This window comes from Hyphomicrobium sp., from assembly GCF_036833075.1.
In the GTDB taxonomy this organism is placed as follows: domain Bacteria; phylum Pseudomonadota; class Alphaproteobacteria; order Rhizobiales; family Hyphomicrobiaceae; genus Hyphomicrobium_C.
In genome coordinates this window covers 1-55,255 of sequence record NZ_DAITQL010000014.1, presented here as the reverse complement: position 1 = coordinate 55,255, position 55,255 = coordinate 1, and the positions used below count along the sequence as shown (strand labels likewise).

The 55,255-nt window shown below is 66.2% G+C and carries 54 protein-coding genes and 1 pseudogene (1 of these 55 cut by a window edge); 33 read left to right on the top strand and 22 right to left on the bottom strand.

Annotated elements, in window-relative coordinates; genetic code table 11:
• The 8 genes from V7082_RS06505 to V7082_RS06470 all read left to right on the top strand — a co-directional run.
• Positions 1-200, top strand: the 3' end of a protein-coding gene (locus V7082_RS06505) for a M48 family metalloprotease (RefSeq protein WP_334146924.1). It extends 1,192 nt beyond the left edge of the window; the window shows 200 of its 1,392 coding nt (coding positions 1,193-1,392); the start codon falls outside the window, past its left edge; the stop codon is at positions 198-200.
• A gap of 46 nt (positions 201-246) precedes the next feature.
• Positions 247-1,101 (top strand): DsbA family protein, encoded by an 855-nt coding sequence (locus V7082_RS06500; protein ID WP_334146922.1) that lies wholly within the window; start codon positions 247-249, stop codon positions 1,099-1,101.
• Positions 1,102-1,326: 225 nt separating this feature from the next.
• On the top strand, positions 1,327-1,773 hold the full coding sequence (gene aroQ, locus V7082_RS06495; protein WP_334146920.1) for a type II 3-dehydroquinate dehydratase: 447 nt from the start codon (positions 1,327-1,329) through the stop codon (positions 1,771-1,773).
• 53 nt (positions 1,774-1,826) lie between these two features.
• Positions 1,827-2,318 (top strand): acetyl-CoA carboxylase biotin carboxyl carrier protein, encoded by a 492-nt coding sequence (gene accB, locus V7082_RS06490; RefSeq protein ID WP_334146919.1) that lies wholly within the window; start codon positions 1,827-1,829, stop codon positions 2,316-2,318.
• 95 nt (positions 2,319-2,413) lie between these two features.
• Positions 2,414-3,754, top strand: a complete 1,341-nt coding sequence (gene accC, locus V7082_RS06485; RefSeq protein ID WP_334146917.1) for an acetyl-CoA carboxylase biotin carboxylase subunit — start codon at positions 2,414-2,416, stop codon at positions 3,752-3,754.
• A gap of 96 nt (positions 3,755-3,850) precedes the next feature.
• Entirely contained in the window at positions 3,851-4,534 is a 684-nt protein-coding gene (aat, locus tag V7082_RS06480; RefSeq protein ID WP_334146915.1) for a leucyl/phenylalanyl-tRNA--protein transferase, read from the top strand.
• A 41-nt stretch (positions 4,535-4,575) separates the two neighbouring features.
• On the top strand, positions 4,576-5,529 hold the full coding sequence (locus V7082_RS06475) for an RsmD family RNA methyltransferase (RefSeq protein WP_334146913.1): 954 nt from the start codon (positions 4,576-4,578) through the stop codon (positions 5,527-5,529).
• Entirely contained in the window at positions 5,526-6,338 is an 813-nt protein-coding gene (locus V7082_RS06470; RefSeq protein ID WP_334146911.1) for a TrmH family RNA methyltransferase, read from the top strand. The genes V7082_RS06475 and V7082_RS06470 overlap by 4 nt, the downstream gene beginning before the upstream one ends.
• A 94-nt stretch (positions 6,339-6,432) precedes the next feature.
• Here the strand turns inward: V7082_RS06470 and V7082_RS06465 are convergent, their stop codons facing one another.
• The 4 genes from V7082_RS06465 to V7082_RS06450 all read right to left on the bottom strand — a co-directional run bounded on the left by V7082_RS06465 (position 6,433) and on the right by V7082_RS06450 (position 9,484).
• Positions 6,433-6,801: a GIY-YIG nuclease family protein gene (locus V7082_RS06465; RefSeq protein WP_334146909.1), complete on the bottom strand. Its 369-nt coding sequence runs from the start codon at positions 6,799-6,801 to the stop codon at positions 6,433-6,435.
• A gap of 210 nt (positions 6,802-7,011) precedes the next feature.
• Positions 7,012-7,761: a glucose 1-dehydrogenase gene (locus V7082_RS06460; protein ID WP_334146908.1), complete on the bottom strand. Its 750-nt coding sequence runs from the start codon at positions 7,759-7,761 to the stop codon at positions 7,012-7,014.
• Between the two features lie 14 nt (positions 7,762-7,775).
• The gene (locus tag V7082_RS06455) at positions 7,776-8,666 is read right to left on the bottom strand and encodes a prephenate dehydratase (RefSeq protein ID WP_334146907.1); all 891 of its coding nucleotides are present in this window, start codon (positions 8,664-8,666) and stop codon (positions 7,776-7,778) included.
• An 86-nt stretch (positions 8,667-8,752) separates the two neighbouring features.
• Positions 8,753-9,484, bottom strand: coding sequence for a 3-deoxy-manno-octulosonate cytidylyltransferase (locus V7082_RS06450; protein WP_334146906.1), 732 nt, complete (start codon positions 9,482-9,484; stop codon positions 8,753-8,755).
• 280 nt (positions 9,485-9,764) lie between these two features.
• Between V7082_RS06450 and V7082_RS06445 the strand changes: the two genes are divergently transcribed.
• The 7 genes from V7082_RS06445 to V7082_RS06415 all read left to right on the top strand — a co-directional run bounded on the left by V7082_RS06445 (position 9,765) and on the right by V7082_RS06415 (position 19,063).
• Complete coding sequence (locus tag V7082_RS06445) at positions 9,765-10,349, top strand: c-type cytochrome (RefSeq protein WP_334146905.1); 585 nt, start codon at positions 9,765-9,767, stop codon at positions 10,347-10,349.
• Between the two features lie 353 nt (positions 10,350-10,702).
• Positions 10,703-12,556 carry an extracellular solute-binding protein gene (locus V7082_RS06440; RefSeq protein ID WP_334146904.1) on the top strand — a complete coding sequence of 618 codons (1,854 nt, stop codon included), beginning with the start codon at positions 10,703-10,705 and terminating at the stop codon, positions 12,554-12,556.
• Between the two features lie 32 nt (positions 12,557-12,588).
• Positions 12,589-14,430 carry an extracellular solute-binding protein gene (locus V7082_RS06435; protein WP_442909762.1) on the top strand — a complete coding sequence of 614 codons (1,842 nt, stop codon included), beginning with the start codon at positions 12,589-12,591 and terminating at the stop codon, positions 14,428-14,430.
• Between the two features lie 44 nt (positions 14,431-14,474).
• The gene (locus V7082_RS06430) at positions 14,475-15,593 is read left to right on the top strand and encodes a microcin C ABC transporter permease YejB (RefSeq protein ID WP_334146902.1); all 1,119 of its coding nucleotides are present in this window, start codon (positions 14,475-14,477) and stop codon (positions 15,591-15,593) included.
• 4 nt (positions 15,594-15,597) lie between these two features.
• Positions 15,598-16,845, top strand: a complete 1,248-nt coding sequence (locus V7082_RS06425) for an ABC transporter permease (RefSeq protein WP_334146901.1) — start codon at positions 15,598-15,600, stop codon at positions 16,843-16,845.
• 10 nt (positions 16,846-16,855) lie between these two features.
• Positions 16,856-18,487, top strand: coding sequence for an ABC transporter ATP-binding protein (locus tag V7082_RS06420; RefSeq protein WP_334146900.1), 1,632 nt, complete (start codon positions 16,856-16,858; stop codon positions 18,485-18,487).
• Between the two features lie 123 nt (positions 18,488-18,610).
• Positions 18,611-19,063, top strand: coding sequence for a hypothetical protein (locus V7082_RS06415; RefSeq protein WP_334146899.1), 453 nt, complete (start codon positions 18,611-18,613; stop codon positions 19,061-19,063).
• Here the strand turns inward: V7082_RS06415 and V7082_RS06410 are convergent.
• Both V7082_RS06410 and V7082_RS06405 read right to left on the bottom strand, forming a co-directional pair.
• Positions 19,060-20,037 carry a C40 family peptidase gene (locus V7082_RS06410; protein WP_334146898.1) on the bottom strand — a complete coding sequence of 326 codons (978 nt, stop codon included), beginning with the start codon at positions 20,035-20,037 and terminating at the stop codon, positions 19,060-19,062. The two genes, V7082_RS06415 and V7082_RS06410, sit on opposite strands and share 4 nt — an antisense overlap.
• Complete coding sequence (locus V7082_RS06405) at positions 20,034-21,485, bottom strand: leucyl aminopeptidase family protein (protein ID WP_334146897.1); 1,452 nt, start codon at positions 21,483-21,485, stop codon at positions 20,034-20,036. The genes V7082_RS06410 and V7082_RS06405 overlap by 4 nt, the downstream gene beginning before the upstream one ends.
• 107 nt (positions 21,486-21,592) lie before the next feature.
• Here V7082_RS06405 and V7082_RS06400 point away from each other — a divergent pair, with 107 nt between their 5' ends.
• Positions 21,593-22,252, top strand: coding sequence for a glutathione S-transferase family protein (locus V7082_RS06400; RefSeq protein WP_334146896.1), 660 nt, complete (start codon positions 21,593-21,595; stop codon positions 22,250-22,252).
• 110 nt (positions 22,253-22,362) lie between these two features.
• Positions 22,363-23,349 carry a tetratricopeptide repeat protein gene (locus V7082_RS06395; protein WP_334146895.1) on the top strand — a complete coding sequence of 329 codons (987 nt, stop codon included), beginning with the start codon at positions 22,363-22,365 and terminating at the stop codon, positions 23,347-23,349.
• Positions 23,350-23,579: 230 nt separating this feature from the next.
• On the opposite strand, the gene V7082_RS06390 is transcribed toward V7082_RS06395, so the two are convergent.
• The 11 genes from V7082_RS06390 to secA all read right to left on the bottom strand — a co-directional run bounded on the left by V7082_RS06390 (position 23,580) and on the right by secA (position 36,379).
• Positions 23,580-24,566: a type II secretion system F family protein gene (locus tag V7082_RS06390; protein ID WP_334146894.1), complete on the bottom strand. Its 987-nt coding sequence runs from the start codon at positions 24,564-24,566 to the stop codon at positions 23,580-23,582.
• A gap of 42 nt (positions 24,567-24,608) precedes the next feature.
• Positions 24,609-25,619 (bottom strand): type II secretion system F family protein, encoded by a 1,011-nt coding sequence (locus tag V7082_RS06385; RefSeq protein WP_334146893.1) that lies wholly within the window; start codon positions 25,617-25,619, stop codon positions 24,609-24,611.
• A gap of 16 nt (positions 25,620-25,635) precedes the next feature.
• Entirely contained in the window at positions 25,636-27,120 is a 1,485-nt protein-coding gene (locus V7082_RS06380) for a CpaF family protein (protein WP_334146892.1), read from the bottom strand.
• A gap of 9 nt (positions 27,121-27,129) precedes the next feature.
• The gene (locus V7082_RS06375; protein WP_334146891.1) at positions 27,130-28,437 is read right to left on the bottom strand and encodes an AAA family ATPase; all 1,308 of its coding nucleotides are present in this window, start codon (positions 28,435-28,437) and stop codon (positions 27,130-27,132) included.
• A gap of 12 nt (positions 28,438-28,449) precedes the next feature.
• Positions 28,450-29,142 carry a CpaD family pilus assembly protein gene (locus V7082_RS06370; protein WP_334146889.1) on the bottom strand — a complete coding sequence of 231 codons (693 nt, stop codon included), beginning with the start codon at positions 29,140-29,142 and terminating at the stop codon, positions 28,450-28,452.
• A gap of 70 nt (positions 29,143-29,212) precedes the next feature.
• Positions 29,213-30,724 carry a type II and III secretion system protein family protein gene (locus V7082_RS06365; RefSeq protein WP_334146887.1) on the bottom strand — a complete coding sequence of 504 codons (1,512 nt, stop codon included), beginning with the start codon at positions 30,722-30,724 and terminating at the stop codon, positions 29,213-29,215.
• A 123-nt stretch (positions 30,725-30,847) separates the two neighbouring features.
• Complete coding sequence (gene cpaB / locus V7082_RS06360; RefSeq protein ID WP_334146885.1) at positions 30,848-31,651, bottom strand: Flp pilus assembly protein CpaB; 804 nt, start codon at positions 31,649-31,651, stop codon at positions 30,848-30,850.
• Between the two features lie 103 nt (positions 31,652-31,754).
• Complete coding sequence (locus V7082_RS06355) at positions 31,755-32,234, bottom strand: A24 family peptidase (protein WP_334146942.1); 480 nt, start codon at positions 32,232-32,234, stop codon at positions 31,755-31,757.
• 146 nt (positions 32,235-32,380) lie between these two features.
• Positions 32,381-32,560, bottom strand: a complete 180-nt coding sequence (locus V7082_RS06350) for a Flp family type IVb pilin (RefSeq protein ID WP_334146883.1) — start codon at positions 32,558-32,560, stop codon at positions 32,381-32,383.
• Positions 32,561-32,711: 151 nt separating this feature from the next.
• On the bottom strand, positions 32,712-32,888 hold the full coding sequence (locus V7082_RS06345) for a Flp family type IVb pilin (protein ID WP_334146881.1): 177 nt from the start codon (positions 32,886-32,888) through the stop codon (positions 32,712-32,714).
• 452 nt (positions 32,889-33,340) lie between these two features.
• Positions 33,341-36,379 carry a preprotein translocase subunit SecA gene (gene secA, locus V7082_RS06340; protein ID WP_334146940.1) on the bottom strand — a complete coding sequence of 1,013 codons (3,039 nt, stop codon included), beginning with the start codon at positions 36,377-36,379 and terminating at the stop codon, positions 33,341-33,343.
• A 432-nt stretch (positions 36,380-36,811) separates the two neighbouring features.
• On the opposite strand from secA, the gene V7082_RS06335 reads away from it, so the two are divergent.
• From V7082_RS06335 to V7082_RS06320, 4 genes are all read left to right on the top strand, one after another.
• Positions 36,812-37,744, top strand: a complete 933-nt coding sequence (locus V7082_RS06335; protein ID WP_334146879.1) for a peptidylprolyl isomerase — start codon at positions 36,812-36,814, stop codon at positions 37,742-37,744.
• Between the two features lie 194 nt (positions 37,745-37,938).
• On the top strand, positions 37,939-38,268 hold the full coding sequence (locus V7082_RS06330) for a DMT family transporter (RefSeq protein WP_334146878.1): 330 nt from the start codon (positions 37,939-37,941) through the stop codon (positions 38,266-38,268).
• Positions 38,269-38,357: 89 nt separating this feature from the next.
• Positions 38,358-39,605, top strand: coding sequence for a bifunctional glutamate N-acetyltransferase/amino-acid acetyltransferase ArgJ (gene argJ / locus V7082_RS06325; RefSeq protein WP_334146876.1), 1,248 nt, complete (start codon positions 38,358-38,360; stop codon positions 39,603-39,605).
• Positions 39,606-39,622: 17 nt separating this feature from the next.
• A complete protein-coding gene (locus V7082_RS06320) occupies positions 39,623-40,282 on the top strand; it encodes a thiopurine S-methyltransferase (RefSeq protein WP_334146874.1) in 660 nt (219 codons plus the stop codon).
• 270 nt (positions 40,283-40,552) lie between these two features.
• Here the strand turns inward: V7082_RS06320 and V7082_RS06315 are convergent, their stop codons facing one another.
• The 4 genes from V7082_RS06315 to bioB form a co-directional block, all read right to left on the bottom strand.
• On the bottom strand, positions 40,553-41,809 hold the full coding sequence (locus V7082_RS06315) for an adenosylmethionine--8-amino-7-oxononanoate transaminase (protein ID WP_334146872.1): 1,257 nt from the start codon (positions 41,807-41,809) through the stop codon (positions 40,553-40,555).
• Positions 41,809-42,435: a dethiobiotin synthase gene (gene bioD, locus V7082_RS06310; protein ID WP_334146870.1), complete on the bottom strand. Its 627-nt coding sequence runs from the start codon at positions 42,433-42,435 to the stop codon at positions 41,809-41,811. The genes V7082_RS06315 and bioD overlap by 1 nt, the downstream gene beginning before the upstream one ends.
• A 238-nt stretch (positions 42,436-42,673) precedes the next feature.
• Positions 42,674-43,807, bottom strand: a complete 1,134-nt coding sequence (locus V7082_RS06305) for an 8-amino-7-oxononanoate synthase (protein ID WP_334146868.1) — start codon at positions 43,805-43,807, stop codon at positions 42,674-42,676.
• On the bottom strand, positions 43,780-44,874 hold the full coding sequence (gene bioB, locus V7082_RS06300) for a biotin synthase BioB (protein WP_334146866.1): 1,095 nt from the start codon (positions 44,872-44,874) through the stop codon (positions 43,780-43,782). The genes V7082_RS06305 and bioB overlap by 28 nt, the downstream gene beginning before the upstream one ends.
• Positions 44,875-45,119: 245 nt before the next feature.
• Between bioB and V7082_RS06295 the strand changes: the two genes are divergently transcribed.
• A complete protein-coding gene (locus V7082_RS06295) occupies positions 45,120-45,410 on the top strand; it encodes a hypothetical protein (RefSeq protein ID WP_334146864.1) in 291 nt (96 codons plus the stop codon).
• Between the two features lie 707 nt (positions 45,411-46,117).
• A complete protein-coding gene (locus V7082_RS06290) occupies positions 46,118-46,597 on the top strand; it encodes a phasin family protein (protein ID WP_334146862.1) in 480 nt (159 codons plus the stop codon).
• A gap of 238 nt (positions 46,598-46,835) precedes the next feature.
• Here V7082_RS06290 and V7082_RS06285 read toward each other — a convergent pair whose 3' ends face one another.
• The gene (locus tag V7082_RS06285; RefSeq protein ID WP_334146860.1) at positions 46,836-47,420 is read right to left on the bottom strand and encodes an invasion associated locus B family protein; all 585 of its coding nucleotides are present in this window, start codon (positions 47,418-47,420) and stop codon (positions 46,836-46,838) included.
• Between V7082_RS06285 and V7082_RS06280 the strand changes: the two genes are divergently transcribed.
• The 10 genes and pseudogenes from V7082_RS06280 to V7082_RS06235 all read left to right on the top strand — a co-directional run.
• The gene (locus V7082_RS06280) at positions 47,419-47,658 is read left to right on the top strand and encodes a hypothetical protein (RefSeq protein ID WP_334146858.1); all 240 of its coding nucleotides are present in this window, start codon (positions 47,419-47,421) and stop codon (positions 47,656-47,658) included. The two genes, V7082_RS06285 and V7082_RS06280, sit on opposite strands and share 2 nt — an antisense overlap.
• 246 nt (positions 47,659-47,904) lie before the next feature.
• Positions 47,905-48,822 (top strand): cytochrome c oxidase subunit II, encoded by a 918-nt coding sequence (gene coxB, locus V7082_RS06275; RefSeq protein ID WP_334146856.1) that lies wholly within the window; start codon positions 47,905-47,907, stop codon positions 48,820-48,822.
• A gap of 83 nt (positions 48,823-48,905) precedes the next feature.
• Complete coding sequence (ctaD, locus tag V7082_RS06270) at positions 48,906-50,525, top strand: cytochrome c oxidase subunit I (RefSeq protein ID WP_334146854.1); 1,620 nt, start codon at positions 48,906-48,908, stop codon at positions 50,523-50,525.
• Positions 50,526-50,677: 152 nt separating this feature from the next.
• Positions 50,678-51,613: a heme o synthase gene (locus V7082_RS06265; RefSeq protein WP_334146852.1), complete on the top strand. Its 936-nt coding sequence runs from the start codon at positions 50,678-50,680 to the stop codon at positions 51,611-51,613.
• Positions 51,610-51,861, top strand: a complete 252-nt coding sequence (locus V7082_RS06260) for a hypothetical protein (RefSeq protein ID WP_334146850.1) — start codon at positions 51,610-51,612, stop codon at positions 51,859-51,861. The genes V7082_RS06265 and V7082_RS06260 overlap by 4 nt, the downstream gene beginning before the upstream one ends.
• On the top strand, positions 51,858-52,445 hold the full coding sequence (locus V7082_RS06255; RefSeq protein ID WP_334146848.1) for a cytochrome c oxidase assembly protein: 588 nt from the start codon (positions 51,858-51,860) through the stop codon (positions 52,443-52,445). The genes V7082_RS06260 and V7082_RS06255 overlap by 4 nt, the downstream gene beginning before the upstream one ends.
• A 123-nt stretch (positions 52,446-52,568) precedes the next feature.
• Complete coding sequence (locus V7082_RS06250) at positions 52,569-53,528, top strand: cytochrome c oxidase subunit 3 (RefSeq protein WP_334146846.1); 960 nt, start codon at positions 52,569-52,571, stop codon at positions 53,526-53,528.
• Positions 53,529-53,630: 102 nt separating this feature from the next.
• On the top strand, positions 53,631-54,023 hold the full coding sequence (locus V7082_RS06245; RefSeq protein WP_334146844.1) for a DUF983 domain-containing protein: 393 nt from the start codon (positions 53,631-53,633) through the stop codon (positions 54,021-54,023).
• A gap of 15 nt (positions 54,024-54,038) precedes the next feature.
• A complete protein-coding gene (locus V7082_RS06240) occupies positions 54,039-54,797 on the top strand; it encodes an SURF1 family protein (RefSeq protein WP_334146842.1) in 759 nt (252 codons plus the stop codon).
• A gap of 101 nt (positions 54,798-54,898) precedes the next feature.
• A pseudogene (locus V7082_RS06235) lies at positions 54,899-55,255 on the top strand (threonine synthase); the annotation flags it as partial.

Here is a 55,255-nt window from a genome sequence, read left to right as displayed (position 1 = left end):
CCTACAACACGCTGGGGCAAGCCTACTACGACAAGGGTCTGCTGCCGCAAGCGGAGCTGGCGCGCGCGCAGGGCCTCTTCTATTTCGGCGCCTTGAAACAGGCCCAGGAGTTTGCCAAACGCGCGCAGGCGGGCCTCAAGCCCGGCACGCCCGACTGGGTCAAAGCCGACGACATCGTCAACTACAAACCACAAACCTGATGCGCGGCCGCCGAATGCACGGGCCGGCCATGCCCATGGAGCCTCTATGACAGACCTCGATTCCAAGAAGCCGACCTCGCAGTCGCGGGTGAGCCTCGCCGCTCTTGTCGCAGCCCCTCTCCTGCTGCTGGCCGGACTGTGGCTCGCGCTCGGCGGGGGGAACCCGGACGGCCGCCCGGCCGGCATTGCCGCCCTGGCCGGCGCCGGCACGGGGACGTTCTCGCCCGACCAGCGGCGCGCCATCGAAGGCATCATCAAGGACTACCTGGTCGAGAACCCCGAGATCTTCCTCGAGGTGCAGAGCGCGCTCGAGATCAAGATGGCCAGGGACGAAGCCGAGCGCACCAAGAAGATGGTCGCGGAGCACGCCAAGGACATCTATCGCGCGCCCAATGCGCCGGTGGCCGGCAATCCGGACGGCGACATCACGGTCGTCGAGTTCTTCGACTACAACTGCGGCTACTGCAAGCGCGGCTTCAGCGAGGTCGCCAAGCTCGTCGAGGAGGACAAGAACGTCCGCGTCGTCTTCAAGGAGTTCCCGATTCTTCGCGACGAGTCCGAGCAGGCCGCGCGCGTCGCGCTCGCCGCCCGCATGCAGGGCAAATACTGGGAGGTGCACCGCGACCTGATCCAGACCAAGGGTCTCGTCAACGAGGCGGTTGCTCTCAAGGTTGCCGAAGCGCACGGCCTCGACATGGCGAAGCTCAAGGCCGACATGGCCGGCCCCGAGGTCAAGGCCGAGATCGACCGAGTGCGGGATCTGGCCAACAAGCTCGGCATCAACGGAACCCCGCACTTCCTGGTCGGGGACCTGGCGATCGGCGGGGCGCCGGAAAACCTGTACGACGTGCTCGAGGGCCACGTGGCCGAGCTGCGCAAGACCGGCTGCACCTACTGCTGAGGCGCGGACCCGGCTAGGCCCGCGGGCCTCGCCCGGCCGGTCACGCCCCCAGGAAAAGCGGTCAACACGGCCAGCAACCTTTGTCTTGGCGTCCGTTCGCGGCTGCGGTAAAGCTGCTCGGGACCTTTTACGGGGTTCCCAGCTCCGGACGCGTCCTGCGTGCGTGCGGACCAGAGCCTGGGAGACCCGGGTTCAAATCCCGACATCCTCAGCCCGATCAGAGACATGGCCAAACCGGTTTTCGTCCTCAACGGCCCGAACCTCAATATGCTCGGCATGCGCGAGCCCGAAATCTATGGCCCGGACACGCTCGACGACGTGCGCAAGCGGGCGGAGGCGCGCGGCAAGGCGCTCGGGCTCGCGATCGACTTCCGCCAGAGCAACCACGAGGGCGAGCTGATCGGCTGGATCCAGGAGGCGCGCGGGGGAGCGTCCGGCATCGTTCTCAACGCCGGCTCGCTAACGCATACCTCGATCGGGATTCTCGATGCGCTGCAGGCGGCCGAGCTGCCGGTGATCGAGGTGCACCTCTCCAATATCTTCCGCCGCGATAGCTTCCGCCATCACTCCTACGTGTCGCTCGGCGCCAAGGGCGTGATCTGCGGGCTCGGCGTTCAGGGCTATGAGCTCGCGCTCGACGCGATGGCGAAGCTGGTGGCGCCGGTCCCGTGAAACACAGATCCAAAGACAACGACAAGAAGCGGAAAGGGAAAGGGCAAGCGCGCATGACGGCGAAAGACGAGACCGAGAAGCCGAGTGCGGAGAAGCAGCTCATCCGGGAGCTTGCGCAGCTTCTCAACGATACGGGGCTTTCGGAGATCGAGATCGAGAAAAGCGGCCTCAAGGTGCGCGTCGCGCGGTCCGTCACCATTGCCGCGACCATGCCCTCGGCGGCTTATGCGGCTCCGAGCGCTCCCGCGCCGGCCGCAGCGCCGCCTGGCGGGCCGGCACCTGCTTCCGGCGGGCCGGATCCGGCAAAGCATCCGGGCACCGTCAAGTCGCCCATGGTCGGCACCGCCTACCGCTCGCCCGACCCCAAGGCGCCGCCCTTCGTGGAGGTCGGCACCCGCGTGCAGCAGGGCGACACCCTGCTGATCATCGAGGCGATGAAGACCATGAACCAGATTCCTGCCCCGCGCGCCGGGACGGTGACGGCCGTTCTGATCGAGAACGGCCAGCCGGTGGAGTTCGGCGAGCCGCTCGTGATCATCGAATAAGGGAGATGGGCAGTAGGCAGTCGGCAGCAGGCAGTAGTGGTTTCGGATTTCCCTACTGCCTCACTGCCTCACTGCCTCACTGCTCCAAACAAAGAATGTTCGACAAGGTTCTGATAGCCAACCGGGGCGAGATCGCGCTGCGCATCCAGCGCGCGTGCAAGGAGCTCGGGATCGCGACCGTCGCCGTGCATTCGACGGCGGATGCCGACGCCATGCACGTGCGTCTCGCCGACGAAAGCGTGTGCATCGGCTCGCCGCCGGCCAGCGACAGTTATCTCAATATCCCGCGCCTGCTCGCGGCCTGCGAGATCACCGGCGCGGACGCGGTGCACCCCGGTTATGGGTTCCTGTCCGAGAACGCCCGCTTCGCCGAAATCCTCGAAGAGCACTCGATCACGTTCATCGGCCCGACCTCCGAGCACATCCGGATCATGGGCGACAAGATCGCGGCCAAGGAGACGGCCAAGAAGCTCGGCATCCCCGTCGTGCCCGGCTCGGACGGCGCGGTCGAGACCGAAGCCGACGCGGCGAGGGTCGCCAAGGAGATGGGCTTCCCCGTGCTCATCAAGGCGACGGCCGGTGGCGGCGGGCGCGGCATGAAGGTCGCCCATTCGGCCATCGATCTCGGCCTCGCGTTCGCGACGGCGCGCGCGGAGGCGAAGGCCGCGTTCGGGAACGATTCCGTCTACATCGAGAAATACCTGCAGAAGCCGCGTCACATCGAGATTCAGGTGTTCGGTGACGGGAAGGGCAACGCCGTGCACCTCGGCGAGCGCGACTGCTCGCTGCAGAGGCGCCATCAGAAGATCCTCGAGGAGAGCCCGTCGCCGGCGCTCAATGCCGCGCAGCGCATGAGGATCGGCGAGATCGTCGCCAACGCCATGCGCAAGATCAACTATCGCGGCGCGGGCACGGTCGAGTTCCTGTTCGAGGACGGCGAGTTCTATTTCATTGAGATGAACACGCGGCTCCAGGTCGAGCATCCGGTGACGGAAGCCATCACCGGCATCGACCTCGTGCTCGAGCAGATCCGTGTCGCTTCGGGCGGCAGCCTCGGCTTCAGGCAGGAGGACGTGACGTTCTCCGGCCATGCCATCGAGTGCCGCATCAACGCGGAGAACCCGCGCACCTTCCGCCCCTCGCCGGGACAGATCACCTATTGGCATCCGCCGGGCGGGCTCGGCGTGCGCGTGGACAGCGGAGTCTACCAGGGCTATCGCATCCCGCCGTTCTACGACAGCCTCATCGGCAAGCTGATCGTTCACGGCAAGAACCGCAACGAGTGCCTGATGCGGTTGCGCCGCGCGCTCTCCGAGTTCGTCATCGACGGTATCGAGACGACGATCCCGCTCTTCAACGAGCTGGTGCGGCAGCCCGACATCGCCAACGGCGTCTACGACATCCATTGGCTCGAGAAGTACCTCGGTAAGAGCTGAAGGGTTCCACGCGGCGGCACAAATGCGTTACAAATCGGACAGTGTCCGGGATCGGGGCGCCGTCCGCGCCGGCTCTGAAGCAGGAGCGTTTCCTTGATGGCGTCGCGCGACGACATCATGATCGAGATCACGCCGCAGGTCCTTCTCAAGGCCTACAGTTGCGGCATCTTTCCCATGGCCGAAAGCGCGGACGACCCGGCACTTTACTGGATCGAGCCGCAGCACCGCGGGATCCTTCCTCTCGAGTCGCTGCACGTGCCGAGACGCCTCGCCAGGACCGTGCGGCGAGGGGAGCTGCGTGTTGCCGTCGACAGCGATTACGAAGGTGTCATCGAGGGTTGCGCCGCCGAGCGCGCCGGGCGCCGGTCGACCTGGATCAACGGGCGCATCCGCACCCTCTATCGCGAGCTCTTCCGGCTCGGTCATTGCCATACGGTCGAGGTCTGGGACGGGGAGAAGCTGGTCGGCGGTCTTTACGGCGTGGCCCTCGGGGGCGTGTTCTTCGGCGAGAGCATGTTCTCCTACGTGCGCGACGCCTCGAAAATCGCGCTCGTGCATCTGGCGGGCCGCCTGATCGGCGGCGGCTTCACGCTGCTCGACACCCAGTTCGTCACCGACCATCTGCGCCAGTTCGGCACCATCGAGATCGACCGCGACGATTTCCATCGCCATCTCGACGCGGCCCTGAAGCAGTCGGCCGATTTCTTGCGCGTGCCGCTCGATGCCTCGGGCGAAGCCATCCTCGACATCATAGAGCGGGCCAAGGGCGAGTCGCGCTGAGCCGCCAGCCCCCGATCCGCCGAAAGCAGGACGATCGCGACGTGAGCCAAAGGGACGGACATACGGCCGGGCGGCAGGTGCGCGCCCTCGAGCGAACCCTCGAGCGATCCATGGGGCTCGATGTCATTCGCACCCCCGGCCCGTCGGATTATGCGCTTCTCGACAGCGGGCAGGGCCGCAAGCTCGAGCGGTTCGGCACGATCGTCGTCGACCGGCCGGAGCCGCAGGCGCTGTGGCGCCGCCGGCGCGGGCCCGACGTCTGGGGGCAGGCGCATGCCGTCTTCTCGGCGTCGGCGGACGACGAGGAGAAGGGAAAGTGGCGTTTCGACCGGACGGTGCCGGAGAGCTGGCCGGTCGAGCTTGGCGGCGTGACCGTCACCTGCCGGCTGCAGGGGCTCTGGCACGTCGGGCTCTTTCCGGAGCAGGCGCCGCACTGGGACTGGATGCTCGGCGAGATCGGCAAGGTTTCCGGCGAGCGGCCGCGCGTGCTCAACCTGTTCGCCTATACGGGCGCGGCCTCGCTGCTGGCGGCGCGCGCCGGGGCCGAGGTCACGCACGTGGACGCGTCGAAGAAGGCGATCCAGTGGGCGAAGGGGAACCAGGCTGCGTCAGGGCTCGCGGAGGCGCCGGTGCGCTGGATCCTCGACGATGCGGCCAAGTTCGTCGCGCGCGAGGTGAGGCGCGGCAAGACTTATCATGTCGTGCTGATCGATCCGCCGAAGTTTGGGCGCGGGCCCGAGGGCGAGGTGTGGGACCTGTTCCAGGGCCTACCGGGGCTCCTGGAAAACGCCGTGCAGCTCCTTTCTCCCGAGCGGTCGGCGCTCGTGCTCACGGTCTATGCGATCCGCGCGTCCGCGCTCGCGTTCGAGCAACTCGCGGCCGATCTTCTGTCCGGGCGCGGCGGGCGGCTCTCGGCGGGCGAGCTGGCGCTCTCCGCCGAGGGTGGGGGCGCGGCGGTTCCGACCTCTCTGTTCGTGCGGTGGACATCGCCATGAGGGATGCGGCTCCGCGCGTCATCACCAGTCTCGCCAACGACCGGATCAAGGCGATCCGCGCGCTCGAGATGCGCAAAGAGCGCAAGGCGACGGGGCTCTTCGTTGCGGAAGGCGCCTCGATCCTCATCACGGCGCGGGACGCGGGCTTCGTGCCGACGAGCCTTGTCTATCGGGCGGGTTCGGCCGCAAGCCCGGTCGCTCGCGCGCTGGTCGGCGGGGCGCTCGCGGCCGGCGCGGACGTGATCGAGGTCTCGGAAGCGGTGCTCGCCAAGCTCTCCTCGAAGGACAACCCGCAGGCGATGCTCGGCGTGTTCCGCCAGCGCTGGGCGGAGCTGCCGCAGACGGCCTCAGCGGACGATTGCTGGCTGGCGCTCGAGGAGGTGCGCGACCCCGGCAATCTCGGCACCATCATCCGCACGGTGGACGCGGTCGGCGCCAAGGGCGTCATCCTGATCGGCAACGCCTGCGATCCCTATTCGCGGGAGGCCGTGCGGGCGACCATGGGGTCGGTGTTCGCGGTGCCGCTGGTGCGTGTCTCGCGCGAGGATTTCCTGAGCTGGCGGGCGCGCTGGCGCGGCGATGTGGTCGGCACGCATCTCGATGCGCGCGAGGACTTCCGGCGCGCGGCCTACACCGGGCCGGTGCTGCTCGTCATGGGCAGCGAAGGGCCGGGGCTTTCCGACAGCCTGACGCGGGCCTGCTCGCGGCTCGTCAAGATCCCCATGGCCGGTAGGCTCGACAGCCTCAATCTGGCGGTGGCGACGGCGCTGACGCTCTATCAGATCCGCGGCCGCGCACTCAGGATCTAAAGGCGAGTGTCCAGAAAAATTTCGACTTGTCTGGATCCCGGCCTGCGCCGGGATGACGTTAAGTTTTCTTCTCGCGGGCCTTAGCACATTTACGTCACCCCGACGGAGGTCGGGGTCCAGATACGTATGCAAGATGTTCAATGTTTTCGATATCTGTAGGGCTGAACTGGACCTCACCCGACTTAGGGTCGAAAAGATCCCGCCATTCAGGGGTCATGCCCTCGATCAACCGGATCTTCCAAAGGCGCTGCCAGTCCTTGAGACGTTTCTCCCGCCGGATGGCGTCCGTCATGCTGTCGTAAAGCTCGTAGTAGACGAGCCGCTTCACGCCGTATCGTTTTGTGAAACCCTCTACTAGGCCCTGGGCATGCTCGGCCATGCGCTTATGAAGATTGCTTGTTACGCCGATGTAGAGTGTGCCCAAGGGCTTGTTGGTGAGGATGTAGACGCAGGGGCGCTTCATTTCCAACCTCGGATGGCCTTGTGACTACACAACGGTTTCCAAGGATCGCTTCCGTCTCTAGATCGAGACGTGTCTTGATCCCGGCCGTCCATGCGCAGCATGGCTTCGCCCTAATGCCGGGATGACGTTGAGTTGCGGTCGAGCGGGCAGTCAGATTTTGACGTCACTCCGGCGTACGCCGGAGTCCAGATGCGCAAAAGATATGCTCGACTAGATGCACCGGCCGCCGTCGACCTCGATGGCGAGGCCGGTGATGAAGCTCGAGGCCGGATCGGCGAGGAAGACCGCCGCGTTGGCGATGTCGGCCGGCGTCGACATGCGGCCAAGCGGGATGCCGGCGATGAAGCGGGCGCGGTTCTCGGCCGTGTCCGGCAGCCCCATAAACTCTTCCAGGAGTCCGGTTTCGCCGATGACGGGGTTTATGGCGTTGACGCGGATGTTCAGCGGCGCGAGCTCGGCGGCCATCGACTTGGTGAGTGCGATCACCGCACCCTTCGAGCCGTTGTACCAGGTGAGGCCCGGTCGCGGCCGCACGCCGGCCGTGGAGGCCGTGTTGACGATCGAGCCGCCGCCGCGCTTCTCGAGCTCCGGCACGGCCGCCAGCGTGGTGAGGTAGATCGACTTCACGTTGACCGCATAGATGCGGTCGAACTCGTCCTCGGATACCGTCATCAGCGACTGGTTCTTGTGCGTGATGCCGGCGTTGTTGACGAGGATGTCGAGGCCGCCGAAGGCCCGCACGGCGGCTCCCACCATGGCCGTTACGTCAGCGCCTTGCGACACGTCGGCGGCGACGGCAATCGCGTGCGGGCCAATGCCGTCGGCCACGTCGCGGGCACGCATCCCGTCGATGTCGGCGACGACGAGCCGGGCGCCTTCCCGGGCGAAGGCGTCGGCGATGCCGCGTCCGAAGCCCGAGCCTGCGCCGGTGACGATGGCGACCTTGCCGTCAAGCCTCATGCGCGGCCCCTCTCTCAGCGGTAGCTGGCAACCGGTGCGGCGGCCGCGCGCGCGGCTTCGGCGCGATAGGGGCTCGCCGGATAGGTGCCGAGCAGGCGCACCTCGCTCGAGAAGAACGACAGCTCCTCGAGCGCGAGCTGCACCGGGCGCTCGGCGGGGTGGCCTTCGATGTCGGCGTGGAACATGGTGGCGTTGAAGGTGCCTTCGAGCTGATAGCTCTCGAGCTTCGTCATGTTGACGCCGTTGGTGGCGAAGCCGCCGAGCGCCTTGTAGAGCGCGGCTGGCACGTTGCGGACCCGGAACAGGAACGTGGTGATGACCGGGCCATCCTCTGGCTCGGCGTCGTCGGGGTCCTTGGCGAGGATCAGGAAGCGCGTGGTGTTGTGGGCTTCGTCCTCGATGTCGGAGCGCAAAATACTGAGGCCGTAGATCTCGGCTGCGAGCTTCGAGGCGATGGCGGCCAGCGACGGATCCGTCTGCTCGGCGACGAGGCGCGCGGAGCCTGCCGTATCGGCCTCGGGGATCGGCTTCAGGCCCAGCGACCGCAGCGTCTTGCGGCACTGGCCGAGCGCCTGCGTGTGGCTCATGACCCGCTTGATGGTGTCGAGGCTCGCCCCCTTCACGGCCATGAGCTGGTGGCGCACGCGCAGGAAGTGCTCGCCGATGATGTAGAGGTTCGCGCCCGGCAGCAGGTGGTGGATGTCGGCGACGCGGCCGGCCACGGAGTTCTCGATGGGGATCATGGCGTAGAGCACGTCCCCTGATTTCACCGCGGCCAGCGCGTCCTCGAAGGTCGGGTAAGCGAGCGGCTCGAAGTCCGGGTAAGCCTCCGTGCATGCGAGATGCGAATTGGCGCCGGGCTCACCCTGATAGGCGATGCGTGCGGCAGGAGGTGTCGTCGACATGGTGTGCTGGCTCAAGGTGAGACAAGAAAGGAAAGGGCGTGGCCGGCTGTGATCATGCCGGAGGCGCGCCCTATCCAACGGGCTGCTTATCCAACGAGTTGCCGGGCCCGCTCGAGATCGGCGGGAGTATCGACACCGAGCGGAACGGTGTCAACGACGGCGACGTCGATGCGCATGCCGTCCTCGAGCGCGCGGAGCTGCTCCAGGCGCTCGCGCTTCTCGAGGCAGGAGGGGGCGAGCGAGACGAAGCGCTCGAGCGCCGTGCGGCGGTAGGCGTAAAGGCCGATGTGATGGTAAAGCGGGCCGTCGCCGTGGGGCGCGGTGGCGCGCGTGAAATAGAGGGCGCGCAGGCGGTTCGGCTCGGCGAGCGGCGTGCCGACCACCTTGACCACGTTCGGGTTCGTGCGCTCCTCGGGGTCGGCGATCTCGGCGGCGAGGGTGGCGATATGGGGGCCCTTGGTATCGAGCAGGGCGGCGCAGGCGCGGATCAGCGCCGGGTCGATGGTCGGCAGATCGCCCTGCACGTTGACGACGATGTCGGCCTCCGCCTCGGGGTCGATACGGTTCAGGGCCTCGAAGACGCGGTCCGAGCCCGACGCGTGGTCGGCGCGCGTCATCAGCGCTTCGCCGCCCGCGGCACGGACGGCAGCGCAGATCTCCTCCGAATCGGCTGCGACCACTGCGCGCCCCATCCCCGCGTCATGGGCCTGCCTCCAGACGCGCACGATCATCGGCAGTCCCCCGATGTCTGCCAGGGGCTTATCGGGCAGGCGGGTCGAAGCCATTCGGGCCGGGATGATGATCAGCGTGCGTGTCATTCGGATTTCCCTGGATCGTCGCATCCCGGACATTTGGTCCCATGGAAGGGGCCGGCGGCCTATCTTGCCGCCGGCGGGGACCTGGAAGCTGTAGACCTGCCGAACGCGGGGTTGCAAGGTGTGACCGGCATCCTCTAGATGCGTTTGAAGTGGGGATCCGGCCTCGGAGCATATCTTCGCTTTGCGAAGCACGGGCGCGCGGGTATGACAGGCACAGATGGGTCGTCGGCAAAGACGTGCCGCCGGCCTCGAATCGGCAGACTGTGGCAGGGTGACGGGGATGATGGACACCTTCGAATTCTCAAAGATCGCGGGCGGCATTCTGGCGGCCCTGCTCGTCATTTTTGTGCCGAGGACGTTCATCGACATCGCGCGCCAGGGCCATCACGGTGAAATCGCGAACGGGTTTACGCTTCCCGCCGCGACCGAGGAGGCCGCCTCGGCACCCGGAGGCGGCGGTGCGGCCGCGCCGGCGGCGTTCGATGTGTCGCAAGTGATCACCGCCCTCCAGACCGCGAAGGCGGAGGACGGCCAAGCCGCCTTCAAGAAGTGCCAGACCTGCCATACGGCCGACGCGGCCTCGGGCAGCAAGACCGGACCCAACCTCTGGAACGTGCTCGGGCGCGAGCGCGGGACGCGGGCGGACTTTACCGGCTATTCGGATGCGATGAAGAGCAAGACGGGCGCATGGACCTACGAGGATCTCGCCCACTTCCTGCACAAGCCGAAAGAGTTCGTGCCCGGTACGAAGATGATCTTCGCCGGTATCGCCGATCCGGGCGAGCTCGCCGCGCTCATCGCCTATATCCGTACGCTCTCGGACAATCCGCAGCCGCTGCCGGCCGCGGCCGCGCCGGCCCCTTGAGGCGTAAGGTCCGCGAGGGCTCAAAGGCCGTCCGATCCCGCGGGGAAAGCGCTCGTCGCGAATGACGAGCCTAAGGCCTTGTTGTTACCGTTGTTTTTCTCCCGTCGGCCCCCCGCTGCTACCTGCGGGGGATCTTGCCGATCTTTAATCTGCATCCGGGCGAAGCCGTGCTAGGTACAGGACTTTCCCCGGGCTTTGCCGTTGCGCGCATGGGCCCACGCGGGGGCGGCAGGCCCGTGGTTCTTCCCGGCACACGCCCTTGGTTCTCCTGACACGGGACTTTGGTGACGATGGCAGCGGATCATTTGGCTCGACGGCGCTCGATTTTTCTTCCAGTTCTCGCAGCCCTGGCCATGGCCGCCGCCTCAGTCTCGTCCGTCTTCGCGGAGGAGGGCGGGGCCGCTCCGGCGGCACCTACCGCCTCTGCCGAGCCCGCCCGCCATCATGCCCTGTCGCTCATCGGTGAGCCCAAGTACGGCCCCGATTTCAAGCATTTCGGCTGGGTCAATCCGGATGCGCCCAAGGGCGGCGTGGTGCGGTTCTCGAACGAAGGCACGTTCGATTCGCTCAACCCCTACTCGATCAAGGGCGTGCCCGCCGGCCCGGTCGGCATGATCTACGATTCGCTCATGGCCGGGAGCCCGGACGAGGAATCAACCGAATACGGATTGATCGCGGAATGGGTGTCGTACCCACCGGATTACTCGTGGGCCAAGTTCGGGCTCCGCCCCGAGGCGCGCTTCCACGACGGGACGCCGATCACGCCCGAAGACGTGATCTTCAGCCTCGATGCGCTCAAGAAAGCGCATCCGATGTATGCCCGCTACTACAAGAACGTGGTCAAGGCGGAGAAGACCGGCGAGCACGAGGTGACCTTCACCTTTGATCTCGCCGGCAATCGCGAGCTGCCGCAGATCCTCGGACAGCTCACCGTCTTTCCGAAGCACTTCTGGGAGGCGACCGGCAAGAACGGCGAGCCGCGCGACCTCGCCAAGAGCACGCTCGAAATTCCGCTCGGATCGGGCCCCTACAAGATCAAGTCGGTCGATACCGGCAGTCGGATCGTGCTCGAGCGCGTCAGGGATTACTGGGCCAAGGATCTGCCGGTGCGCGTCGGCCAGTTCAATTTCGACGAGCTCAGGTTCCAGTATTTCCGCGAGCGGACGGCCGCTTTCGAGGACTTCAAGGCGGGGCGCGCCGATTTCTGGCGCGAGAACACGGCGAGCGCCTGGTCCACCCAGTTCAACTTCGATGCCCTCGTGAAGGGCTGGGTGAAGAAGGAGGCGATTCCGACCGGGGGCGTCGCGCGCATGCAGGGCTTCGTGTTCAACACGCGGCGCGACAAGTTCAAGGACCCGCGCGTGCGCCAGGCCTTCAACTACGCTTTCAACTTCGAGGACCTGAACCGGGCCGTCCTGTTCGGGCAGTACACGCGCGTTGCAAGCTACTTCGACAACTCGGAGCTCGCCGCCAGGGGCTTGCCGGAGGGGCGCGAGCTCGAGATCCTGAAGCCGTTCGAGAAGGAACTGCCGGCGGAGGTGTTCACGATCGAGTGGAGGAACCCCGTCTTCGCGACGCCCGAGGATACGCGCAAGAACCTTGGAACGGCGATGAAGCTCCTCAACGCGGCGGGATGGCAGGTTCAGCCGGGGCGCTCGGTGCTCACCAATGCCGCCGGCGAACCGCTCGCGGTCGAGTTCCTCCTCGGGTCGGACGCCTTCCAGCGGCATGTCGCCCACTACATCTCAAACCTGCAGAAGATCGGCGTGCAGGCGACCATCCGCGTGGTGGACGATGCGCAATACGAGCAGCGCGAGACGAACTTCGATTTCGACATCATCGTCGACAGCTTCCCGCAATCGATGTCGCCCGGCAACGAGCAGCGCGACTTCTGGGGCTCCGCGGCAGCGGACCAGCCGGGCAGCCGCAACACCATCGGCATCAGGAATCCGGTGATCGACGCGCTCATCGAGAAGCTGGTGCTGGCTCCGGATCGGGAAGGCGTGGTCGCTCATACGCGCGCCCTCGACCGGGTGCTGCTGTGGGGGCACTACCTCGTGCCGCAGTGGTACAATCCCTACGAATGGATCGCGACGTGGGACGTGTTCGGGCGGCCCGAGACGCTGCCGTCGCTGACGAGCGCGTTCACACAGGTGTGGTGGGTGGATCCCGCCAAAGAGCAGGCGCTGGCCGCGCGCAGGAAATGACGATGAGCGCGCGGCGGGCCGTCATGGACAAAATGGGGAACGTGCGGCGACGCCGGAGGCCCGTGGCCGCGCTTCTCCTTGCGGCCGGGCTCTTCCAGGGGCTCATCGCGCCGGCCGCTGCCGAGCCGCGGCACGGCCTTTCCGTCTTCGGCGATCTCAAGTATCCCGCCGGCTTCACGCATTTCGACTACGTGAACCCGGACGCGCCCAAGGGCGGAAAGGCGTCGCAGATCGGCAGCGCGGGCCTCACCACCTTCGACAGCTTCAATATGCTCATCCTCAAGGGCGACGCGGCGCAGGGCATGGAGCTGGTGTTCGACAGCCTGATGGCGCGCGCCAACGACGAGCCGGATGCGGTGTACGGGCTCGTGGCCGAAACGGCGGACGTGGCGGCGGACGGCCTGTCGGTCACGTTCCGGATGCGGCCCGAGGCCATGTTCGCCGATGGGACGCCGGTGACCGCCGACGACGTCGTGTTCTCGTTCGAGACCATCAAGGCCAAGGGACATCCGGCGCTCTCGATCCCGATCCGGGACGTCACGTCCGCGGAAGCGCTCGATGCGCACACGGTGCGCTATACGTTCGAGGGCCGCCTCGTTCGTGACCTGCCCATTGCGGTCGCGACGCTGCCGATCCTCTCCAAAGCCTATTATGCGACGCGCGACTTCGAGAAGACGACGCTCGAGCCGCCGCTCGGCTCGGGGCCGTACAAGATCGGCCCGTTCAAGGCCGGGACGTATGTCACCTATATCCGACGTCCCGACTATTGGGGCCGCGACCTGCCGGTCAATCGCGGGATCCACAACCTCGACCAGGTCCGCTACGAGTATTATCGCGACCGCACGCTCGAGCTCGAAGGACTGCTCGCCGGCAATATCGATTTCCGCGAGGAGTTCACGTCCAAGGACTGGGCGACAGGCTACGATCGCCAGCCGGTGAAGGACGGGCGCATCAAGCTGCTGACGCTCCCGGATGAGAGACCGTCCGGTGCACAAGGGTTCTTCATCAACACGCGGCGCGAGAAGTTCAAGGATCCGCGTGTCCGGGAGGCGCTGGGGCTCGCCTTCGATTTCGAGTGGAGCAACAAGAACCTGTTTTTCGGGCTCTACACGCGGACGGCGAGCTATTTCGAGAACTCGGACCTCAAGGCCACCGGGTTGCCGTCGCCCGAGGAGCTGGCGTTGCTCGAGCCGTTCCGCGACAAGCTGCCGGCGGCGGTGTTCGGCGAGCCGGTGTCGCCGCCGGTGACGGACGGCAGCGGCAACAACCGGGTGCAGCTCCGGCAGGCCACGAAGCTGCTCGCGGATGCGGGTTGGACGCAGACACCGCAGGGCTTGCGGAATGTGGCCGGGCAGCCGTTTTCGATCGAGATCCTGATCGACTCGCCGAGCTTCGAGCGCATCGTTGCGCCTTACGTGAAAATCCTGAAGTCGATCGGCATCGACGCCTCGATGCGGATGGTGGATGCGGCCCAGTACGAGCGCCGCCTCAAGGACTTCGATTTCGACCTGACGACGCAACGCTACGCCTTGCGCCTCACGCCGGGCATCGAGCTCAAGAACTTCTGGGGCTCGGCGGCGGCGGCGACCAGCGGCAGCTTCAATCTCGCCGGCATTGCCGATCCGGTGCTCGACCAGCTCATCGACAAGATCGTGGCCGCGAAATCGCGTGCCGAGCTCGTCGCCGCGACGCGCGCTGCCGATCGCGTCCTGCGCGCCGGCTACTATTGGGTGCCCCAGTGGTACAAAGGCGCGCACAACCTGGCATTCTGGGACAAGTTCTCGTGGCCCGAGACGAAGCCCAGGTACGAGCGCGGCGCGCTCGAGACGTGGTGGTACGACGAAGCGAAGGCCAAGGCGCTGGCGCAGCGGTAACGGCCCGGGACGTCTGATTTCGGCATTGGGGATATGATCGAACGATGGCAGCCTATCTCCTCAAGCGACTGCTCCTCATCATCCCGACGATGCTCGGCATCATGCTGATCAGCTTCGTCATCGTGCAGTTTGCGCCCGGCGGTCCGGTCGAGCAGATGATCGCCAAGCTCACGGGAAGCGACAGCTCGATCTCCGACCGGCTCGGCGGCGGGGCGCGCGACACGATGGGTGGGGGCAGTCAGTCGCAGATCGGCCAGGGCGCGGGCGACAGCGTCACCTCCAAGTACCGCGGCGCGCAGGGGCTCGATCCGGAGTTCATCAAGAGCCTCGAGAAGCAGTTCGGCTTCGACAAGCCGGCGCACGAGCGCTTCCTGCTTATGATGAAGAACTACCTGATGTTCGATTTCGGGAAGAGCTATTTCCGCGACGTATCCGTGATCGATCTCATCAAGGAGAAGATGCCGGTCTCGATCTCGCTCGGACTCTGGATGACGCTCATCACGTACTTCATCTCGATCCCGCTCGGCATCCGCAAGGCGGTGCGCGACGGCGAGCCGTTCGATTCGTGGACCAGCACGGTGCTCATCATCGGCTATGCGGTGCCGGGCTTTCTCATCGCCGTGCTGCTGCTCATCGTGTTCGCCGGCTCGTCGTTCTTCCAGTGGTTCCCGTCACGCGGGCTCACCTCCGACAACTGGGACCAGCTCTCGCTCATCGGCAAGATCGTCGACTATTTCTGGCATCTGACGCTGCCGATCATCGCCATGTCGCTCGGCGCGTTCACGACCATGACGTTTCTCACCAAGAACAGCTTCCTTGACGAGATCCGGAAGCAGTACGTGGTGACGGCGCGCTCCAAGGGCCTCGGCGAGCACGAGGTGCTGTACGGCCACATCTTCCGCAACGCGATGCTGATCGTCATCGCGGGCTTTCCGGCGGCCTTCATCGGCGCGTTTTTCTCGGGCGCGCTCCTGATCGAGACGGTGTTCTCGCTGGACGGGCTCGGGCTGCTCGGCTTCGAATCGGCGATCAAGCGGGACTATGCGGTCGTGTTCGCGACGCTCTACATCTTCGCGCTGATGGGCCTCGTCGTGAACGTGATCACGGATTTCGTCTATACGCTCGTCGATCCGCGCATCGATTTCGAGAGCCGGGAGGTCTGAGGCGATGGACGCGCGACGGGACGAGGACGGACCGGAGCCGGCGCCGGAGATCAGGGCGGATCTCGTACGCCCGCCGCTGTTTTCGCGCCGGCGGCCGCAGGTCAAGCTGTCGCCGATCAACGCGCGGCGGTGGGCGAGCTTCAAGGCGAACCGGCGCGGCTACTGGAGCCTCGTCATCTTTCTCGTGCTGTTCGTCGTCACGCTGTTCGCCGAGCTCATCGCCAACGACCGGCCCCTGATCGTGCGCTACAGGGGCGAGACCTTGTTCCCGGTGCTGGTTAACTATCCGGAATCGAAGTTCGGCGGCTTCCTGGCGGTCACCGACTACCGCGATCCGGTCAACATCCAGGAGATCGAGGCCAACGGCTGGATGCTGTGGCCGCCGATCCGATTTTCCTACGACACGATCAACAAGGACTATCCCAACCGCGTCGACGCGGACGGACGCTGCTTCGTCGAGCGCGACGGCGTGAAGCAGCAGGGCGGCCTCGGCTATCCGGCGCCGCCGCAATGGGCGGCACGGGCGCCGCTGTGCGAGGCGCCACCTGACCAGATGGCGCGCTATATGGCCATCGGCAACTGGAACTGGCTCGGGCTCGACAACCAGGGCCGCGACGTGCTCGCGCGCGTCATCTACGGGTTCCGCATCTCGGTGCTGTTCGGCCTCATCCTGACGCTGCTCTCGAGCGCGGTCGGCGTCGCGGCGGGTGCGGTGCAGGGCTACTACGGCGGCTGGCTCGACCTTCTGATGCAGCGGTTCCTCGAGATCTGGGGCAATATCCCGACGCTCTACGTGCTGATCATCATCGCGGCGGTGCTCGTGCCGGGGTTCTGGACGCTGCTTCTCGTGCTGCTGGCGTTCCAGTGGACGAGCCTCGTCGGCGTGGTACGCGCCGAGTTCCTGCGCGCGCGGAACTTCGAGTACGTGCGTGCGGCGCGCGCGCTCGGGCTCTCGGACCGGACCATCATGTGGAAGCACGTGCTGCCGAACGCGGCCGTCGCCACGCTGACGTTCATGCCGTTCCAGCTCTCGGGATCGATCACGACGCTGACCTCGCTTGACTTCCTCGGCCTCGGCCTGCCGCCCGGCTCGCCGTCGCTCGGCGAATTGCTGCTGCAGGGCAAGGGCGACCTCGGCGCGCCGTGGCTCGGCATGAGCGCGTTCTTCTCTATCGCCATCATGCTGTCGCTCCTGATCTTCATCTTCGAAGGGGTCCGCGACGCGCTCGATCCCCGCAAGACGTTCGCCTGAGGAGCGCGCCATGTCCCGGGAAGTCCTGATCAACGTCAAGAACCTGTCGGTCGCCTTCCGAGCCGGCGGGGTCACGACCACCGCGGTCAAGGGCGTGTCGTTCCGCATCGGCAAGGGCGAGACGGTGGCGCTGGTCGGCGAATCCGGCAGCGGCAAGTCCGTCTCGGCGCTGTCGATCCTGAAGCTGCTGCCCTATCCGCCCGCCTCGCACCCCACGGGCGAGATCTTCTTCGAGGGCAGGGATCTCCTGAAGGCATCGGAAGCGGAGCTGAAGCGTATCCGCGGCGGACGCATCTCGATGATCTTCCAGGAGCCGATGACGTCGCTCAACCCGCTGCACAGCATCGAGCGGCAGGTGGGCGAGATGCTCAAGCTGCATCGCGGACTCTCCGGGGCGGCGGTGCGGGCGCGCGTGCTCGAGCTTCTGAGCAAGGTCGGCATCCCGGAGCCCGAGAAGCGGCTCGACGCGTTTCCGCATCAGCTTTCGGGCGGGCAGCGCCAGCGCGTCATGATCGCCATGGCGCTCGCCAACGAGCCGGACCTCCTGATCGCCGACGAGCCGACGACGGCGCTCGACGTGACGATTCAAGCGCAGATCCTCGAGCTCCTGCGCGATCTGCAGCGTGAGATGGGCATGGCCATGCTGCTCATCACGCACGACCTCGGCATCGTGCGGCGGATGGCCGAGCGCGTCTATGTGATGCAGAGCGGCTCGATCGTCGAGGAAGGCCCCACCGAGGCGCTCTTCACGGCGCCCCGGCATGCCTATACGCGCCACCTCCTCGCTGCGGAGCCGAAGGGCCAGCCGCCCCCGTTCAAGGCCGACGCGCCGGTGATCGCCGAGACGACCGACCTCAAGGTGTGGTTCCCCATCAAGCGCGGGTTCTTTCAGCGGACCGTCGATCACGTGAAGGCGGTCGACGGCGTCTCGGTCCGCATCCTGGCCGGGCAGACGGTGGGCGTGGTCGGCGAATCCGGATCCGGCAAGACGACGCTCGGGCTCGCGATCCTGCGGCTCATCTCCTCGCAGGGGCCGATCGTGTACCTGGGCAAACGTATCGACGGCCTCTCGTCGAAGGAGATGCGTCCGCTCCGGCGCGACATGCAGGTGGTGTTCCAGGATCCCTACGGCTCGCTCTCCCCGCGGCTCTCGATCTTCGGCATCATCGAGGAAGGGCTGCTGATCCAGAAGCCCGAGTGGACGGAGGAGGAGCGACGCGCGCAGGCGGCGCGGGCGCTCAAGGAGGTGGGGCTCGATGTCTCCGCGCTCGATCGCTATCCGCACGAGTTCTCCGGCGGGCAGCGCCAGCGCATCGCCATCGCACGTGCCATGGCGCTCGAGCCGAAGTTCATCGTGCTCGACGAGCCGACCAGCGCGCTCGACATGAGCGTGCAGGCGCAGATCGTCAATCTGCTGCGCGAGCTGCAGGCCAAGCGCGATCTCGCCTACGTGTTCATCAGCCACGATCTCAGGGTCGTGCGTGCGCTCTGCAACTATGTGATCGTCATGCGCAACGGGCGGGCGGTCGAGGAAGGCCCGGCCGAGGAGATCTTCACGGCGCCGAAGGCCGACTACACCAAGGCGCTGCTAGCGGCCGCATTCGACATCAAGGCGACGCACCGCGCCGAGGCCGCCGGCTGAGCGCTGCCCTCATGGGGCGATTGCCCCCGTTCGGGCGCCGCGGCCGCATTGCGGCTTGAGGGGGCGGGCGTTTTGCGACATCCTCGGGGTCCCTCTCCCCTTTTTGCGCCGGTGACGATACCCATGAGCACAACGCCGGAGGGTTTCCGCGGACCCTCGGTCGAAGCGACCATCGAGCAGATCCGCTATTGGGTGCCCACGATCTCCGACGTGGCCCGCATTCTCGAGGCGCGAGAGGACGAGAGCTGGCTCCTCTTGCTCGATCCGCATCTCGCCACGGCGTGCCCGGTCGCGATCGCGCTCAGGCAGGACGGCCGCTTCGATATCTCGCTTGCCGGGGAGACCTACGAGGATCGCGCGGTCAAGAGCCTCGACCAGCTCGTGGCGCTGCTGGAGCGGATCGTGGACGGGGACGTGATCCGGCGGAGCTGGTGCAGCACGGCGACGGGCGCACCGCAGGGCGTCGAGACGCACGTCCGGCTCGGAGCGGGCGTCGTGTTCCGCAACGGCCCGATCCCCGCCGACGGGGCCTCATGCTGCGACCGCCATTTCCTCCCCTATCGCCGTCCGCTCTAAGCTTCGTGTGTCGGGCCGGCGGGGCCAGAAGCGATCATGGTCTGGCTCGTCGTGGCTGCGTACGGCGCGAGGCGGCGGATGGTGGCAATCGGAGCGGACTGTTTGGCGATGCGGTCGGCGGCTTCCGGCAGCGTCTCCGCGGTCACGGCCATGTGGTGGGCGTTCGCGTGCACCATCATCAGAGCGTCGCACATGATGCCGACATGCCCCTTCCAGAATACGAGGTCGCCGCGCTTCAGCCCGTCGAGCTCCGCTGGGATCGGAACGGGCTCGCCGAGCTCGGCCACCTGCATGTCGGTGTCGCGCGGCGCGCCGATGCCGGCGGCCGCGAGCGCGGTCTGGACGAGGCCCGAGCAGTCGATGCCGATGCGCGTGCGGCCGCCCCACAGATAGGGCGTTCCGATCAGGCGCTCGGCGATGTCCACGAAGTCACGCTCGTAGCGATCGTGCTCGGTGACGTGGCGCGTCACGATGAAGCCTCCGCGCTCGAGCCGGCAAAAGCGCTCGCCCCATTCGGCGATGCGAAGCTCGGCGTTGAGAGGCAGATGCATGACGGGCGGCGTCTTGATGTCGGGGCCGGGGTAGACGAACGTGCCGAGCGCCTTGACGCGGTGGGTTGTAGGCACGATCTCGCCGGTAAGGGCTGCGGCGGGAACGTAGCCCACGTAGCGGTCCCGCTCGATCTGCACCCAGGCCCAGCCTTCCCGCTCGTCGTAGACCCTGACCAGCTCTCCGTAGAGCACCTCGTTCTCGAGTCCGAGGTTGGGGTTCGGCTCGCGCTTGAGGGGCACGGCGGGCCGCGTCACCTGGCGAACCACGCCGGCCGAGTAGCGCGGCGCCTCGACCTCGCCGCGGAGCGCGAGCGCGGCGAGATCCGGGCGCACGGCGTGGCGGCGCGGGTCGAGCGCGGGCTGCGGCGGCGGGGGAGGCCGCTCCTCCGTCCCTCCTTCGGTCGCCGGCGTTTCGTCCGTCATGCGGAGAGCTCCCGGGTGAGCCACGAAAAGAGGGCACGCGCCGTCTGCGGCTCGCCGCCTTTCGGACCGAGCGGGCGCGCGGCTGGCCGCCATCCGTAGAGATCGAAGTGGGCAAAGCGCTTCGCGTTCCTCACGAAGCGCCGCAGGAACAGCGCCGCGGTGATGGCGCCCGCGAACGGCGATTCGTAGACGTTGTTCATGTCGGCCACCTCGCTGTCGAGGTGGCGCTCGTAGCCGGGCCAGAACGGCAGGCGCCACACCGGGTCGCCGACCGCCTGGGCCTCGGCCGCAAGCGCCGTCGCGAAGGCGTCGTCGTCGCAGAAGAAGGCCGGCAGATCGGGACCGAGGGCGACGCGGGCGGCGCCGGTCAAGGTTGCGAACGTCAGCATGGTGTCGGGGCTCTCCTCGTCGGCGAGCGAGAGCGCGTCGGCGAGGACGAGGCGGCCTTCCGCATCGGTGTTGCCGATCTCGACGGTCTTGCCGGCCCGGCTCAGGAGAACGTCGCCGGGGCGGAAGGCGTCGCCCGAGACGCTGTTCTCGGCGGCGGCGATGACGAGGCGCAGTCTGATGTCGAGGCCGCGGCTCATGACCATCGCGGCGAGCGTCAGCGCCGCGGCGGCTCCGCCCATGTCCTTCTTCATCAGCAGCATGCCGGAGGCGGACTTGATGTCGAGGCCGCCGGTGTCGAACGTGATGCCCTTGCCGACGAGCGTGAGGGTCGGCGCGTCGGGCGCGCCGCCGGGCTTCTGCCAGCGCAGGTCGATGAGGCGGGGCGCACGCGGGCTCGCCCGGCCGACGGCGTGGATCATCCGCAAGCCCTTGGCGAGGAGCTCGTCGCCGACGATGGCGTCGAGGTGCGCGCCGTGCTCGTCCGCCAGGCGCTGGGCGGCGGCCTGGAGGTCCTCGGGGGCGAGATCGGAAGCTGGCGTGTTGATCAGGTCCCGGCCTGCCCAGACGGCGGCGACCTGATCGACGATCGCGCGATGGTCGAGACCGGCCGGGATTTTGAGGCGCGGGGGCGCGGCGTCAGCCGGGGCGGTCTTGTAGCGGCGGAAGCGGTAGGCGCCGAGGCCCCATGCGAGCGCGGCGAGCCTAGCGTGGGGCGTGTCCTCCGCCAGGTGATAGAGACCGGAGGGTAGGCTCGCCGCGAGCTGCCCGATCAGGAGCTCGGAGGGGCCGGAGGGGTCGCCGGCGGCGCCGTTGCCGAGGCCCAGGACCACGCCGCCGATGGCGCCCGTGGGGCCCGGCAGCAGGATCTGCTTCCGGGCGCTGCCGGTGAAGCGGTGGGCTTCGAGCCAGCGCCAGGCGCTCTCGTCGAGGCCGACGCCGCGCGCGGCCGCCGCGGTGTCGGAGAGAAGGTAGATGGGGGTGCTCGTTTCGGCAGCGTCGTGGGGCGCCAGCACGTCGGTCGGGGAGAGCGGGCGCGCCACGGTGGATGTGTCGGTCATGAACGGGGTCTTTGTCTCGCGAAAATCGGCCGCTTGGACGGGCCGGCTATGATGGGGCATTATCCGTTCATACGGTGGGAAAGACAATCGCAAGAGGGTGCGCAGGAATGGCTGACGACGGCTTTCAACTCATCATCGGCAACAAGAACACCTCGAGCTGGAGCCTCAGGCCATGGCTGGCATTCAAACAGGCCGGCATCCCCTTCAAGGAGGTTCGAATCAATCTCCGTGCCCCCGACATGAAAGTGCAAATTCTCGCCCATTCGCCGGCCGGAAAGGTTCCCGTGCTCTGGGTGGGCGATCTCATGATCTGGGACAGCCTCGCGATCCTCGAGTTTCTCGCTGATCGGTATCCGGAGAAGGCACTCTGGCCCGAGCCCCTTGCGGCGCGGGCGGTGGCGCGCGCGGCGAGCGCGGAAATGCATTCGGGGTTTCAGCCGCTGCGCGAGCATTGCCCCATGAAGTTCCTGTCGAAGGAGCCCAGGTCCGAGCTTCCCGAGGCCGTTGACGACAACATCCGCCGGGTCGTCGGGCTGTGGAAGGACTGCCGCAGCCGCTTCGGGGCGGATGGTCCGTTCCTGTTCTCGCGCTTCTCGATCGCGGATGCGATGTATGCGCCGGTCGCCTCGCGGCTTCGGACCTATGTGACGGATCTCGGCGCGTTTGGCGACGACGGGACGGCGGCGGCTTACATCGACGCTCTGTTCGCGCTTCCCGCGATGGAGGAATGGGCCCAGGGCGCGCGCGAGGAGATGGCGGCCCGTTAACGGGTGGTTGTGCTCCGTTAAATCTTTATTGACCGCTGTATCGGAAAGTGACGGAAGACCGGGCATCCCGCCCGGCCCCCGTTCCGTGAAGACGAGCAGTGGAGACTTTCATGGCCGCCGATCTCGAGGCACGACCGGCCGGACCGTGCCGATCCCTCGGCGTCCTGGCGGCGCTGGCGGCAAGCCTCATGCTGGGCGCGTGTGCGGCGCAGGTCGGCGGGGGCGAAAGCGGCGACCTCTTCTCGGCGCTGCAACCGCAGTCGAGCGAAGAGGCCCAGAAGGCTGCCGCGCCTTCCGAGCCGGCGGCGGCCGCGGAGTACTGGGGCAAGATCTACGCGAAAAATCCGCGCGACCTCGAGGCTGCGCTCGCGTATGCGGAGAGCCTGAAGCTCACCGGCCAGAAGCGCGAGGCGCTCGCCGTCCTGCAGCAGGCGTCGCTGATCCACGGCACCAACAAGAAGCTCGCCGCCGACTACGGGCGGCTGGCGCTCGAGCTGGATCAAGTCAGCGTCTCAAAGAAGCTTCTCGAGATCGCCGACGATCCCGCCAATCCCGACTGGCGCGTCGTGATGGCGCGCGGGACCGCCTTGGCCAAGGAAGGCAGCTACCGCGAGGCGATCGCCTTCTACGAGCGCGCGCAGGCGCTCAACCCGCAGCATCCCTCGGTGCTCAACAACCTGGCGCTCGCCTATACGATGAGCGGGGAGCCCGAGCGCGGCGAGACGCTTCTGCGGCAGGCGTCGGTGTCCGGCAGCGAGACCACCCGCGTGCGGCAGAACCTCGCCTTGGTGCTCGGCTTGCAGGGCAAGTACGACGAGGCGACCAAGGTGGGCTCGCTCGATCTGCCGTCCGAGGACGCTCAGGCGAACACGGCGCTCTTGAAAAAGATGGTCAAGCTCGACGCAAAAGCGGCGCCCGCGCCGCTGCTGCTCGCAGAGCCGCCCGCGGCCGCATCCTGGGCACCCGCCATCGCCGAGGTATCGGCCGAGCCCGCCCGGGCGGCTGCCGGGTCTCTGCTTCGTCCGAGCTCGGTCGAGACCGGCTCGGCCGCCTCGGCCTCCGACAATCGCTCTGCGAGCCTGTTCAGCGCTGACTGATCCTTGCGGCACCGGCGAAGTCCGACCCTCCTTATCTAGACCGATGGTTGCGTGGACCGATGGCGGAGCCATGCTCCGCCCGGCGGGGAGACGTCTCAAAGCGCGCGCGTTTGTTCACGCCTCTGCTCAGGCTTTCCGTTTTCCCACAGCCCTCGCGCGTGAGCGCTGCGTTCACGCGGAGCGGGCGAGGGCGTGCGCGTCCTCTTTGCGCAAGCGGGGCGCGGCCGAGACTACTGCAGCTTCCAGAAAGTGATCGCGGCGGGGCCGAGGATCACGAGGAAAAGAACCGGCAGGAAGAACAGGATCATCGGCACGGTGAGCTTGGGCGGGAGGGCCGCGGCCTTCTTCTCCGCTTCGCCCATGCGCATCTCGCGGTTCTCCTTGGCCATGGTGCGCAGCGCCTGGCCGACTGGGGTGCCGTAGCGCTCGGCCTGGATCAGCGCCGTCGTCACCGCCTTGACGCTCGGAAGGGCGGTGCGCTTGGCGAGGTTCTCGTAGGCGAGGCGCCGGTCCGGCAGATAGGAGAGCTCGGCCGTCGTCAGCGACAGCTCCTCGGCAAGCTCAACGCTCTGGGCGGCGACCTCCTTCGCCACCTTGCCGAACGAGGCTTCCACGGACATGCCCGATTGCACGCAGATCAGCAGCATGTCGAGCGCTTCCGGAAAGGAGATCTTGATCGCTTGCTGGCGTTTCTGAACGAGGTTTTGAATGAAGACGTTGGGAAGATAATAGCCCGCTCCGGCCGCGAGGACGGCATAGAGCGCCTTCATCGTCGGAGAGGCTTGGATGTCGGCGACGAGGAACAGGTAGACGAGCGCGACCGCGAATGCCGCCGGTGGCGCCGCGACGCGGAAGAACATGAAGGCGACGAGCGGCGCCTCGCCGCGCAGGCCCGCCATCTTGAGCTTGTTGCGCAGGGCCTCGTTGTCGAACTGGGAGCGCAGGTCGAACTTGTCGACGATCTCGCGCATGAACCCCTTTGAGGTCTGGCGCAGCTTGGCCTTGGATTTTCCGCTGCGTTGCTCCTTGCTGAGGTCGGCAAGGCGCTGGGAGCGCAGCTTGTCGCGCTCGAGTGCCATGACGCGCATGCGCTGGTTCATCCGGTCGCGCGCGAGGACCGGCATGACGAGCGCGAGGATGGTCGCGAACGCCGATACGGCAGCCAGCACCGTCGCCAGAAAGGCGGGAGATGTCACGGTATCGATGATGTCCTGCATGGCGCGGCCTCTCGCGGGCTCAGGCCCTAGAATTTCTATGGCCTAGAATTTGAAATTGATCATCTTGCGCATGACCATGATGCCCAGGAACATCCAGAACAGGCCGGCGAAGATGAAGATGTTTCCCGTGCGCGTGGTGAAGAGCGGGGCGATGTACTCGGGCGAGGAGAGGTGCACCATGAGCATCACGCCCGGCGGCAGGCTGCCGAGAATCATGGCCGATGCCTTCGCCTCGGAAGAGAGCGCCTTGACCTTCATGGCCATCTTGAAACGGTCGCGCAGCACGCCGGAGAGGTTCGAAAGGGCTTCGGCGAGGTTGCCGCCCGATTGCTGCTGAATGGCGATGACGATCGCCAGGAACTTCATTTCCGGGAGCGGTACGCGCCGCGTCAGGCGTTCGAGGCCCTCGGGCAGCGACACGCCGAGGCGCTGCTGGTCGATCACCTCCTGGAACTCGCTCGCAATCGGCTCCGGGCTCTCCCTGGCGATCACGCCGAGGCATTCGTTCAGCGGCAAGCCGGATTTGATGCCGCGAACGATGATGTCGATCGAGTTGGCGAGCTCGGCGAGAAACTTCTTCTGGCGCCGGGCCGTGATCTTGGCGAGGACGAAGCGCGGCAGGCCGAAGCCGCCGACCAGGAGCGCGACGAACAGCAGCATGGGGCGCATGACCGGGGCGGACGCCGGCAGGAAGCTTTCGGCGATCACGACGGTCACGACGGCGGAGACGGCACTCGCGATCCAGAACGTCCGCGGCGAGATGTCGAGGCCGGCGCGCTCGAGGCGCAGGCGCAGCGATACCTTCTCGCGCGCCTTCTGCCTGTTCTCCATGTCTTTCAGAGTGTCGGCGACCTGCTTCTTGCGGTTCGCGGCGATCTCCGCCGTGGCCTGGATGGCAATCTTTTTGCCGCGGGTCTCGCTGACGCCGGCGACGCGCTTGTCCTTCATGCGGTCGGCGGAGACGTACGGATAGAGGAAGGCGTAGGCCATCGCCGCAAAAGCGACGGCGGCGATCAGCGCCGTCAGCAAGGGCATCATGTCCGTGTCGGTCATCGGCTCGCCCCTCGGGTCAGTTGCGGGTTTCGCCCAGGGGGACGCCGTTGGAATCGAGAATTTCCGCCGCGGCGAGCGCGCCCGCGAGACGGCTCTCCTCCTTGTAGTACTGGGCGCGCTCCCAGAAGGCCGGGCGTGCGATGCCGGTCGAGCGGTGGTGTCCGACCAGCTTGCCGTGCGCGTCCTCGCCGGTGATCTCGTAGACGATCAGGTTCTGGAGGGTGATGATCTCATCCTCCATTCCGGTGACTTCGGTGATGTGCGTCACCTTGCGCGAGCCGTCGCGCAGACGGGCGGCCTGGATGATGATGTCGATCGAGCCGACGATCATCTCGCGGATGGTCTTGATGGGGAGCGTGAAGCCGCCCATCATGATCATGCTTTCGAGACGGCTCAGCGCTTCGCGCGGGCTGTTCGAGTGGAGCGTGCCCATCGATCCGTCGTGGCCGGTGTTCATGGCCTGCAGCAGGTCGAACGCCTCGGGTCCGCGGACCTCGCCGACGATGATGCGCTCGGGCCGCATGCGCAGGCAGTTCTTGACCAGATCGCGCATGGTGATCTCGCCTTCGCCCTCGAGATTGGGGGGGCGCGTCTCGAGGCGCACGACATGGGGCTGCTGCAACTGAAGTTCCGCCGAATCCTCGCAGGTGATGATACGCTCGTCGTGATCGATGCAGCCGGTGAGGCAGTTGAGCAGTGTCGTCTTTCCCGAGCCGGTGCCGCCGGAGATCAGCACGTTGCAGCGCACGCGGCCGATGACCTCGAGAACGGTCTTGGCTTGCGGTGTGATGGCGCCGAACCGCATGAGCTGGTCCAGCGTCAGGCGGTCCTTCCTGAACTTGCGGATGGTGAGGACGGGGCCGTCGATGGCGAGCGGAGGCGCGATGACGTTGACGCGCGAGCCGTCGGGCAGGCGCGCGTCGCAGATGGGGCTGCTCTCGTCCACGCGGCGGCCGACCTGGCTCACGATGCGCTGGCAGATGTTCATGAGCTGCTGGTTGTCGGCGAAGCGCACGCCCGTCTTCTGCGTCTTGCCGTTGACCTCGATGAAGGTGGTCGCGGCGCCGTTGACCATGATGTCGGCGATGTCGTCGCGTGCGAGCAGCGGCTCGAGGGGGCCATAGCCCAGGACGTCGTTGCAGATGTCCTCGAGCAGCTCCTCCTGCTCGGCGATCGACATGACGACGTTCTTGACCTGGATGATCTCGCTGACGATGTCGCGGATCTCCTCGCGCGCCGCCGCGCTGTCGAGCTTGGCGAGCTGCGTCAGGTCGATGGTGTCGATCAGCGCGTTGAAGACCGTAGTCTTGACGTCGTAGTACTCTTCCGAATGGTGGCGCTGCGACTCGGCGGGCTCGGCGCGCGGAGGGGGTTGCGCCGGCTCGGGGGAGGGCGCGTGGCTTCCGGGCGCCGTCTGGGAAGGCTGCACTGCCACGGCCGCGCCCGCAGGCTCGAGCACCCGCTTCTGCTGTCCAGAATCATTCGTACGCCGGCCGAACATGGCTCACCCTCACCGCAAACGCTTCAGCTTCTCGAGGATCGGCGCCAGCGGCGATTTCTTCTCGACCTTGATTTCCTTGCGGTGGGCGAGCGCGAGCGCGATGTCCCGGAACGCCTGCGTCGCTTTCGCCTTGGCGTTGAACTCCTCGATCATCTGGCCGTTGTTGGCCGCCTGGCCGAAGTTCTCGCAATCGAAATCGATCACGGCGAGTGTCTCGAGACCGAGCGCGCCCTCGAACTCCTTCTGCGTGATCTCGGGGCGCTTCTGCATGTTCGCCATGTTGAGGACGAGGTGGGGAGCGGCGTCGTTCTTGCGCGCCGCCCGCACCAGATCGACGATGTTCTTGGCGTTGCGCAGGTTGGCGAGATCCGGCATGGCCGTGATGACGATCTCGTCGGCTTGCAGCAGAAGGCGCTTGCTCCACGGGGCCCAGGTGTGGGGCAGGTCGACGGCGACGAACGGAACGTTCTGGCGCACGACGTCGATCACCGTCTCGCAGCCCTCGGGCGTCATCTCGTAGTCCCGATCTAGCACGACGGGGGCGGCGAAGATCGACAGGTGCTTCGAGCAGGTGGTGAGGAGGCGGTCGAGCAGCACCTCGTCCAGGCGGTCCGGGTTCTGCAGCGCGTCGGCGATGCCCTGCACGGGGTCCTGGTTGAAGTCGAGGCCGGTGGTACCGAAGGCCAGATCCATGTCGGCGATGACGATGTTGGTCGACAGGATCTCCGAGAGAGTCCATGCCACGTTGTGGCAGACCGTCGACGAGCCGACGCCGCCCTTGGCGCCGACGAAGGCGAGCACCTGGCCGACGGGGTCGGACGCCGGGTTGTTGTACAGATTGGAGAGGCACTCCATCAGCTCGAACGTGGAGACCGGGGCGACGAGATACTCGGAGATGCCGCGCTTCATGAGGTCGCGATAGAGCACGACGTCGTTGGCCGTGCCGACGATCACGACCTTGGTGCCGGCGTCGCAGCTCTGGGCCAGCTCCTCGAGCTCGGCCACGAGGCTCGCGTGCGGGGCGTGTGTCTCGAGGATGATGAGATTGGGGGTCGGGCTTTCCTGGTAATGCGCGATGGCGGCTGCCGCCCCGCCCATCTGGATCGTGACATGCGCCTTGCCGAGCCGGCGATCCTCGGAGGCCGCGTGCACGGCCTCGGCCACGCCGGGCGTCTCGCAGAACGCCTGGATGGAGATGCGCGGCAGCGGGCGGGCCCGGTCGCTCAAGGCCGGGGCTTCAGCGGGTTGCGACTCCACCGTGTAAGGCGAGGGCGCCTCGAACGGCTCGGATGCTGAACTCTGCAAAGACTTGGACATGGGGTGCTACCGTTACTTTGCGATCTTCACTCTTTCGTCTTCGGACTTGTCCGCGCCCGTCGTCTCGCCCCTCACGTACTTGCCCCAGACGACATCCCTGCGCTCGCTCGGGCGGTCGCTCTCGGTGCGAGGCCCGAGAAGATCGGCGGGGTTGGCGACCTGGACGGCGAGGTTGTGCTGGTTGGCGCAGCCGAAGTTCGGATAGTTCGCGTTGTCGCGCTGCTCGCCGAGGTTGGTCGGCCAGAAGCCGCAGACTGGTGCCTCCGCCACGTAGCGCAGGTAGGAGACGCGGACGGGAGCGTCCCCGCGGCCTCCGGCATGGTAGGCTTCGACGGCAATCGAGGAGTCGGCGAAGCCGATGTCTCCCAGGATCTGTCGGATCTCGACGACGGCGTGCATGGCTGCGGTCTCGTTCTCGCCGCCGCCCGGCGCCTGGATGACCATGCGGCTGTTGCCGGCATCGCCAGCGCGCGAGCGGTCGGCGAACTCGATCACGTCCGAGCGCTGGCGGGCCGTGAGGCCACTGGCGGATGCGGGCACGCGGATCTGAATGGTCTGCGGCTCCTGGGAGACGATGATCGGATGGCGCTGCGAGGCGTCGACCATGGACCAGCCTGCGACCTGCGGCGCGGTGACGTCATGCTTGCAGCCGCCCGTCGCCGTCGCGACGACGGCGAGCGCGGCGAAGCCGGCGCGTGCGGCCATGCTTGCCGGGATCCGTCCTGTCAGGCGGGAAGCACGTCCGTACCTCATGATTGCGTCTCCAGCCTGATGGTCATTCGACGATGAAACCGTAATCGCCCTTGAGGTCCCCCGCGGGCGCGATGCGCTCGGTGCCGTAGATGCGATTGAGATGGCCCCAGAAGTTCGCCTTGCGGTCGGTCGCCTCGGCCAGTCCATCAAGAGGCCTGGCGAGGGACTTTGGTGCGACCGGCTTCACGAGGTAGGGCGTGACGATCACGACCAGCTCCGTCTCGCGCTTGATGAAGTCGCGGCTGCGGAACAGCGTGCCGAGCACCGGGACGTCCTTGAGACCGGGGAAACCGTCGATGTTCTGGCGAACGTCGTCGGAGATGAGGCCCGCGAGCGCGATCGATCCGCCGGACGGCAGCTCGACGGTCGAGTTTGCCTGGCGCTTCTTGAGCGCGGGGATCGAGGTCGAGTCGAGAACGACGGCGCCGACGTTCGTCAGCTCGCTCACCTCGCTCTCGATCTTGAGGCTGATGCGGCCCTCAGAGAGGACGACCGGCGTGAACGATACGCCGACGCCGAACTCCTTGTAGGTCACGGAAGTCTGTCCGTTGGAATCCTTGACGGGGATCGGATATTCGCCGCCGGCGAGGAACTTGGCGGGCTCGCCCGAAATGGCCGTCAGGTTGGGCTCGGCGAGCAGGCGGATCAGGCCGTCGCGCTCGAGCGCGCGCATGGTCTTGCCGATGCGATAGTCGCCGTTGCCCCATCCCGTCGTGGTGCCGGAGTTGCCGAAGGTATTTGCCGTCGGACCTTCGTTGTAGAAGGCGAGACTGTTATCAGACGGGTTAATTCCGGGAACGGGCAGGGCGCCCAGACCAGCGGCCGTGGTGAGCGGCAGCGCGTTGGCGGTCAGCAGGCTCCAGGTGAAATTGCCGGCGTTGATGTCGGCGGCGATGTTGACGCCGAATTGCTTCAGAAGCTCGCGCTGTACCTCGGCGACGACGACGCGCAGCATGACCTGCTCCTCGCCCTCGACGCCCAGCAGGTTGATGACCGGCTTGGCGTCGCCGCCGGCCTGGCCGGACTTCATCGCGCTGCTTGCGTTGACGATGGTCGTCCCACCCGATGATGCGGCCGTTTGCTGGATCGGGCCGAGATCGGACAGGAAGCCATCTGAGTTGGAGGCCGCGAAGGCGCGGGCGATGTCGGTGGCGCGGTTCGAATCCAGCGGCGTGCGCACACTGCCGATCAGGACGATGGATCTGCCGGCCATCTCGACGCGGATGTTCGAACCCGGAATGAGGCGGGTGAGAAGGCTCTCGAGCCCGCGCACGTCGGCGCCGACCGTGATGTCCAGAGTCAACACCTGCCGGCCGCGCGAATCGAAGAAGAACGCGTTGGTCTGTCCGGGCTTCTTCGCGATCAGGAAGACGCGGTTCGAGGTCTGCACGACCGCGTCGACGCTCTTCGGATCCGAGACCAGAACATCACGCAGCTCGAAGTCGAACTCGACGAGCATGGATTTTCCGGCGCCGAGCGCGATCGAGCGCGTCCCGGCTCCCTGCGAGCTGATGCGCAGGACGGATGCGTCCATCTCCGCTCTCGCGTCGGAGCTCGGGGCCAGCGCGGCGAGGATGGCTCCGCTCAGTGCCGGCAAAAGCCAAGTCCAGATCTTTCGCATTCTCCAAGTGCCTTCTGACGGCTAAACTTGTGACTTTCAGTTGACGCCGTACGCTCGCGACGCCGTGCCGTAGCGCAGGACGCGAATGGCCGTGTTCGCCTTGGTCGTCGGATCGGCGCCGGCTGTCGGTCCCTGGCTGGGATCGAGGTCGGCAATCGACCGCAGCGTGAGGCTGATGTCGCCCATGGCGTCGGCGAGCGCGAGCAGCTCAGCCTGTTGGGCGGTCAGCTCCAGGGTTGCGGTGTTCGCGCTCGTGTCGGCGGTCTTCTTGCCTTCCTTGGTCTCGATCTGCTGACCGATCGCGAGGACGCGCACGTTGCCGAACAGGAGGTCGCTCACGTACTCATCCTGCCCGTTGCGGCCACGCGTGCGGCGGATCAGGATGACGTCGACCCGGTCGTTCGGGAGGATGAGGTTGGCGACGGCCGTCTCGTCCTTGATCCGAGTCGAGATGGCGCGCATGCCGGCCGGCAGAATGGCGGCGAGGACGCCGCCCTGGCCGGCTTTCACGAGCTTCACCTGGGTGATCGGCTCACCGGCCATGATCGGCGCGCGCGCGATCGAGCCGGCGAGCTGGGTCATCGCGTCCGGCTGGTCGGTGCGGGTGATATAGCCCGCCGTCACGGTTTCCGTGGGCCAGGACTGCCAGCGGAAGAGGCCGTCGCTGGTGATCTGGCCGAGGCCGATGTCGGTCCGGGCCACGAGCACGTCGGTCGACTTGACCTTGACCTCGACGGTTTTCTCGACCGGCGGCTTGTTGACCATGCCGCGCACCATGACGAACGCCATGACGCCGGCCGTGGCCGCAATTGCCAATCCGATCAGTTGAGGACGTTTCATCGCGCGTGTTGTCCCATACGGCCCTTTGTGCCGAACACTTGTGCTCGGCTCCAAAGATTGGAGGACAAACGTCAACGCGCCGTTAATTCGTGTATCGAAACGGCTAACCGGCGGCCGCGACGACCCAGGGTGTGACCGGAAGGACAAGGAGGCCCGCCCCGGCGATGGCGATGCCGTACGGGATGCCGGAGCCGGGTTTGTGGAGGTCGATGGCCCAGTCCGGCGCGTAGATGCCGAGCAGAGGCTGTTTTCTGTAGAAGAGAATGAGGAGGGCAAGGACGCCGCCCAGAACGGCGGTGAGGCCCAGAAACAGCTGGAGTTGGTCGAAGCCGACCCAGAGCGCGCCGACGGCGAGCAGCTTGGCGTCACCGCCGCCGAAGCCACCGATGGCAAAGAGCACGATGCCGGCGGCCAATACCACCGCGCCCGCCGCGATGTGCAGCAGGATCTCGCTGGGGGACAGCCCCATCACAGGGGCTGTAACAACGAAAGCCGCAGCAAGCGCCAGCGAAACCTTGTTGGGGATGGTCATCGTCAGCAGGTCCGTCGCGGCCGCAAAGGCCATGATGGCTGCAAAGATCATCAAAACGGTGGACGCAATCACGATACGCACCTTTGTCTGTACTGGCCCGTCCGCGTCCTCTTGGGGCGGCTGTCGAGCGTGTCATTCATGACAAGAGTCGCGCATTCCGGTAAACGGCGCGTTATTTCCGCTTCTCCCGAGGTGGCTCAGTGGGCCGAGCCGTCCGGGACTTGACTCTCGACCACGCCAAAGAGGTTGGTCAGGGCAATCTGAAAATTGGTCAGGCTGAATACGATCCCCATTCCGAGGATCGCTGCAAGCAGACCATATTCGATCGCAGTGGCACCGATCTCGTCGGCCCAGAATCTTTTCATAAGCCCGGTCATGCGCGCTCCTGGCACTCAGTGTTTTGCTCAACCATAGCGCAAGCGGGGTTAACATCTGGTGCGGTTGCGCCAAATCAGCGTTCGGAAACAAACAGGCCACCTGGGTTGACCTTCCAGGTGGCCTGTCATAGTCAGCTTTTGGCGTAGAGGCTTACTGGCCAGCGCCGTCGAGCTCGCCGCCGACCGTTTCAAAGATACCCTGGAGGCTGGTCCGGAGGGTGCCGAGGGCGCCGATGATGCCGACGCCGACGATGGCGGCGATCAGGCCGTACTCGATGGCCGTGGCACCCGACTCGTCCTTCATGAAGCGCGAGAGGAAATTGGTCATGACTCTAAACTCCCATATGACTCTTCTCAGTTCCCGCGCCGGACGTCCCGCTCGCGTCTGAACTGAGAGGGAGACTACGGTCCATTCGTTAAATCGATGTAAAAGCGATGGATCTCCAGATGAGCGAATCTTTTTGATAGGTAAAATTCATCAATACACTTCGATTTCTTGTCAGTTTTTTAAAGCATCTCTCGTGTATTCGATTGGTTTCTTGCTGTTAATCGTACTATTCTACGTGAAATTATTGCGCGTATCATAATTAATATTTTGTTGTTTCAATTTTTTTCTTTCATGGGCGATTGTGGTATCTAGCCGCCCCCGCATTGGCGAGCTCGGGTCCGCATCTCGCCGTTCTCTATCCTGGCTTATTTCTGAAATGTCATAAGCAGAACGACGCGCGGACTGGCCGCGCGTCGGGGAAATTCTCGCCGGTTGAGAGGCGCAGTGGCCGTCTACTCGTAACGGCCGTGGCAGTGCTTGTACTTCTTGCCCGAGCCGCACGGGCAGGGCGCGTTGCGCGAGACCTTGCCCCAGGTGGCCGGCTGATCGGGATCGACGGCGCCGGCCGCCTTGCGCGTCTGGAGAGGAGCGCGCTTGGCGGGAGAGGCGCCGCCCCGTCCACGTGCCGCGATGGCGGCGTCGACCAGAGCCAGCTCCTCGCTCAGCTCGTCGCGGCCGGTGGTGGGATCGATGTGGTGCGCATACATTTCCGGAAGCTCGGGCTCGTCGAGCTCCGGCGGCTGCTCGCCCGGAGGCGCGAGCTCCACATGCATCAACTGCCCGGTGGTCGCCTCGCGGAGCCGGGACAGCATGCTCTCGAACAGGACGAACGCCTCGCTCTTGTACTCGTTCAGCGGGTCGCGCTGGCCGTAGGCGCGGAAGCCGATGACCTGGCGCAGGTGCTCCAGCGTGACGAGGTGCTCGCGCCACAGGTGGTCCAGCGTCTGCAGCAGGACCATCTTCTCGATCTGACCGTAGGTGTCGGGTCCGATCTCGGCGGCCTTCTGGGCCGCCTTCTCGCTGGCGGCCGTCTTCAGGCGCTCGAGGATCTCCTCGTCGGCGATGCCTTCCTCCGCGCCCCACTCCTCGAGCGGCAGGTCGAGGCCGAAGATCGCCTGCACCGCCTCCTTGAGGCCCGTCATGTTCCATTGCTCGGCGTAGGCCCGCTCGGGAATGAAGCGCGACACGAGATCGCTCAGGACCTGTTGGCGCAGCTCGGCCACGATCTCGGAGACGTCGTCCTCGGCCATGATGTCCTTGCGCTGGTCGAAGATGACCTTGCGCTGATCGTTCATCACGTCGTCGTACTTCAGGATGTGCTTGCGAATGTCGAAGTTGCGCGCCTCGACTTTCTTCTGCGCCATCTCGAGGCTCTTGTTCATCCACGGATGGGTGATCGCCTCGCCTTCCTGGAGGCCCAGCGTCTTCAGCACGCTGTCCATGCGATCCGAGCCGAAGATGCGCATGAGGTCGTCGTCGAGGGCGAGGTAGAACTTGGAGCGGCCGGGGTCTCCCTGTCGGCCGGAGCGGCCGCGGAGCTGGTTGTCGATGCGCCGGCTCTCGTGGCGCTCGGTGGCGAGGACGTAGAGGCCACCGGATTCGAGGGCCGTCTTCTTCTGCACCTCAACGGTTGCCTGGATCTCGGCGCGCTTCCTGGCGATGTCCTCCTCGGACGGCGTGCGCCCGGCGGCGGCCTCCTCGGCGATCCAGTCGCGAAGCTGATACTCGACGTTGCCGCCGAGCTGGATGTCGGTGCCGCGGCCGGCCATGTTGGTGGCGATCGTCACCGCGCCGGGCTTGCCGGCCTGGGCGATGATGCCGGCTTCCTGCTCATGGTAGCGGGCGTTCAGGACCTGATGCGGGATCGGGTCGTCGCTGCCTTTCGCCGTGCCGACGGAGATCAGATAGGCGCCGATGTCGTCGAAATACGCCTTGAGGTCGCCTTCCGGCGTCGTCTTGCCGTCCTTGGCCGCCTTCATCTTCTCGGCCTGCGCGATGAGGGACTTGCCGAGGGCCTCGATGTATTTCTTGTCCTTGAGGAGCTCGTGGAGCTGCTCGGACTTCTCGATCGAGGTGGTGCCGACGAGGATCGGCTGGCCGCGGCGCGCGCAGTCCGCGATCGTCGTCACGATGGCGTCGAGCTTCTCCTTCTGCGTGCGGTAGATCTCATCATCGTCGTCGATGCGCGAGATCTTGAGATTGGTCGGGATCTCGACGACGTCGAGGCCGTAGATGTCCATGAACTCGGACGCTTCGGTGAGCGCCGTGCCGGTCATGCCGGCGAGCTTCTTGTAGAGGCGGAAATAGTTCTGGAAGGTGATCGAGGCCAGCGTCTGGTTCTCGGGCTGGATCTCGACGTGCTCCTTGGCCTCGAGTGCCTGGTGCAGGCCCTCCGAGTAGCGCCGCCCCGGCATCATGCGGCCGGTGAACTCATCGATGATGATGACCTCGCCGCCCTTGACGATGTAATCCTTGTCGCGCTGGAAGAGCTTGTGCGCCTTGAGCGCCTGGTTGACATGGTGGACGAGGGAGACGTTCTCGATGTCGTAGAGCGATCCGGTGAGCAGCTTCGCCTCCGCGAGCAGCTGCTCCATGCGCTCGTTGCCGAGCTCGTTGAGCGCCACCTGGCGCTGCTTCTCGTCGAGCTCGACGAAGCCTTGCGTCTTGAGCTCCTCCTTGAGCTCGTCCTTCGAAAGGGACTTGGCGAGCGTGGTTTCGATGCGGTCGTGCTCGGCCACCAGCGCCTTCACCAGGCCGTCGACCGCGACGTAGAGGTCGGCGCGGTCCTCGAGGGGGCCCGAAATGATGAGCGGAGTGCGCGCCTCGTCGATCAGGATGCTGTCCACCTCGTCGACGATGGCGAACGCATGGCCGCGCTGCACCATCTCGTCCTTTCGGAGCTTCATGTTGTCGCGCAGGTAGTCGAAGCCCAGCTCGTTGTTGGTGGCGTAGGTGACGTCGGCGGCGTAGGCCGCCTTGCGCTGCTCGTCGTCGAGGCCGTGCACGATGGTGTCGACCGTGAGGCCGAGGAAGCGGTAGACCTGACCCATCCAGTCGGCGTCGCGCTTGGCGAGGTAATCGTTGACGGTGACGACGTGCACCCCCTCGCCGGCGATGGCGTTCAGGTAGACGGCAAGGGTTGCGACCAGCGTCTTGCCCTCGCCCGTCTTCATTTCGGCGATGTTGCCCTCGTGAAGGACCATGCCGCCGATCAGCTGCACGTCGAAATGACGCTGGCCGAGGGTGCGACGGGCGGCCTCGCGCACGGTCGCGAAGGCGGGCACGAGAAGGTCGTCGAGCGACGTGCCGTCGCGGTACTGCTGGCGGAAGGTGTCGGTGCGGGCCCGGAGCTCCGCGTCGCTGAGCTTCTCGATCTCGGGCTCGAGCGCGTTGATCGCCTCCACGCGCGCGCGGTAGCCCTTCACGCGCCGATCGTTGGACGAGCCGAAGATCTTCGAGGCAAGCGTACCGAACGAGCCAAGGGAGAGCATCAAGTTAATTCCTCAAAATCATGGACTTGGCGGGAGACGCGGTGCGTCCGGAAGATCGAGGCCCAGCATCGCCTGCTCGGCTTCCGGGGCGCGTCCGGCTGTCATCAAACACCAAGAACCGGAGAACCGCGGGAGCACCAGTCCGGCCGATCGGCCATACGGGGGCAGACATAAGGATTGCCGGCCATAGTTGTCAACGCGTGGCCGCCCTTTCTCATCGGTGAGTTTTTCTGTCGTTCCTAAGGCCAATTCTTGGAAAGACAGAGGCAAATATTTGCATTTGTTCACTTGGCAGGGGAACGCCGCGTGGTCTATGGATGCCGCGAATTTTCCGGTGCCGCGCGTGCCTTCCGGGCATGCCCGTCCCCAGGCCGCAACCCGAGGGCGTTTCCCGCGCGCACCCGGCCTTTCAGATCCCAGGAGCCAACCCCCGTGAAACGAGCCAAAATCGTCCGCCTCGCCGCGCTTGCGATCGCAGGGGGGATGCTTCTCTCCGTGTCCGGCCCCGCCATGGCCGAGGATGCGGTGGTTGCGAAGATCAACGGACAGGAGATCCGGGAATCCGATCTCAAGCTCGTGGAAGCCGAGATCGGCCCGGAGATCGCCAGCCTGCCCGCGGACAAGCGCCGGCGGATCCTGGTCGAATTCCTGATCGAGATGCGCCTTTTTGCGGACGCCGCCGATGGAGAGAAGCTCTCGAGCGGGCCGGATTTCGAGAAGCGGCAAGCCTACTGGATCATGCGCGCCAAGCGCGATGCCTACTACGAGGCCTCCATCAAGGGCGCGATCGGCGATGGGCTGGTGCGCGGGATCTATGACGACAAGGTCAAGATGATCCCCCCCGAGGAAGAGGTCGATGCGCGCCACATCCTGGTCGAGACCGAGGCGAAGGCCGGCGAGGTCTACGACAAGGTCGGCAAGGGCGAGGACTTCGCCAAGCTCGCCGCGGACTATTCGCAGGACCCCGGCTCCAAGGCCGACGGCGGCAAGCTCGGGTATTTCACCAGAGGACAGATGGTGAAGGAGTTCGAGGACGCAGCCTTCGCCCTCAAGACGGGCGAGGTCTCGAAACCCGTGCAGAGCAAGTTCGGCTGGCACGTGATCAAGGTCGAGGACCGGCGCACGAAGCCGCTGCCGACCTACGAGGAGGTCAAGGACCAGATCGTCAACAGCATGGTGCAGCAGAAGGGCCAGCAGGTGGCGTCGGATCTGCGCGGCAAGGCCACGATCGAGTATGTCGATCCCGCCATGGCCGAGGACGTGCGCAAGGAGACGGCGATCGCGGCGGCCAAGAAGAAGCTCATGGAAGAGCAGATGAACGATCAGATGAAGAGCATGGGCGCCGAGGAGCAGAAGAAGGATTAGGCGGCCTCATCCCGTCGTGAGGGCGTCTATCAGGCCGTGGTCGGCTTATATTGGTCTCTCTGCCCATCATGGCTATTGGGCTCTCCGCCCAATGACTATCAGGCTCCGTACAATGACTGTCGGGCTCCCGGCGCTGGTGTACCCGTGCGCGGAATGCTATGCCGCAAAAAAATGCGCCAGCTTGGGAAGCACGGATGTCCAGTCAACTTGCCTTGATCATTGCCATTCTGTCGGAAGTTACCGCGACCTCTGCGTTGAAGGCGGCCGACGGGTTCCGGAACCTCTGGCCCTCGGTCGTCGTCGTGATCGGGTACGGCGCCGCCTTCTATTTTCTCTCGATCGCGCTCAGAACCATTCCGATGGGCGTGGCGTATGCCATCTGGTCCGGTATCGGCATCGTGCTGATCTCGATCGCGGGACTGATGATCTACGGGCAGAAACTCGATTTTGCGGCGCTCCTTGGCATCGCTCTCATCATCGCGGGCGTGTTCGTGCTGCAGGTGCTGTCTCAGACGGCGGGTTGATTGTCCCGCGACCTCGGGACGCCGCCGGTCCATCGTTTCGCCGCCGTCGGCTTCATCGGCCGACATCGTCGTTCTCGCCGGAGCTTCCCATGGGATCCATTGCCACGCGCTCGCCGTTCGTACCCGAGACCCTCGTCCGCCTCGCTCCCATCGACGGCGTGCGGTTTGCCACGGCCGAAGCGGGCATCCGCTATCGGGGGCGAACGGATCTGATGGTCGCGGTGCTCGCGGACGGCACGACGGTGGCCGGCGTGCTCACGCAGTCCAAGACCGCGTCGGCGCCCGTGCTCGCCTGCCGCAAGCACCTCAAGAAAGGCACGGCGCGGCTTTTGATCGTCAACTCCGGCAACGCGAATGCGTTCACCGGCAAACGTGGCCGCGAGGCCGTCGATCTCACGGTCGAGGCCGGAGCCAAGGCTGCCGATTGCACCCGCCACGACGTTTTCGTCGCGTCGACCGGGGTGATCGGCGAGCCGCTCGAAGCGGAGAAATTCGCGCATCTCATCGATGGGCTGGTCAAGAGCGCCCAGCCCGATGCCTTCGAGGCGGCGGCGCGCGCCATCATGACCACGGACACCTATCCCAAGCTCGCGACGCGCAAGGCGCTCATCGGCGACGTCGAGGTGACGATCAACGGCTTCTGCAAGGGCGCCGGGATGATCGCGCCCGACATGGCGACGATGCTCTGCTTCATCTTCACGGATGCCGCGATCGCCGCCGAGCCGCTGCAGGCGCTGCTCGACGAGCATGTCGAGACGACGTTCAACGCGATGACGGTGGACGGCGACACCTCGACCAGCGACACGTGCCTCGTGTTCGCGACGGGAGCGGCTCGGGCGCGCGGGCAAGAGCCCGTGACAAAGGTCGGGTCGAAGAAGCTCAGGGCCTTTTCGGCGGCGCTGCACGATCTGATGCAGGATCTCGCCATCCAGGTGGCGAAGGACGGCGAGGGGCTGTCGAAGTTCGTCACCTTCGTCGTCGAGGGGGCGGAGAGCGCCGCGGCGGCGCGCAGGATCGCGCTTTCGTGTGCCAACTCGCCGATCCTCAAGACGGCGATCGCGGGCGAGGATCCCAATTGGGGCCGCGTCGTGATGGCGGTCGGAAAATCGGGGGAGGCGGCGGACCGCGATGCGCTCTCGATCTGGTTCGGCGATCATTGCGTGGCGCGGGATGGCGAGCGGGCCGCCGACTATAGCGAGCCGGCGGTCGCGGCCTATATGAAGAACCGCGAGATCGTGATCCGCATCAACGTCGGCGTGGGCGAAGCGTCGGGACACGTGTGGACGTGTGACCTCACGCACGACTACGTGTCGATCAACGCGGACTATCGCAGCTAGAAAAAAGGAGGCGGCCCGTGACCCCCGACTTCTGGATCGAGCGCTGGCAAAACGGCGAGATCGGATTTCATCAGACGTCCGGCAACGATCTCCTGCCGGCGCACTGGCCGGCGCTCGGCTTCGCGCCGGAGGGCGCGGTGCTCGTGCCGCTCTGCGGGAAGAGCCTCGACATGGCTTGGCTTGCCGCTTTGGGCTACCGGGTGGTCGGTGTCGAGCTGTCGCCGCTCGCGGTCGACGATTTCTTCCGCGAGCAAGGCGTCGCGGCGGACACGCGCTCGGTCGGGCCGTTCACGGTGCGCACGGCCGGGCCGATCACCATCTGGTGCGGCGATATCTTCGCACTGCCTGCCGAGGCGGTGGCGGGTGTGACGGCCGTCTACGACCGTGCGGCGCTGGTGGCGTTCCCGCCGAGCCTGCAGGCGCGCTATGTGCAAACGCTCCGCCGCCTCGTGCCGGCCGCGCCGATGCTGCTGATCTCCCTCTCGTACCCCGACGGGCAGATCGCAGGCCCGCCCTTCTCCACGTCGCTCGCGCAGGTGACGGAGCTCTTCGGACGCGATTACGACATCGGCATCTGCGAGACGCGCGACGGTCTCGCGCAGAGCCCCAACCTCACCCGGCGCGGCGTCACCGCGCTCGATGAGGCGGCCTACGTGCTGCGGCCCAAAGGCGGATGATCTGCCGCAACGGCTGGATGCACAGCTTTCGGCGTCGTGAGCGCTGAAGCTTGCGTGGATCCCGGCCGTCCCTGCGGAGCATGGCTCCGCCCGTCCATGCGCAGCATGGCTCCGCCATGACGCTGGGATGACGTCGTCATTGTGGAATGCAGCAGCCCAACCTCACCGTCACTCCGGCGAAGGCCGGAGCCCAGACCCGCGTCCGCGGGCCGAGGCGCTGTTTCCACCTGAAACGGAAGCGCTCTAAGCGAGCTCCGCAAATGAACCGTTTCATGCAAGTGCGTCAGGGGCGGAGCGGATGGCGTCGTAGACGAGATGCAGGTCGGCGGCGGTCGTGCAGTAGGGCGGCATCACGTAGATCGTATTGCCGAGCGGGCGCAGCAGCACACCGCGATCGAGAAAGTGCGCGCGTAGCGCGGGGCCGGCCGCGGCGAGATAACCGCCGTCGGGGACCTTTACGTCCACCGCGGCGATGGTGCCGAGCCGGCGCGGGTTCATAAACCTCGGGTCATCCGCCAATGCGGCGAGGCTCTCTTCCTGGAGGCGCTCGAGCGTGGCGATGCGCTCGAGGACGGGCTCCGTCTCCCAGATCGTCAGGTTGGCAAGCGCCGCGGCGCAGCACACGGGATTGGCCGTATAGCTCGACGAATGAAAGAACGTGCGCGACCGGTCCTCAGAATAGTGCGCTTCGAAGATGCGGGGCGTGGCAAGGGTCGCGGCGAGGGGCAGCGATCCGCCGGTGAGGCCCTTGGCGAGGCAGAGGATGTCGGGCGCGACCCGGGCCTGCTCGCAGGCGAACAGCGTGCCGGTGCGGCCCCATCCGGTCATCACCTCGTCGGCGATGAAGAGCGCGCCGTGACCCTCGCAGATGCGCTTCATCTCGGCCAGCGTCCCGGCGCCGTAGATCAGCATGCCGCCGGCACCCGTAATCAAGGGCTCGGCGATGAAGGCGGCGAGTGGGGCCTCGCGGGCGGCGGCCTCGAGGGCGTCGAGCGTCTCCTGCTCGCGGCCCGCGTACGGGAACGGAATGCGCACCACGTCGAACAGCAGCGGCTCGTAGGCGGCGTTGAAGACGCCGCGGCTGCCGGCCGACATGGTGCCGACGGTGTCGCCGTGATAGCCGTGGTCGAGGGCGGCGATCCGCGTTCTGGGCTCGCCGATGTTGCGCCAGTAGCCGAGCGCCATCTTGAGCGCCACCTCGACCGCCGTCGATCCGCTGTCGGAAAAGAAGACGTGGGCCAGGCCGCACGGCGCCCGGCCGATGAGCTTGCTCGCTACCTTCTCGGCGGGATCGTGGGTGAAGCCCGCAAAGATCACCTGGTCGAGCCTGTCGATCTGCTCGTGGATGGCGGCGACGATCGGCGCGTAGCGATGGCCGTGCGTCACGACCCACCACGACGAGATCGCGTCCAGGATGCGGCGACGGTCGCGGGTCTCGAGCCAGGCGCCTTCGCCGCGGACGATCGGGATTGGATCGGGCTCGACGGCGTGCTGCGTGAAGGGGTGCCAAAGGGTCGTGCGCGCCATCAGCGGAAGTCCTCGACGCGGAAGCCTGCCGCGAAGGCGGCTGCCAGCTTGGCCGGCGTCAGCGTGTCGAGCAGCGGCAGGCGGCCCAGGCGTCGGACGTTGCCCATCTCGGTGATGGTGCGCTCGGTGTCGGCGATCTCCTCGCCGACGAAGGCGATGCCGAGGATCGGGATGTTGCGGCCGTTCAGCGCCTCGATGGAGAGCAGGCTGTGGTTGATGGTGCCGAGCGCGGTGCGGGCGACCAGCACGACGGGGAGGCGCCACCAGGCGAAGAGGTCGATCATCAGCGCCTGCCGATTGAGAGGCACCATGAGGCCGCCCGCGCCTTCGACGACGAGGGGGCCGCTGACCTCGGGAAGGCCGAGCCTGGAGAGGCTGATCTCGATCTCTTCGGCTTCCGCAGCGCGGTGGGGCGAGGCCGGCATCGCGAGCCGATAGGCTTCGGGCAGGATGCGATCGGGCGCGAGGCCGGCGAGCTCCTGCACGCGGGTGCTGTCGCCGCCGTCGGCGAGGCCGCACTGGATCGGCTTCCAGTAGGTCGCCTGAAGCGCGCCCGCGAGTGCGGCCGCGAAGACGGTCTTGCCGACGCCGGTGTCCGTTCCCGTAACGATGAGGCCCTGCGTCATGCTCGTGGGGCTCCTGCTCTTCGCCAGAGAGAGCTTTTGCGCCGGTTCGAGACGTGGCTGGATCCCGGCCTTCGCCGGGATGACGGTAGAAGATGAGCGCGCGGAGCGCCTACTCGCAACGTCACCCCGACGGAGGTCGGGGTCCAGATACTTCTGCTGTCGGTATTGAGTGTTCGGGCAGCTTCGTGCCCTGTGAAAATGGCGCGGCAAGGCCTCACATCAGGACTCTGAGGTTGCGTCATGCCGGCACCTGCTCGAGGAGTGCGGCGAGCGTGTCGAGCAGGCGGGCGGTGGCGTCCTCGCCGGCGTTGAGGGTGAGAGAGATGCGCAGGCGCGCGGTGCCTTCGGGCACGGTCGGCGGGCGCACGGCGCGCACGTCGAAGCCGCCGGCAACGAGGGCCCTGGCGATCGAGACGGCGCGCTCGTCGGTGCCCAGGATCACGGGCTGGATGTGGGAGCCCGAAGGCGTGATCGTGCAGCGGCGCTCGAGCGCGCGGCCGGCGAAGGCGACGAGGTTTGCCAGGCGCTCGCGGCGGCCGGGGTCGTCGTGCACGATGCGGAGTGCCGCGCGCACGGTGGCGGCCATCAGCGGCGACGGGGCGGTGGCATAGATGAAGGCGCGCGCGCGGTTGACGAGGTAATCGCGGACGAGGCGCGGAGCGAGCAGCAGCGCGCCGCTGGCGCCGAGCGCCTTGCCGCAGGTGTGGAGCGAGATGACGTCGGGCGCGCCTTCGAGCGCATGGGCGAGGCCGCGACCGTCCGGTCCCAACACGCCCGTTGCGTGGGCCTCGTCGACGACGAGCATGCCGTCGTGGCGCCGGGCAATGGCGATGAGGTCCGCGAGCGGCGCGCGGTCGCCGTCCATGGAATAGAGGCTTTCGACGGCGATCCAGGGGCGACCCGTGCCGCCTTCGGACCGCCAGCGCCCGATGGCGTCGTCGAAGGCCTGGGCGTCGTTGTGTGCGGCCGCGACCGTAGCGGCCTTGCCGGCGCGCATGCCGTCGATGACGCTGGCGTGGATCAGCGCGTCGTGCACGACGAGGTCGTTTCGCGCGGGCAGCGTCGAGAAGAGCGCGTAGTTGGCGAGGAAGCCGCCGCCGAAGTAAAGGCAGCTCTCCGCGCCGAAGAACGCCTGCGCCTCGGCCTCCAAGGCCTCGTGCTCGGGGTCGTTGCCGCGCAGAAGCCGCGAGCCGCCGGCGCCCACGGCAACGCCGCGGTCGAGCGCGCGGGCGACGGCTTCGGCCAACTCGCGCGAGGCGGCGAGGCCGAGATAGTCGTTGGACGAGAAATCGACGCCGCTGCGGGGGCTCAAGGCCCGCAGGCGTCCCCGCCGCTCGAGCGCCTTCAGCGCCCGCTCGTGGCTGTCTGACATGATGCGGTTCCGGAGCAGCCGCAGCCGGCATGCTCCGTGTCTGCTTCGGTCTCCGGCGTGGCGCCGGCCTCGGTCTCAAGCGGCATCGGCTCAAGGCCGAGCTTGCGGAACAGCGCCTGATCCTTGTCCTCGCCGGGGTTGTCGGCCGTGAGCAGAGTGTCGCCGCAGAAGATCGAGTTGGCGCCCGCGAAGAAGCAGAGGGCCTGGGTCTCCTCGCTCATCTCGGTGCGCCCCGCGGAGAGACGCACGAACGAAGCCGGCATCATGATGCGGGCGAGCGCGATGATGCGCACGAAGGCGATGGGATCCACCTTCTCGCGATCCTCGAGCGGCGTGCCCGGGATCGGGATCAGCATGTTGATCGGCACGCTCTCGGGGTGCTCGTCGAGGTTGGCGAGCGTCACCAGCATGTCGATGCGATCCTCGACGGTCTCGCCGAGGCCGACGATGCCGCCCGAGCAGACCTTGATGCCCGCTTCGCGCACGCGGGCCAGCGTGTCGAGCCGGTCGGCGAACGTGCGCGTCTTGACGATCTCGGAATAATAGCGCTCGGAGGTGTCGATGTTGTGATTGTAGTAGTCGAGGCCGGCATCCTTGAGCTTCACGACGTCGTCGTCGGAGAGCATGCCGAGCGTCATGCAGGTCTCCATGCCGAGCGCGCTTACGCCTTCGACCATGGCGACGACGGTGTCCATGTCGCGGCTCTTGGGCGAGCGCCAGGCCGCACCCATGCAGTAGCGGGTCGCGCCCTGGGCCTTGGCTTTCCGCGCCTCGTCGAGGACGCGCTCGACCTCCATGAGCTTCGACGCCTTGAGGCCGGTGCCCGCTGCGTGGTGGGCGGACTGGCTGCAGTAGCCGCAGTCCTCGGCGCAGCCGCCGGTTTTAATGGAGAGCAGGCGCGCGAGCTGGACCTTGTTGGGGTCGAAGTGGCGCCGCTGGACGGTCGCGGCCCGGAACAGGAGATCGTTGAAAGGCAGGTCGTGGATCGCCTGCGCCTCGGCCCGGGTCCAGTCGTGGCGGACCGGCTCGGAGGCGCTGGCAGGCATCTGGACGACGTGAACGTTCATCGAGGGCTCTCTCCGGCTGGCGATCCTCGATGTTTGCACTGCGAAGGGACGGGACGGCAAGGCCCATTTGCGGACCAGCTACGACTCCGGCGCCGCAACACCGGAGAATTTTAAGGATGGATTGTCAACCATAACAGAGCAATGGCGGCTTGCGCTCGTGCGAGAGCGGTGGAAGGCTCCGTTCCGGCTCGTTTGCGATTCTGGCCGATCGACGGTGGAGACGCTGAGCCAAAGGGGAGACGACCATGGATCTGACACAACTGCTCATCCAAGCCGCAAGCGGCGCGATCGGCGGCAACGCCGCGGCCGCCGTTACCAAGAACGATTCTCTCGGGACGCTCGGCAATACCATCGCCGGCGCGCTGGGCGGCGGGATCGTCGGCCAGCTGCTGGGTTCGCTGCTCGGCCTCGGCGGCGCGGCCGCGACCTCGGGCCTCGATGTCAACGCCGTCGTCAACGGCTTTGCCACGGGCGGCGTCGGCGGTGCGGTCACCGCGCTTGTGCTCGGTATCATCAAGCTCAAGCTCGTCGGCTGATCCTCAGCTCACTCCCGGCACACCCCGCGCGGGGTGTGCCGGCCGCGCTCTTCCCTGCGATCGGGTTTCCCTGCGGCCCGGCTGGCGCCTTTGCGGGCGATGATGGCGGCAGCTGCGGTGTGCGTCCGCCTTGAAATCGGCCGGCGCGCGACTGCAGCGCTATGCCCGGCGGACCAGGGACGCCGGCGTCCGAGTCTCAGCCGCCGGGTTCGTTTTGAGGGGCGGCATGCTGCCGAGGGTGGCGTGCGTTTCGCGGGCGGCCCGATGGCGCGCGTGGGAAGTGAGCGGCGCGCGGGCAGCGGCCTTATCGGTCACTCGGCGGCCGCGTGCCGCCAAGCGCCTCTCTCGCGACGGAGGCCGCGGCGACACGTCGCATCAGGCCGTCGCGACAGCCTCGTGGCGCTTGGCGTTGAACAGCGCGGGTTGGTTTCGAGCCTTCGCAACGATCTCCGAAGCACGATTCTGCATCCCTTTAGCGCGCTTGGATCATCCACTTACGGCGCTTGATGCAGCAACCCTTGGAAATCATCGCTGTATCCGAGAAGGCGGCTCGAAGCGTCAATACTTATCAACATTTCGTTATTGTCCTCCTCTTATAGAATTGATTCTGATCATTTGCATTCGGGGCAAGCCGTGCCTACGCTTGGCCCAGCAATCATGAGATCAGGGCCAAGTCCCCTGGTCCGCGTATTAAGGGAGTAGATGCGATGGCGATGGGGCACCCCACGGATTTCGATCCGAACATATTCGGACCCTTCGGACCGATGGTCCAGAGCTGCGTCACGGCCTTCGAGAGCATGGGTCTGCTGCAGGCCGATGCCAACGGAGCGGTGCCGCAACGGTTGAGCGCTCCGGTCAAAGCCGCGGCGCGTTGCCAACTAGAGGTCTGCGGGCTCGCGAACCGGCGGACGCAAGCCTACCTGCAAATTCCGGCACGCCTTGCGCAATGCCGCTCTCCGCAAGACCTCATGAACGAGCAGATGGCCTTCTGGCGTACGGCCGCCGAGCAGTATGGCGAGACCTACCGCAAGATCTTCGACACGTGGGCGGGCACCGACGTCTGGATCTACTCGAACGGACGGCCGGGCGTTGCAGAGCGCGACTACATCACTTTCAACGGCGCCAAGGACAGCGCGCCTCAGCGGAGCGAGCCGACGGTCGGCAAGCCGCAGCGCCGCGTCGCCTAGTCGCGCGCTTTACATCGCGACACTCATCAAGCGCCCGGTGCCTGTAGGCTCCGGGCGTTTCCGTGTGCGGAGGTCTGCAGCCGATGCGGAGCGAAAGAGCGTCCCTTCGCTCCCGTCGTTGCGCGGCATGATCTCTCCTCAAGCACGCTGCCTTAACCCCTGAGCGGCGCGATCCTTTGCGCCGCCGGTTGCGGCCGCGCGACCATCCCCGCGTCAATGCCCATCCGTACGCCGCAACCTAGTTGAGCGCGCTCAACCCGTCGCCGAAGCCCGCGAGAGAGATCGGGATGCCAATGCCGGCTTCCTCGGTCTGGAAGATGATGAAGATCGCCGTCTTGCCGGTCTTCAGCCGGTCGATCAGCTTGTCGTCGACCGTCACCTGGGCATAGCAGGCGAAGGTGTGACAGCGCAGGAACGGTGCGTGGCCGATGTCGGCGCCGTCGACTTTGAGGCCGATGCCCGGCGGCAGCAGCACGCCGACCGGCGCAAACACGCGCAGCACCTTCGTGCCGTTCGAGAACTTCTGGAAATAGATGGTTAGGCCGACGTTCTTGCGGTCTTCGGCCGTCACGCTCTGAACCAGCGCGCAGACCTCGTTCTTGGCGCCCGCCGGGGGCGGCTTGCAGACGTACTGCCAGTCGCCGTACTGGCCTTTCACCTCGCCCTCGAACTGCTGCTGCAACGCGGCCTGTTTCGCATCCTGAGCCATGACCGCCGCGGGAAGCACCGCCAGCACCGCGCCTAGCGCAGCACACAAGATGCCGAGCCTGTTGCGCCGGGCGTTGCTCGCGAGCCGTACCGGACTGCCGTCAGAGAATGCCATGAGAATCGAAATGCCCTCGATGAGCCGCGATCGCACGGCGCCTAACGACTGCAAACCACCGGTGCGTCCTGACCGCGCTCCGTTCGTCTCGGTGAGAAAAAGGGCTAAAGTGCGACTCTCTTACGAGGCCCGCGTACGTCTCTTTTTGCGTCTGAAACGGCTCTTTTTGGCTGATGTATATCAGTATTTAGAGCAGGCGCATGGTGCAATGCAAAACCGTCGTCTGCGTCTTCCGTGATGACAACGCGTGGTTATGACGCAGAAAACTTGACTTGAGACAAGATTGAAGATTGTGCTGTGTGTCGGTGTGGGGGACTCCGACGTTGCCGCGCGCGCTCCAGATGGCGAGTGCAGCGAAACGCGGCTTTCGGATCGTCCTCGCCGAATCGGCGGCACGCCGGGCAGGAACGGTCGGCAGGTCGAACGACCGACATCAGGGAGATATCCGGCAGCTGTTGCCGGGATACGGATCGGGGAGCGGATGATGCTGAAATGGATTTTCAAGTGCATGCCTCAGACGGCGCTGGCCGGGCTCATGGCCTTGCTTCTGGCGCCGGGGGCGGCCATGGCCAACGCCGGGTTGGGGCATGCCCTGCCGGGCCAGATGGGCCTGCAGGAAGCCGCTTCGCCGATCGCGCATGAGCTGCACAGCTTCTACAATCTGACCAACACCATCATCATCGCCATCGCCATCTTCGTCCTGATCCTGCTCCTCTATGTGATGTTCCGCTTCAACGAGCGGCGCAATTCGACGCCGAGCACGACCACGCATCACACGCTGCTTGAGGTCGCCTGGACCGTGATCCCCATCCTGATCCTGGTGGTGATCGCCATTCCCTCGTTCAAGCTTCTGATGAACCAGTTCACCTATCCGAAGCCCGATCTCACCATCAAGGCGATCGGCAACGCCTGGTTCTGGGAGCACGAATATCCCGATTACGGCAACTTCACGATCACCTCGAACATGCTGACCGACGAAGAGGTGGCCGAGCGCGAGCAGAAGGGCATTCCTTCGCCGCGGCTGCTCTCGGTCGACAACGAGATCGTCGTGCCGGTCAACAAGGTCGTGCACGTGCTCGTGACCTCGAACGACGTCATCCACAACTGGACCATCCCGTCGTTCGCGTCGAAGACGGATGCCGTGCCCGGCCGGATCACCGCGACGTGGTTCGAGGCCGAGAGGGAAGGCATGTTCTACGGCCAGTGCTCGGAGCTGTGCGGACTGAACCACGCGTTCATGCCGATTGCGGTGCGCGTCGTCTCCGAGAGCGTGTTCAACGAGTGGGCCGGCGCCATGCAGGCCAAGGACAAGAAGAAAGCGCGCGAAATCCTCGACAAGGTCGCCCTCGAGCAGGCCGGTCACAAGACCGTCGCCGACAGCTCCTCGTCGCAAGCGCGCTAAGCAGCGGGCGTCGCCCCCCGGAGGGCGCGACGGCCAACTGGAACTGAGAATGGAAACACCCAGGTCAACAAGGGTTTCGAACAATGGGTAGCACCGCACACGCCGGCCACGACGCTCACGATCACGCCCCAACCGGGCTGCGTCGCTGGCTGTTCTCCACGAACCACAAAGACATCGGCACGATGTACTTGATCTTCGCCATGATCACGGGGCTGATCGGCGGAGGGTTGTCGGTGGTGATGCGTCTCGAGCTCGCCGAGCCGGGCATGCAGTACTTCTCCAACCCGCACATGTTCAACGTGTTCGTGACCAGCCATGGTCTCATCATGGTGTTCTTCATGGTCATGCCGGCGACAATGGGCGGGTTCGGCAACTGGTTCGTGCCGCTCATGATCGGCGCGCCGGACATGGCGTTCCCGCGCATGAACAACATCTCGTTCTGGCTGCTACCGGTCGCCTTCACGCTGCTCCTCATCTCGATGTTCGTCGAGGGGCCGAGCGGCATGCACGGCCTCGGCTCGGGCTGGACGCTCTATGCGCCGCTCTCGACGGCGGGCCATCCGGGACCAGCGGTAGACTTTGCGATTCTCTCGCTTCACGTGGCGGGTGCCTCGTCGATCCTCGGCGCCATCAACTTCATCACCACCATCTTCAACATGCGCGCACCGGGCATGACGCTGCACAAGATGCCGCTGTTCGCCTGGTCGGTGCTGATCACCGCGTTCCTGCTGCTTCTCTCGCTGCCGGTGTTCGCGGGCGCCATCACCATGCTGCTCACGGACCGTAACTTCGGCACGACGTTCTTCGCGCCGGCTGGCGGTGGCGATCCGGTGCTCTACCAGCATCTGTTCTGGTTCTTCGGCCACCCCGAGGTCTACATCCTGATCCTGCCGGGCTTCGGCATGATCAGCCACATCGTGTCGACCTTCTCGAAGAAGCCGGTGTTCGGCTATCTCGGCATGGCCTACGCCATGGTCGCCATCGGCCTCGTCGGCTTCATCGTGTGGGCGCACCACATGTATACGGCCGGCATTTCGGTCAACACGCAGGCCTACTTCGTGTTCGCGACGATGGTCATCGCCGTTCCGACGGGCGTGAAGATCTTCTCGTGGATCGCGACCATGTGGGGCGGGTCGATCCAGTTCAAGCTGCCCATGATCTGGGCCTTGGGCTTCATCATCCTGTTCACGGTCGGCGGCGTGACGGGCGTCATGCTGGCGAACGCGGGCGTCGACCGCGCGCTCCACGACACCTACTACGTCGTCGCGCACTTCCATTACGTGCTGTCGCTCGGAGCCGTGTTCTCGATCTTCGCGGGCTACTACTACTGGTTCCCGAAGATGACCGGCTACATGTACTCGGACTTCTGGGGCAAGCTGCACTTCTGGATCACCTTCATCGGCGCCAACGTGCTGTTCTTCCCGCAGCACTTCCTGGGCCTTGCCGGCATGCCGCGCCGCTACGTCGACTATCCGGATGCCTACGCATTCTGGAACCACGTCTCGTCGATCGGCTCGTATATGACGGCCGTCGGTACGCTCTGCTTCTTCATCGGCGTGTTCGTTGCGCTGGCCCGCAAGGTGCCGGCCGGCAACAATCCGTGGGGCGCGGGCGCGACGACGCTCGAGTGGACGCTGCCGTCTCCGCCGGCGTTCCATTCGTTCGAGACGCTGCCGCGTATCTCGGGCAGCTCGCACCACTAGGCGAGCCCCGCGAGACGGCGGAGTGATGCTCCACCGTCCGGCGATAGAACCACGCGGCGGGTGCACCGCACCCGCCGCGCCTTCAGGGCCGCAACGCAGAATTGCGCGCCTCAAACGAGCGGGGGCAACCCGCGGCGGGAGGATGGGAGACGATGAAGGAACTGACAGCCGAAGGCGCACTCACGGACGCCGTCACCAGCACCGAGCCCTCGGTCGGGGATTTTATCGAGCTCATGAAGCCGCGGGTGATGTCGCTCGTGGTGTTCACCTCGCTCGCGGGCCTGTTCGCCGCGCCAGGCACGCTGCATCCGGTTCTCGCCGCAATCGCGATCCTTTGCATCGCGGTCGGTGCGGGCGCGTCGGGTGCACTGAATATGTGGTATGACGCAGACATCGACGCGCGCATGGCGCGCACGGCCGCACGCCCCATTCCGCGCGGGCGCGTCACCGCCGAGGAGGCGCTGGCGTTCGGCTCGGTGCTCTCCGTCATGTCGGTCGTGACGCTCGGCGTGCTCGTCAACTGGGTGGCCGGCGTGCTGCTGGCGCTGACGATCGCCTATTACGTCTTCTTCTACACCATGTGGCTCAAGCGGCGGACGCCGCAGAACATCGTCATCGGCGGCGCCGCGGGCTCGTTCCCGCCGATGATCGGGTGGGCGGCCGCGACGGGAACGGTGACGATCGAAAGCGTGCTCCTGTTCCTCATCATCTTCATGTGGACGCCGCCGCATTTCTGGGCGCTGGCGCTCTATCGCTGCCGCGACTACGAGCGCGTCGGCGTGCCGATGCTGCCCGTCGTCGCCGGGGGTGACGAGACGCGGCGGCAGATCCTCCTCTATTCGCTGGTGCTCGTGCCGCTGGCGGTCGCGCCCTATTTCATTGGGCTCGGGGGCGTCGTCTACCTGGCCACCTCGGTCGTGCTCGGGCTCGTGTTCCTGTATCTCGCCTCCAAGGTGTGGCGGATCCGGGAAGGGCGCGAAGCCGATCATGCGGCCAAGCAACTGTTCGGGTTCTCGATCCTCTATCTCTTCCTCCTGTTCGCAGTGATCCTCGGCGAGCATCTCGCAACAAAGATCGTAGGCGCATGAGGACGATCGACATCGAAAGGGACGAGGTGGCAGCGGTGAACGGCCCCGACGAGGAAGCCAGGCGCATCCGGCGGCAGCGTTTGCGGTCGACGGCGATCGCGTTCGGGCTCGCGTTCCTCGTGCTTCTGTTCTACGCGGCGACGATCGTGCGCATGGGCGGGCAACCGACGGCGGTCGGCGGGTTCGGGCCAGGCGCACAAAGCGGCGAGGCCACGCGCGGCGCTGAGCCCCAGGGCGGTCCGCCATGAACCGGGGGCGCAACGGAACGGTCGTGCTCTGGTGCGTCGGCGCTCTCGTCATGATGGGTGCTGCAACCTGGGCTGCGGTGCCGCTCTACCGCATCTTCTGCCAGGTCACGGGCTACGGCGGCACGCCCATGCGGGCGGAAAAAGCCCCCGACGCCGTTTCCGACCGCACCATGGTCGTCCGCTTCGACGCCAACGTGACGCCCGGCATGCCGTGGGACTTCCAGCCGGTGCAGCGCACGATGGTGGTCAGGCTCGGCGAGACGGCGCTCGCCGTCTACAAGGCGCACAATACCTCGCAGGAGACGATCAAGGGCACGGCGAGCTTCAATGTCTCGCCGGACGCCGCCGGCGCTTTCTTCGCCAAGATCGCGTGCTTCTGCTTCACCGAGCAGACGCTGGCGCCGGGCGAGAGCGTCGACATGCCTGTCTCGTTCTTCGTCGATCCGTCGATCGCCGAGGACCGCGATGCGCATGTGATCAGGGAGATCACGCTGTCCTATACGTTCTATCCCGTGGCGAGCGGCGCCAAAGCCGAAGCGCCGGCCGCCGAGACGGGGAGCGAGGGCGCGCGGCAGGGAGGCTGACGGGTTTCCGGCGCGACCGAGAGGCGGGCCGGCGGAGTTTTGTTACGAAGGACGATCCAGGCACCGTCTCGGGTTCGAGCCGGATGTCTCGGGGTAAACGAACGGGGATTTACGGAGACGAACATGGCCCAAGCGCACGGCAAGCAACACGACTATCATCTGCTCGATCCCAGCCCTTGGCCGATCGTGGCTTCGGTGTCCGCGCTGGTGACGGCGATCGGTGCCATCGTCTGGATGCGCTCTCTCGGCGAAGGCGCGACGGGCCTGTTCGGCCTCTCCGGCCCGTGGCTGTTCCTGATCGGCTTCCTCGGCCTCGTCCTCACCGCCGCGTCGTGGTGGCGCGACGTCATCGTCGAAGCCAACGAGGGCTACCACACGCCGGTCGTGCAACTCCACCTACGCTATGGCATCATCCTCTTCATCGCTTCGGAGGTGATGTTCTTCGTGGCCTGGTTCTGGGCTTACTTCGATTTCGCCCTATTCCCCGGCGACGTGCATACGTTCGACAACATGACCACGGCCGTCGGCATGGTCCAGCGGAACGAGCTGTTCGGCGGGCAGTGGCCGCCGGTTCCGGTCGATTCTACGGAAGCCGTGATCCCGGCGACCGGCGCGCCGGTCATGGGCTACTTCAAGGGCACGTTCGACCCTTGGGGCATTCCGCTGGTCAACACGCTGATCCTGCTGTCGTCGGGCGTCACGGTGACGTGGGCGCATCACGCGCTTCTCAAGAACGACCGTCGCGGTCTCGTGCTCGGCCTCGTGGCGACCGTCGTGCTCGGTATGATCTTCACGATGCTGCAGTTCTACGAGTACCAGCACGCCAACTTCACCTTCGGTGGCCACGCCTACGGCTCGGCCTTCTTCATGGCGACCGGCTTCCACGGCGCGCACGTGATCATCGGCACCATCTTCCTGCTCGTGTGCCTCATCCGCGCGATCCGGGGCGCCTTCACGCCGAAGCAGCACTTCGGCTTCGAGGCGGCAGCCTGGTACTGGCACTTCGTCGACGTGGTCTGGCTGTTCCTGTTCGCGGCCATCTACGTCTGGGGCGCCGGCGCCAACCCGGGTGCCGGGCACTAAGACAGCCGGGCGCTAAGACACAGGGGCCTTGCGCCCGTTGGATGTAAGCTTCGGGGGTCGGGACGAATGAGCCCGGCCCCTGTCATTTTTCGAGGAGGTGCCATGGGCGCAAGCGGCAGTCACGACGGGCCGGATCGCGGCATCAATCCGGTGCGGGCCGGTGTAATGGCGCGTTGCCCCCGCTGCGGGCGCGGCCCGCTGTTCCATAACGGGCTGATGCTCCGCTCCGCGTGCAGCGGGTGCGGCCTCGATTACAAGTTCATCGACACGGGCGATGGCCCGGCGGTGTTCGCGATCCTGATCCTCGGGTTCGTCGTGCTCGGCGCGGCGTTGTTCGTCGAGTTCCGCTTCGAACCGCCGGTGTGGGTGCACGTGGTGCTGTGGGGCGTGCTGACGCCGGTGCTCGCGTTCGTACTGCTCCGGTTCCTGAAGGCGATCCTCATCGCCCTGCAGTGGACCCACAAGGCCGAGGAAGGCCGGTTGGCCAAGGATTGACGGCGGGCGCATGCGATGACGGGCGAGGACACGGCGACACGGCGGACGGGATTGCGCAGCTTGATCTGGCCGGCCGCGTTGACGCTCGCGATGCTGCCCCTGCTCGTCGGGCTCGGGGTCTGGCAATTGCAGAGGCTCGCCTGGAAGGAAGGGCTGATCGCCGCCATCACCGCTGAGACCGGCAAGCCTCCGGCGCCGCTCGAAGAGCCGCCCGAAGCGTGGAAGGCGCTCGGCCAACAGGAGTATCGGCCGGTCTCGGTCGCTGGTCGCTTCCGGCATGCGGACGAGCGGCGGCTGTTTGCCACCGAGGACGGCGAGGCGGGCTGGCATATCTACACGCCGCTCGAGACGGAGGGCGGCAACATCCTGTTCGTCAACCGCGGGTTCGTTCCGGAGGCGCTCAAGGAGTCGGCAAGCCGTGCGGCAGGCGAGGTCGAGGGGCGGGTGGCGGTGCAGGGGCTCGTGCGCAAGCCTGCCGTCAGAGGCTGGTTCGATCCTGACCCCGATACGGCCCGCAACGTCTGGTATTGGCGCGATCTTGAGGCCATGGCGCGCTCGCTGCCGGAGGCGGATCGGGCGCGCGTGCTGCCGTTCTTCGTCGATGCGACGGCCGAGCCCGCCAATCCGGGGGGCTGGCCAAAAGGCGGCGTCACGCGCCTCGACATTCCGAACCGGCATCTCGAATACGCGCTGACCTGGTTCGGGCTCGCGGGCACGCTCCTCGCGGTGTTCGCGGCGTTCGCCTGGACGCGGCTGCGGGCGGCACACGCTTAATCCGCGTGCGTTGGCTTGATCCCGCGCGAGCGGGCCTTTACAGCGTTGAGGATCGGAAGCCGCAGGCGCCCGGCGGCCCTGCAACCCAGGACAGCGATCCCGTGACGTACATCTCCACCCGTGGCGAAGCGGCCGATCTGACGTTCGAGGACGTGCTTCTCGCCGGGCTCGCGCGCGACGGTGGGCTCTACGTTCCCGAGATCTGGCCGACGCTTTCGCCGGAGACCATCGCCGCCTTCGCGGGCAAGCCGTTCGCGGATGTCGCGACGGAGGTGATGGCTCCGTTCGTCGGCGCGTCCATCGATGCGGCGGCGTTGCACGCCATGGCGCGCGAGGCCTATGGCCGCTTCGATCATCCCGCGGTGACGCCGCTCGTGCAGATCGATCGCAACCGCTGGGTGCTGGAGCTGTTCCACGGGCCGACGCTGGCCTTCAAGGACGTGGCCATGCAGTTGCTC

What these genes read in the sequence shown, in the direction of transcription:
- V7082_RS06470 (WP_334146911.1), top strand. Translation starts at nt 5,526, where the DNA reads ATGAGGGATGCGGCTCCGCGCGTCATCACCAGTCTCGCCAACGACCGG.
- V7082_RS06365 (WP_334146887.1), bottom strand. Translation starts at nt 30,724, where the DNA reads ATGGACGCATCCGTCCTGCGCATCAGCTCGCAGGGAGCCGGGACGCGC.
- V7082_RS06290 (WP_334146862.1), top strand. Translation starts at nt 46,118, where the DNA reads ATGGCGATGGGGCACCCCACGGATTTCGATCCGAACATATTCGGACCC.
- V7082_RS06375 (WP_334146891.1), bottom strand. Translation starts at nt 28,437, where the DNA reads ATGTCCAAGTCTTTGCAGAGTTCAGCATCCGAGCCGTTCGAGGCGCCC.
- V7082_RS06450 (WP_334146906.1), bottom strand. Translation starts at nt 9,484, where the DNA reads ATGACACGCACGCTGATCATCATCCCGGCCCGAATGGCTTCGACCCGC.
- V7082_RS06455 (WP_334146907.1), bottom strand. Translation starts at nt 8,666, where the DNA reads ATGTCGACGACACCTCCTGCCGCACGCATCGCCTATCAGGGTGAGCCC.
- V7082_RS06240 (WP_334146842.1), top strand. Translation starts at nt 54,039, where the DNA reads ATGACGGGCGAGGACACGGCGACACGGCGGACGGGATTGCGCAGCTTG.
- ctaD (WP_334146854.1), top strand. Translation starts at nt 48,906, where the DNA reads ATGGGTAGCACCGCACACGCCGGCCACGACGCTCACGATCACGCCCCA.
- V7082_RS06460 (WP_334146908.1), bottom strand. Translation starts at nt 7,761, where the DNA reads ATGAGGCTTGACGGCAAGGTCGCCATCGTCACCGGCGCAGGCTCGGGC.
- V7082_RS06420 (WP_334146900.1), top strand. Translation starts at nt 16,856, where the DNA reads ATGTCCCGGGAAGTCCTGATCAACGTCAAGAACCTGTCGGTCGCCTTC.
- V7082_RS06425 (WP_334146901.1), top strand. Translation starts at nt 15,598, where the DNA reads ATGGACGCGCGACGGGACGAGGACGGACCGGAGCCGGCGCCGGAGATC.
- accC (WP_334146917.1), top strand. Translation starts at nt 2,414, where the DNA reads ATGTTCGACAAGGTTCTGATAGCCAACCGGGGCGAGATCGCGCTGCGC.
- accB (WP_334146919.1), top strand. Translation starts at nt 1,827, where the DNA reads ATGACGGCGAAAGACGAGACCGAGAAGCCGAGTGCGGAGAAGCAGCTC.
- V7082_RS06445 (WP_334146905.1), top strand. Translation starts at nt 9,765, where the DNA reads ATGATGGACACCTTCGAATTCTCAAAGATCGCGGGCGGCATTCTGGCG.
- aat (WP_334146915.1), top strand. Translation starts at nt 3,851, where the DNA reads ATGGCGTCGCGCGACGACATCATGATCGAGATCACGCCGCAGGTCCTT.
- V7082_RS06345 (WP_334146881.1), bottom strand. Translation starts at nt 32,888, where the DNA reads ATGACCAATTTCCTCTCGCGCTTCATGAAGGACGAGTCGGGTGCCACG.
- V7082_RS06500 (WP_334146922.1), top strand. Translation starts at nt 247, where the DNA reads ATGACAGACCTCGATTCCAAGAAGCCGACCTCGCAGTCGCGGGTGAGC.
- V7082_RS06315 (WP_334146872.1), bottom strand. Translation starts at nt 41,809, where the DNA reads ATGGCGCGCACGACCCTTTGGCACCCCTTCACGCAGCACGCCGTCGAG.
- V7082_RS06400 (WP_334146896.1), top strand. Translation starts at nt 21,593, where the DNA reads ATGGCTGACGACGGCTTTCAACTCATCATCGGCAACAAGAACACCTCG.
- argJ (WP_334146876.1), top strand. Translation starts at nt 38,358, where the DNA reads ATGGGATCCATTGCCACGCGCTCGCCGTTCGTACCCGAGACCCTCGTC.
- aroQ (WP_334146920.1), top strand. Translation starts at nt 1,327, where the DNA reads ATGGCCAAACCGGTTTTCGTCCTCAACGGCCCGAACCTCAATATGCTC.
- V7082_RS06255 (WP_334146848.1), top strand. Translation starts at nt 51,858, where the DNA reads ATGAACCGGGGGCGCAACGGAACGGTCGTGCTCTGGTGCGTCGGCGCT.
- V7082_RS06370 (WP_334146889.1), bottom strand. Translation starts at nt 29,142, where the DNA reads ATGGCCGCACGCGCCGGCTTCGCCGCGCTCGCCGTCGTCGCGACGGCG.
- V7082_RS06405 (WP_334146897.1), bottom strand. Translation starts at nt 21,485, where the DNA reads ATGACCGACACATCCACCGTGGCGCGCCCGCTCTCCCCGACCGACGTG.
- V7082_RS06440 (WP_334146904.1), top strand. Translation starts at nt 10,703, where the DNA reads ATGGCCGCCGCCTCAGTCTCGTCCGTCTTCGCGGAGGAGGGCGGGGCC.
- V7082_RS06380 (WP_334146892.1), bottom strand. Translation starts at nt 27,120, where the DNA reads ATGTTCGGCCGGCGTACGAATGATTCTGGACAGCAGAAGCGGGTGCTC.
- V7082_RS06330 (WP_334146878.1), top strand. Translation starts at nt 37,939, where the DNA reads ATGTCCAGTCAACTTGCCTTGATCATTGCCATTCTGTCGGAAGTTACC.
- V7082_RS06285 (WP_334146860.1), bottom strand. Translation starts at nt 47,420, where the DNA reads ATGGCATTCTCTGACGGCAGTCCGGTACGGCTCGCGAGCAACGCCCGG.
- V7082_RS06435 (WP_442909762.1), top strand. Translation starts at nt 12,589, where the DNA reads ATGGGGAACGTGCGGCGACGCCGGAGGCCCGTGGCCGCGCTTCTCCTT.
- V7082_RS06430 (WP_334146902.1), top strand. Translation starts at nt 14,475, where the DNA reads ATGGCAGCCTATCTCCTCAAGCGACTGCTCCTCATCATCCCGACGATG.
- V7082_RS06415 (WP_334146899.1), top strand. Translation starts at nt 18,611, where the DNA reads ATGAGCACAACGCCGGAGGGTTTCCGCGGACCCTCGGTCGAAGCGACC.
- V7082_RS06280 (WP_334146858.1), top strand. Translation starts at nt 47,419, where the DNA reads ATGAGAATCGAAATGCCCTCGATGAGCCGCGATCGCACGGCGCCTAAC.
- V7082_RS06295 (WP_334146864.1), top strand. Translation starts at nt 45,120, where the DNA reads ATGGATCTGACACAACTGCTCATCCAAGCCGCAAGCGGCGCGATCGGC.
- V7082_RS06260 (WP_334146850.1), top strand. Translation starts at nt 51,610, where the DNA reads ATGAGGACGATCGACATCGAAAGGGACGAGGTGGCAGCGGTGAACGGC.
- V7082_RS06350 (WP_334146883.1), bottom strand. Translation starts at nt 32,560, where the DNA reads ATGACCGGGCTTATGAAAAGATTCTGGGCCGACGAGATCGGTGCCACT.
- V7082_RS06410 (WP_334146898.1), bottom strand. Translation starts at nt 20,037, where the DNA reads ATGACGGACGAAACGCCGGCGACCGAAGGAGGGACGGAGGAGCGGCCT.
- V7082_RS06395 (WP_334146895.1), top strand. Translation starts at nt 22,363, where the DNA reads ATGGCCGCCGATCTCGAGGCACGACCGGCCGGACCGTGCCGATCCCTC.
- V7082_RS06465 (WP_334146909.1), bottom strand. Translation starts at nt 6,801, where the DNA reads ATGAAGCGCCCCTGCGTCTACATCCTCACCAACAAGCCCTTGGGCACA.
- secA (WP_334146940.1), bottom strand. Translation starts at nt 36,379, where the DNA reads ATGCTCTCCCTTGGCTCGTTCGGTACGCTTGCCTCGAAGATCTTCGGC.
- bioB (WP_334146866.1), bottom strand. Translation starts at nt 44,874, where the DNA reads ATGAACGTTCACGTCGTCCAGATGCCTGCCAGCGCCTCCGAGCCGGTC.
- cpaB (WP_334146885.1), bottom strand. Translation starts at nt 31,651, where the DNA reads ATGAAACGTCCTCAACTGATCGGATTGGCAATTGCGGCCACGGCCGGC.
- V7082_RS06265 (WP_334146852.1), top strand. Translation starts at nt 50,678, where the DNA reads ATGAAGGAACTGACAGCCGAAGGCGCACTCACGGACGCCGTCACCAGC.
- V7082_RS06385 (WP_334146893.1), bottom strand. Translation starts at nt 25,619, where the DNA reads ATGACCGACACGGACATGATGCCCTTGCTGACGGCGCTGATCGCCGCC.
- V7082_RS06355 (WP_334146942.1), bottom strand. Translation starts at nt 32,234, where the DNA reads ATGATCTTTGCAGCCATCATGGCCTTTGCGGCCGCGACGGACCTGCTG.
- coxB (WP_334146856.1), top strand. Translation starts at nt 47,905, where the DNA reads ATGCTGAAATGGATTTTCAAGTGCATGCCTCAGACGGCGCTGGCCGGG.
- V7082_RS06245 (WP_334146844.1), top strand. Translation starts at nt 53,631, where the DNA reads ATGGGCGCAAGCGGCAGTCACGACGGGCCGGATCGCGGCATCAATCCG.
- bioD (WP_334146870.1), bottom strand. Translation starts at nt 42,435, where the DNA reads ATGACGCAGGGCCTCATCGTTACGGGAACGGACACCGGCGTCGGCAAG.
- V7082_RS06390 (WP_334146894.1), bottom strand. Translation starts at nt 24,566, where the DNA reads ATGCAGGACATCATCGATACCGTGACATCTCCCGCCTTTCTGGCGACG.
- V7082_RS06250 (WP_334146846.1), top strand. Translation starts at nt 52,569, where the DNA reads ATGGCCCAAGCGCACGGCAAGCAACACGACTATCATCTGCTCGATCCC.
- V7082_RS06305 (WP_334146868.1), bottom strand. Translation starts at nt 43,807, where the DNA reads ATGTCAGACAGCCACGAGCGGGCGCTGAAGGCGCTCGAGCGGCGGGGA.